Here is a 57,671-nt window from a genome sequence, read left to right on the forward strand (position 1 = left end):
CGGCTGGTTCGTCGGCAACATTGCCGATATCGCGCTCGTTCTCGGTGTGATCGCGCTTGCGATCATCGAGCTTCTCGGTGTTCGGTTCGGTGGGAGGTCTGAATCCGCGGAGGCCGACGATGAGTGAGTTCCGGACCTATTTCGTTCCCGATGGTCTCGCGGGCGAACGCGTCGACGTCGGAGTCGCGCGACTGACAGGACTGTCCCGCTCGAAGGCTGGAGACTTGGTCGACGAGAGCGCCGTCACTGTGGCGGGAAAGCCCGTGACGAGGTCCCGCCGTCTCATGGAGGGGGAGCGCATCGACGTCGTCCTCCCGGACCCTCCCTCAGCAGAGCCCATCGAGACACCGGTTGATATGACGGTCGTCTTCGAAGACGCCGACATCATCGTCATCGATAAGCCAGCAGGCGTCGCGGCCCATCCCTCTGTCGGATGGGAGGGGCCCAATGTTGTCGGTGCACTGAGGGCGGCAGGCGTCACGATCTCGGCCTACGGCCCGGCAGAGCGCAAGGGGATCGTGCACCGTCTCGACGTGGGAACCTCCGGTCTCATGGTCGTCGCCAAGTCGGAACGCGCCTACACCCACCTCAAGAGAGCTTTCAAGGAGCGCACGGTCGGCAAGATCTACCACTGTCTCGTGCAGGGCCACCCCTTCCCGCAACAGGGCACCATCGATGCTCCGATCGCCCGCGATCACCGGCATTCATGGAAGATGGGAGTGGTTGCGGGAGGACGGCCGTCGATCACCCATTACACGACGATCGAAACCCTTGGAGGGGCCGCCCTTCTCGAGGTGAACCTGGAGACCGGACGCACCCACCAGATTAGGGTGCACATGGCGGCGATCCATCATCCCGCGATCGGCGATCCGCTCTACGGCTCGGATCCGACACTGTCGGAGAAGGTCGGTTTGGACCGGCAGTGGCTTCACGCCTGCCGGCTGTCCTTCGACCATCCGGGGTCGGGGGAAGCGATGGAGTTCACGTCCGACTATCCTGAGGATCTGCAGTGGGCATTGGATCGGATGAGGAAGGGCGACCTGTGGTGATCACGCGCGTCGACAGCCCGGAGGATATGGCGGACGTGTGGGCGCTGCGCCGCGACGTGTTCGTCGTCGAGCAGAACGTGCCCCTCGAGGAGGAGATGGACGACCTCGACCACGATCCCTCGACCATCCATCTCCTCGCCCGGGACGAGCTGGGACCTCTTGCGACGGGGAGGATCCTCCTCGATAGCCCCGGCCACGTCCACCTCGGTCGTATCTGTGTCGCGCGCCGTGTACGCGGTACGGGTGTGGGCAAGCGCCTCCTCCTCGCACTCGAGGCGACAGCGCTTGACGTGTACGCGGTCGATGGGGTCCTCACAGTGGCGCTGTCCGCGCAGCGTGATGCTCAAGGCTTCTACGAGAGCGTGGGATATTCGCGTGCCGACGACAGAGAGTATCTCGATGCTGGGATCTGGCATCGGGACATGGTGAAGAGGATCTCGCGGGCAACACTGTGAGCTTGGTCGATAGTTCTGGCGGGGAATCCTAGACTGGATGCATGACTCTTGCTGATCAGGACTTCGCGCATCTCCACGTTCATACCGAGTATTCGATGCTGGACGGGGCCGCGAAGATCGGCAAGCTGATCGATGCCGCTGTGGCGAACGGCCAGAAGGCTCTGGCGATCACGGATCACGGATACCTGTTCGGCGCCTACGATTTCTATCGCCAGGCGAAAAAGGCCGGCATCAAACCCATCATCGGCCTCGAGGCCTACATGACGCCGGGAATCTCTCGGTTCTCGAAAGAGCGTGTGCGGTGGGGCGATGAGTCCCAGCGGTCCGACGATGTGTCCGCGAACGGCGCCTACACGCACATGACGCTCCTCGCACATTCCACCGAGGGCATGCATAACCTGTTCCGGCTCGGATCGAAGGCGTCCCTGGAGGGTCAGATGGGGAAGTGGCCCCGCATCGACCGCGAGCTTCTCGAAACCTACCGTGAGGGCCTTCTGGGGACTGCGGGATGCCCATCGGGGGAGGTGCAGGTACGGTTGCGGTTGGGACAGCAGAAAGAGGCCCTGCGTGCCGCGGGAGAGATGCAGGACCTGTTCGGCAAAGAGAACTATTTTGTCGAGCTCATGGACCACGACAACGAGATCGAGCGGAGGGTGCGCAACGATCTCCTCGAGCTGGCGAAAAAGATCGGGGCCCCCGTGATCGCCACGAACGATTCCCATTATGTCCATGAGGAAGACGCGAAGATCCAGGATGCGATGCTGTGCATCAACTCCGGTTCGACTCTCACCGACCCTGACCGTTTCACGTTCGATGGGACCGGCTACCATCTGCGCACGACGCAGGAGATGGAGAGGCTCTTCGGCGATGTTCCCGGTGCGCTGACGAACACGATGCTCGTCGCGGAACGATGCGAGATGGAGTTCGTGACCAGCTACCAGGGCGCGAACTACATGCCAGAGTTCCCCACTCCGCCGGGAGAGGATCCGACGTCCTGGTTCGTGAAAGAGGTGGAGAACGGCCTCCACGAGCGTTTCGGGGACGTGATCTCGGACGAGGTGCGGGCACGCGCCGATTACGAGGTGGATGTCATCACCCGCATGGGATTCCCGGGCTACTTCCTCGTCGTCTCCGACTACATCAAATGGGCGAAGTCTCAGGGTATCCGCGTCGGCCCTGGCCGCGGATCGGGCGCCGGCTCGATGGTCGCGTATGCCCTCCAGATCACGGATCTGGATCCGATCCCGCACGGGCTCCTGTTCGAACGGTTCCTCAACCCGGAACGTGTGTCGATGCCCGATATCGATGTCGACTTCGATGAGCGCCGCCGCGGTGAAGTGATCCATTATGTGGAAGAGAAGTACGGCAAGGAGAACGTCTCCCAGGTCGTCACGTACGGCACGATCAAGTCGAAGCAGGCCTTGAAGGATGCCTCGCGGGTGCTCGGATATCCGTTCGAGGTGGGCGAGAAGATGACGAAGGCGATGCCGCCGGGAGTCCAGGGGAAGGACATTCCGCTCTCGGACGTGTTCAACGAGAAGGCGAAGCGATATGCGGAGGCAGGTGAGTTTCGCAACCACATCCAATCCACCCAGGAAAACCAGGAAGTGTTCGAGCTTGCGACCGGCCTGGAGGGGTTGACCCGCCAGTGGGGCGTGCACGCCTGCGCCGTCATCATGTCGTCGAAGCCGCTCGAGGACGTGATCCCGATCATGCAGCGTCCCCAGGATGGTGCGATCATCACCCAGTTCGAATACCCCCAGTGCGAGGAGCTGGGCCTGTTGAAGATGGACTTCCTCGGGCTCCGGAACCTCACCGTCATCGAGGACGCCCTCGAGAACATTCGCCGCAATGGCAAAGAGGCGCCCGTCATGGAGGAGGTGCCGTTCGACGACAAGGAAGCCTATGAGCTTATGGCGCGGGCGGAGACCCTCGGCGTGTTCCAGCTCGATGGTGCTGGCATGCGGACCCTGCTCAAGCAGATGAAGCCGGATAACTTCGAAGACATTTCGGCCGTGTCGGCCCTCTACCGTCCCGGGCCCATGGGGGCGGGTTCGCACACGAACTATGCGCTGCGCAAGAACGGCCTCCAGCCGATCACTCCCATCCATCCCGAGCTCGAAGAACCTCTCGCTGAGATCCTCGGCAGCACGCACGGCCTGATCGTCTATCAGGAGCAGGTCATGCAGATCGCCCAGAAGGTGGCGGGCTTCTCCCTCGGCAAGGCAGACGTGCTGCGGAAGGCCATGGGCAAGAAGCAGCTGGCTGTCCTCAACGAACAGTTCGCCGACTTCGAGGCCGGCATGCTCAGCAACGGGTTCTCCAAGGACACGGTCAAGACCCTGTGGGACATCCTGGTGCCCTTCTCGGAGTATGCGTTCAACAAGTCCCACTCCGCCGCGTATGGCGTCATCTCCTACTGGACCGCCTACCTGAAGGCACATTTCCCGACAGAGTTCATGGCGGCCCTGCTCACGTCCCAGAAGGACGACAAGAAGAAGCTTGCCCTCTACCTCGCCGAGTGTCGCCGCATGGGCATTGTCGTCAAGCAGCCCGATGTCAACGTCTCCTCCTCGGAGTTCACGGCCGTGGGCGACGCGATCAACGTCGGCCTGTCCGCGGTGCGCAATGTCGGCCACCATGTCGTCTCGGGGATCGTCTCAGCACGCGAGGAGAAGGGCGCCTTCACGTCGTTCCAGGACTTCCTCGACAAGGTGCCCCTGCCGGTGTGCAACAAGAGAGCCATCGATTCTCTCGTCAAGGCCGGTGCCTTCGACTCCCTTGGCCACAATCGCCGCTCCCTCACGCTCGTCGCTGAGGAAGCAGTCGATGTTGTCGTCGGAGTGAAGCGCAACGAGGCGGCGGGACAGTTCGACCTCTTTGCTGATCTCGGCATGGATTCCGGCGTCCAGTTCGATGTCGAGATCCCCGACGTGCCCGAATGGGACAAGAAGACGAAGCTGAGCTTCGAACGAGACATGGTGGGCCTGTACGTCTCCGACCATCCGCTGTCGGGCTTGGAGGCGGCCGTCGAACGAGCATCGAGCCTTTCCATCGTCTCCATCTTCGAGGGTGACGACCTGACGGACGGCGCACAGGTGGTCGTCGCCGGCCTCGTCACGTCGGTCGATACTCGGGTGACGAAGAAGACGGGCAAGCTCTATGCGCAGGTGACTCTCGAGGACTTGACCGGTTCGATCACGATCACCGTCTTCCCGACCACCTATCAGAAAGTGTCAGACCTTCTCGTCCTCGACGCGGTCATCGCCATCCAATCCGCCGTCTCCAACCGGGACGGCGATGTTCAGCTGATAGCGCGCGATGTCATGCCGGTCGACACTCGAGGAGTGGATGACAAGCCGTTCGAGATTACGCTCCCTGAGGAGCGATGCACGGTGGCGGTCATGACACAGCTCAAGAGCCTCCTCGGCAACTATCCCGGAAACACACCGGTCCGTCTGCGAGTCAAGCGCCCCGGTTCGACCGTTGTCGTCCAGGTTGCGAAGAATCTGTCCGTCCAGGCGGGGCCCGCGCTTGCGGCCGACGTTGCGGTCCTGTTGGGGATGAAGGCACTGGCGTGAGCCGCCCCGTCCCCATGTGCCCGATTCGACCGGGGGAGCCGTGCACGCTCTGCCAGGCCTATGTCTCCGGGCCGGAGGACTGCCAGACCGTGCGACTCGTCATGGAGGATGACGAGTTGAGGGCTGAACTCGCGGTGAAGCGGCGCGAGTACCGGGAGCGGAAGGCGAGCGGGCGCCGCTGAGCGCAGTACACTGAGCGGGGCCGTTCAGCGCATCGGCGCCGAAGTAGCTAGTGAAAGAGTGAATACGTGAAGCGGGTCTTTCCGGGCCTGGCAGCCTCCCTTGCTGTCGGTGTCGTGTGTGTCCTTATCAACCGGATGATCCCCGAAGTGAGTGCCCTCCTTCTCGCGATCATCGCCGGCATCGTTCTTGCGAACACGGTGAAGCTCCCGGCCGTCCTCGAGCCCGGCACGGCGATTGCGGCGAAGCGGGTCCTCCGCATCGGCATCGTCCTTCTGGGCTTCTCCATCGTCCTCGACGATATTGTGGCGCTCGGCTGGGGTGTTGTCCTCACTGTGATCGTCACGGTCTTCGGCGGCTTGACCGGCACCGTCCTCATGGGTCGGTGGCTCCGGGTGAGCCGTTCCCAGTCGATCCTCATCGGAGCAGGCTTCTCGATATGTGGGGCCGCCGCCGTCGCGGGAGTGGAATCGTCCATCAAGCGCAAGGATTCCGAGGTTGCGGCAGCGATCGGACTCGTCGTCCTCTACGGCACGCTCATGATCGGACTCGTCCCGCTCGTTCTCGGAATGGCAGGTTTTGACGATCGGCTCAGCGGACTGATCGCCGGAGCCACCATTCACGAAGTCGCTCAGGTCGTTGCCGCGGGCGGAATCATGGGAGGGGGAGTGCTCACCGTCGCCGTGATCGTCAAGCTTGCACGTGTGCTCATGCTTGCCCCCGTCATCGCCACCCTGGGCCTGATCGAACGCGGACGTGGCGGCAGCACGACTCGGGCCCCTCTGATGCCGGGCTTCGTCGCGGGCTTCATCCTCGCCTCGATCGTGGCCACCGCTGTCACGATCCCCGATGGTGTCTCGAGCATCATTTCCCTCGTCCAGACGGTCTGCCTCGCTGCGGCGATGTTCGCTCTGGGGCTCGGGATCAGGTTCGCCGCATTCCGTCAGATGGGATTCAGGCCGGTCCTGTTAGGGGCGCTGTCGACTCTGCTCGTCTGCACCATTGCCACGACGGGCATGATCATCGCCAGTTAGCTCCGAACGTGTCCACAGGGCACTGTCAGGCCGAGGCGACGGTCAGGGTCTCTCCGTGGACGGAGACCCTGTCTCCGGTGTCGAGCTGCTTCCCGCGCTGCGTGCACACAGCATTGTTGACGGACACCTGGCCGGACTCGATGAGCTCGCGCGCGTGCGATCCCGATTCGGCGAGATTGGCGAGCTTGAGGAATTGGCCGAGCCGGATGGGGAGGCGGACAGCGATATCAGTCATGAATGAGCCTTTCCTTGGCTTTCCTCCGCCACCTGGCGAGAAGGACGAGAACGAGGACGAGGACGGCAATGAGGATGATGCCGTACGGTGAGCCTGCGAAGGCCGCGATGATGGCACCCCACACGGAGAAGCCGATCGTCGAGTAGATGAGAGCCCACGCGAAGCATCCCGGGAGCATGGCCGCGGTGTAGCGGGGCGGCGGGAACGTGATGAGCCCGGCCGCGAACTGGATGATGCTTTGGAAGCCGACCGTGAGGAAGGAGAGCGGGATGATGATCCAGCCTCGGCGGTGCAGGGTTGCGACGCCGTTCTTCACGGAGTCCTGTTCCGACCAGTCGTAGAACCGCCTCCGCCACCCATCATCGGGGACGTTTGTCTTCAGCTTCGTGGCCACGTAATAGCCCAGCCAGTAGGTGGCCTGCGCACGGCAGAAGACCACGAGAAGCAGTGCGAGATAGACGGGGACGAAGGGTCCGGTCGTGAAGAAGTCTGTCATCTAGCCGAGCCTGCCGCAGTCGCTGCACGTGCCGTACAGTTCGATCGAGTGCGACACGTCCGAGTAGCCGTGCTGGTCCGCAACCTGGTGCGCCCACGACTCGATCATCGTGTCGGCCAGCTCGTGTGTCGTCCCACAGCGGCGGCAGATCAGATGGTGGTGATGAGCGTTGCGGACACACTTGCGATAGAGCATCTCCCCATCATCATCGCGCAGGAAGTCGACCTCACCATCGTCGGCAAACATCTGGAGCGTGCGGTAGACGGTCGCGAGCCCCACGTCCTCGCCCTGGGCGGTGATGAGCTCGTGAAGCCCCTGAGCCGACAGGAACTTGTCTGTCGAATCAAGCGTCTGTCGGATCAGTGACCGTGCGCGGGTGGCCCGACGCGATGGTGGCGCTACGCCGTCTGACACTCTTCACCTCTCAGTTCGTCATCCATGGTCGGATGCGGATCCCTGTTCTGCGATCTTACTAGGAGAGGACGAATGATTGACAGCACCGCGTAGAGGCCGACCGCGAGGGCGACGATCATGGCGCCTGGCGACATGTCATACACGTAGGTGATGATCAGGCCCGCTTCGGCAACGACGACGCCGATGATCATCGCCATCCTCATCGTCATGACGAAGGACCGTGTCACGAGCTGGGCGGTCGCGACGGGGATGACCATGAGTGCGGACACGAGGAGGACGCCGACGACTCGCATGGCGACTGCGACCGTCAGGGCCGCGGTCACGGAGATGAGAACCGAGAGCAGCCGCACCGGCATGCCAGAAGCCGTCGCATATTCCGCATCGTGGCAGAGCGCGAACAGGGCTGGGCGCAGCCCGATCCCGACGCCGAGGACGACGGCCGCGAGGCCGATGGACAGCCAGAGGTCCATGGCGGTGACGGTTGAGATGGAGCCGAAGAGGTAGGCGTTGAGATTGTTCGTCGTGCCGCCCGCCAAGCCGATCAGGAGGACACCGCCGGCGATTCCGCCATAGAAGAGGAGGGCAAGGGCGACATCGCCGGAGGCTTTGCCCTTGTCTCGCAGGTATTCGATGATAAGGGCTCCGAGGACGGAGGCTACGATCGCTCCGGGTACCGCCCACTCATCCTGGTTGGCGGCCCCTGTGGCAGATGCTGCCAACCAGCCGGCTGCGACGCCCGTCAGCGCCATGTGGCCGATGCCGTCGCCGAGCAGGGTGAGGCGGCGCTGCACCAGGTAGGTGCCCATGACCGGAGCCGATAGGCCGACGATTGCGGCGACGATGAGGGCGCGGCGCAGGAGGCCGTTGCCCCACATCTCCGTGAGGATGTCGATCACAGTCCGCCTTCCAAATCCGGTGTGCGGAACGAGGTGTACTCGTCCGCGTGCTCATGGTCGTGGTCGTGCTGGGGATCGTCGTGGCCCGGTGCGACGCGCGGAGCGTCGCCGCGATGGATGATCCGGCCGTGCTCGATGACGACCGTGTGGTCGATGAGAGGGCGGAGGTTCTGGAGTTCGTGGAGCACGACGACGATGGTGAGTCCTTCGTGATGTTTCGCAGTCAGGGTTTCGGTGATCATCTCCCGTGACGTTCTATCGACGCCCGAGAACGGCTCATCGAGGAAGAGGAGCGACGGGTTGGAGACGAGCGCACGGGCAAGCATGACACGCTGCTGCTGGCCTCCCGAGAAGGTCTGGACAGACTGGTGGGCGCGGTGGGCGAGTCCGACACCCTCGAGTGCCGCCATCGCCTTGTCCCGGTAGCCGGCACCGAAGCGGAAGCTCCTGCCGTACAGCAGTCCAGAAGAGACCAACTCGAGGGCGGTTGCGGGAACTCCCGCGGTCGATGTCGGCCGCTGTGGAGCATATCCGATCCGCCGCCAGTCCACTCCCCGTCCGGGAAGCGTCTGCCCGAGGAGGGAGATCTCTCCGGTGTGCGGGTAGATGCCGAGCATGGCGCGGATCAGGGAGGACTTCCCGGACCCGTTGGGTCCGAGGATCGCCATGGTCGTCCCGTCAGCAATGTCGAGAGAGATGTCGGACAGGATCTTGGCGGACCCGACCTGGACTCCGACATCCCTCAGACTGACAGCGGTCACATGCACCCCAGTGCGGTTTGGAGCTTGTCAAGGTTCGTGCGCATGAGCTCATCGTAGTCGACGGACTCGTCCACTTGAGTAGCGCCGGCGTCGAGGATGTCGACTCGGACGCCAGTCTCCTCAGCAAGCGCACGGACAAGCGATTGCTCCGATTCGGAGGTAGCAAAGATCACGTCGACGCCCGTGCTGTCGACGAGGGTGGAGACTTCCGCGACGCGCTTCGGAGACGGCTCCGTATCGATTTCGAGGCCGGCAATGGATTCTTGGGTGAGATCGTAGGCATGCGCGAGGTAGCCGAACGCTGCGTGCGAGACGACGAACGTCGTGCTCTCGCACTGGTTCAGGCCGCTGGAGAAATCTTCGTCCAAGTCTTCGAGCTGGGCGACGAGATCATCCGCGTTGCTTCGGTAGGTGCCCGCATTCTCCGGGTCAATCTCCGCAAGCTCCTCCGCAATCGGATGTGCCAGGCCTGCAAGGCGAACCGGATCGAGCCAGAAGTGAGGATCCACACCGGAGTGGTCGTGGCCCGCCTCATCCTCTGCCTCGTCAGTGTGCGCGTGCTCGTCTTCTGCGTGATCGTCTTCTGCGTGCTCGTGCTCTGCGTGTTCGTCGTCCGCGTGGTCGTGATCGGCCGCCTCTTCGTCCTCGTCATGGACGTGGGTCTCCCAATCGAGGAGGTTCGCATGCTCTGCCGCGTCGACGACCCGTGCCGGGTTCGTCGTCGCGATCGCGTCGTCCATGGCTGCCTGGTAGCCAGAAAGCGTCACGACGAGGTCAACCTTTTCCAGGTCGGTGACCTGACGCGGGGAGAGTTCGAGGCTGTGATCGTCGGAGCCGGGGGGAGTGATCGAGGTGACTGCTACCTGGTCTCCGCCCACCATCTGGGCCACGTATTGGAGTGGATAGATGGATGTTGTGACACTGATCGTGTCTGCGTCTGCGGCGTCATCGGATGAGCAGGCCGCGAGGACCAGTGCGGCGGTGCTGATCATGGCTGTGGTGGCAAAGCGTCTCTTCATGAGAATCATTCTCTATAGCAGTGAGAATGATTGTCAATCTCAATTGTGCGGTGCGCGTCACGCGCATTGGTGGATTGACGGCCGAGTCAGCGATACTTGAGACATCCTCCGTGCTATCCAGGTACGGATCACAGAAAGGTTCCCATGGCTACTTCGAAACTTGACAGCGTTATCTCTCTCGCAAAGCGGCGAGGTTTTGTCTACCCGTCGGGTGAGATCTACGGCGGTACGCGCTCAGCCTGGGACTACGGTCCGCTCGGGGTGGAGCTTAAGGAGAACATCAAGAAGCAGTGGTGGCGCAGCGTCGTCCAGGCGCGAGAGGACGTCGTCGGTATCGACTCCTCGATCATTCTGCCGCGAGAGGTCTGGGTCGCCTCCGGGCACCTTGCCGTCTTCTCCGATCCGCTGACCGAATGCCAGTCCTGCCACAAGCGTTTCCGTGTGGACCAGATGCAGGAGGAGTTCGCACACAAGAAGGATCTTGCAGATCCCGACGCGGTGGCACTGTCCGAGCTCGGATGCCCCAACTGTGGCGTCAAGGGCCAGTGGACCGAGCCGCGAGACTTCAACATGATGCTCAAGACCTACCTCGGCCCCGTCGAGGACGAATCCGGTCTGCACTACCTGCGCCCCGAGACCGCCCAGGGCATCTTCGTCAACTACAGCAACGTCATGACGTCGGCGCGCCAGAAGCCGCCGTTCGGCATCGCCCAGATCGGCAAGTCCTTCAGGAACGAGATCACGCCCGGCAACTTCATCTTCCGCACACGCGAGTTCGAGCAGATGGAACTCGAGTTCTTCGTCAAGCCCGGCGAGGACGAGGAGTGGCACGAGTACTGGCTCCAGACCCGCACCGACTGGTATGTCGATCTCGGCATCGCACGGGAGAATCTTCGCCACTACGAGCACCCCCAGGAGAAGCTCTCCCACTACGCCAAGCGCACCGTCGATATCGAATACAAGTTCGGTTTCCAGGGCGGTGACTGGGGTGAGCTCGAGGGTGTCGCCAACAGGACCGACTTCGACCTGTCGACCCACACGGAGCACTCCGGGAAGAGGCTCGAATACTTCGATCAGCAGTCCGGCGAACGCTACACGCCGTACGTCATCGAACCCTCAGCAGGCCTGACACGGTCGCTCATGACATTCCTCGTCGAAGCCTACGAGGAGGATGAGGCTCCCAATACGAAGGGCGGCGTGGACACGCGCACGGTCCTCCGTCTCGACCCGCGCCTCGCACCCGTCAAGGCCGCCGTCTTGCCGCTCTCCCGCAAGGCAGAGCTCACAGGCCGGGCCAAGGAACTCGCCGCTGAGCTGCGTCAACAGTTCAATGTCGATTACGACGATGCTGGTGCAGTCGGCCGTCGCTACCGCCGCCAGGATGAGATCGGCACGCCTTACTGCGTCACCTACGACTTCGACTCGCTCGAGGACCAGGCCGTCACGATCCGTGATCGCGACACGATGAAGCAGGAGCGCGTGAGCCTGTCGAAGGTATCGTCCTACCTGAATGAGCGGATTCCGCGATAGTGCACAGCCACGAGGAGGTTAGCCTCGAGCCGGGTGCGGCGAGACGTGTTGCCCTATGGCAGGCGTTACTCGTCGTACCCCTGGCACTGGCTACCCTCCTCGGGCTGATCATCCTCTGGCCGAGCGACAGCCCGGCCGGGACCGTGCCCGTCATGTCCGAGTCGATTTCGCTCGAAACCGGCACGGTGACAGAGATCGGCGAAACAGACGATGCTGGCGCCACTCCCGTGCGGGTCCTCCTCACGGGGGAGGGAACCGAGGTCCCAGTCCATGTCCCTGCCGAGATCGTCGCCAATGGACTGGACGTGGGCGACTCGATCGAGGTCATGTTCACTCCGGCGGCCGTGGGCACCGGAACCCCCTACATCTTCTGGGATTTCGAACGAGACGTTCCGCTTTGGCTTCTCATCGGCGCCTACGTCCTCGTCGTGGCCGTCGTCGCGCGCGGCAAGGGCCTCGCCGCCGTCGCGGGGCTCGCGCTCTCACTCGCGATCGTCGTCCTCTTCATGCTGCCCGCCCTCCTCGCCGGCTCTAGCCCCCTGCTTGTCGTCCTTGTCGGCGCCGGCGCCATGATGTTCGCCTCGATCTATCTCGCTCACGGCATCTCCATTCGGACGACGACCGCGATACTGGGCACTGCCGGTGGGCTCGTCGTGACGGGAATACTCGCGGTCCTGGCAACCGACTGGGCCAACCTCACGGGCACCCTTTCAGATTCTGCGCTCTCCCTCACGGGTTATGGGATCCAGCTCGATCAGATACTTGTCTGCGGCATGATCCTTGCCGGGCTCGGAGCGCTCAACGACGTCACCATCACCCAGGTGTCGACCGTGTGGGAGCTGCGCTCCGCCAACCCCAGCGCATCAACCGCTCAGCTCTACAAGCAGGGCATGGTCGTTGGACGAGACCACATCGCGTCCACGATCTATACGCTTGCCTTCGCGTATGTGGGAACAGCCCTCCCGCTGCTCATGGCGGCCGCTGTTCTCGATCGGACATTCTTGGATACACTGTCGACCGGCGAAATTGCCGAAGAGATCGTGCGCACGCTCGTCGCCTCGATTGGACTCGTCCTCGCCATCCCACTGACCACCGGAATCGCATCGAGGCTCGCTCGTGTCTGACTTGACCATCGGAAACTTCACCGTCACGGACGTGGTCCTTGCCCCCATGGCAGGCGTCACCAATCCGCCTTTTCGGCGACTGTGCCGCGAAGCGGGTGAACTCGGTGCCCGCGAGGCAGGGTATGAGGGAATCAGTGGGCTGTACGTCTGCGAGATGGTGACCACACGGGCCCTCGTCGAACGGCATCCGGAGACGATGCGGATGATCGAGCCTGACCCTGAGGATCCGATTCGCTCCATTCAGCTCTATGGGGTGGAACCCAAGACGGTGGGTGCGGCCGTCAGGATCCTCGCGGACGAAGATCGCGCCGACCATATCGACCTCAACTTCGGATGTCCGGTGCCGAAGGTGACACGGAAAGGCGGCGGTGCCGCGCTGCCGTGGAAGCTCGACCTCTTCACCGACATCGTCACGGCCGCCGTCGAGAACTCCGGCGGCATCCCCGTCACCGTGAAGACCCGTATCGGTATCGACGCTGACCACCACACGTACCTCGATGCTGGTCGTATCGCCCAGGATGCTGGCATTTCCGCCATGACACTCCACGGACGGACAATGACACAGCACTATGCCGGCCACGCCGACTGGGATGCGATAGCCTCCCTCGTCGACGCACTCGACATCCCGGTCCTCGGCAACGGCGACCTGTTCAGCGCCGACGATGCTCAGGCGATGCGTGAACACACGGGATGTGCGGGGATCGTCGTGGGTCGCGGCTGCCAGGGCAGACCCTGGATCTTCACCGATCTCGTTGCGCAGTCGCACGGCTCCACCGTCCGTGCCCGACCATCCTTCCGGGACGTCGCGAGCATCATCCGCCGCCATGCCGAATATTCGATCGACCACTTCGGCGATGAGCTTCGGGCTATGCGCGAGATGAGGAAGCACATCACCTGGTATCTGCGCGGATTCTCCGTCGGCGGGGAGGGCCGCCGGGACCTGGCCCTCGTCTCCACACTCGCCGAGCTCGATGACAGGCTGGCAGCAATCCCCGACCAGGACTACCCGGAGGCGGCTGACGGTCCGCGCGGGCGCGCAGGCACGGAGAAGAAGTCGCACCTGCCAGAGTTCTGGCTCGATTCGCGCCAGCTCTCTGCCGAACAGAGCCTCCGCATCCAGGCCGCCGAGGTCGACACCTCGGGCGGGTGAGTGTCCGCCCCACCACTGACATTCGAGGTTCTCCCCGCTTCCCACACCCGGTATCTGGCCCCCGCTACGGCGGGGTAAGCTTGAGCTGTGGAGTACGTCAGTATCGATGTTGAACGGTGGGCACCAGAAGGCGCCCACAGCCAGGCCCGCGGACCCTTCGAACGCGACCGGGCCCGGGTCCTCCATTCCTCTGGCCTGCGACGTCTCGGCGCCAAGACGCAGGTGCTCGGCCCAGCGTCCAACGACTTCATCCGCACCCGATTGACGCATACGCTCGAAGTCGCCCAGATCGGCCGTTCCCTGGCCAAATACATGGGAGCTGACCAGGACCTCGTCGAGACGGCCTGCCTCTGCCACGACCTCGGCCATCCTCCGTTCGGACACAACGGGGAGCGGGCACTCGCGGAGGTGTCCACAGCGATCGGTGGTTTCGAGGGCAATGCGCAGACTCTCCGTCTGATCACCCGCCTCGAACCGAAGCGGTTCTTCCCCGACGATCGCCCGGCAGGGATGAACCTGACGCGCGCCACGGTGGATGCGACGATCAAGTATCCGTGGGGTGCGGGGGAGGGTCGGCGCAAGTTCAACGTGTATGAGGATGATCGCGACGTCTTCGAGTGGGCGCGCCTCGGCAACGAGGGGCAGTGCGTCGAGGCCCAGATGATGGATCTCGCCGACGATATCGGCTACTCCGTCCACGACGTCGAGGACGCTGTCGTCCGCGAACATTTCAGCCTCGAGAGCCTCCGCGCGGACAGTGACAGGATCGTCTCCGCCACGGTCGGATGGTATGGCGGGGACAGCGGCAGGCTCAGCGCGGCCTTCGAGCGGCTGTTTCCGCTCTTCCCTCCCACATACTCGGGCTCCCAGCGTGACCTGGCGAGGCTGAAAGACCTCACCTCAACCTTTATCGGCCGTTTCCTCACGGCCGTCACCGACGCATCTCCCCAGTCGGCACGCTACACGGGTGGGGTGATCGTTCCGGATGACATCGCGGACGAGATCCTCCTCCTGAAAGGCATAGCCGTCACGTACGTCATGGCTCCGCGGGAGCTCGAACCGACATATCTGTCACAGCGCTCCGTCCTGTTCGACCTTGTTGATGCTCTCTGGGATCGCCCGTCTGAGATGGAGGAGATGTATCTGGAGTCCTATCGCCGATCGGGTGATGATGCGTCGAAGCTTCGGAGCATCATCGACCAGGTTGCCGCGCTCACGGATCAGTCTGCGATGGCATGGCATGCTCGACTGTGCGGCATGCTGAGGAGCCCGCTGTGATTCCGAGAGAGGACATCGACAAGGTTCGCGAGCTCGTCCGCATCGAAGACATCGTCGGAGACTACGTGTCGCTCAAGCACGCAGGTTCCGGTTCGATGAAAGGGCTGTGCCCGTTCCACGACGAGAAATCCCCATCCTTCCATGTTCGTCCTCTTGTCGGACGCTGGCACTGCTTCGGGTGCGGGGAAGGCGGAGACGTCTTCTCCTTCATCGAGAAGATCGAGCACATTCCGTTCGTCGAAGCCATCCAGTTCCTTGCCCGTAAAGTCGGAGTCGAGCTGCGCGACGATGCTCGGCCCCGCGAAGACAGGGGAGTGACGAGGGCGCGCCTCGTCGACGCACACACTCAGGCGGTCGAGTTCTACCGCCAGCGTCTCGCCGAGAACACCCACGCGCGGGAGTTCCTCACGCGGAGGGGTTTCGAGCAGCCTGTCATCGACATGTTCGAGGTCGGCTACTCTCCCGATTCGTGGGATGAGCTTTTGCGGCATCTTCGCGCCAAGGGTTTCACCGAGAAGGAACTCGCGGCAACGGGTCTGTTCACGACCGGTACGCGCGGGATGTACGACAGGTTCCGCGGCCGGCTCATGTGGCCCATCCATTCGATCACGGGTGAGACGATCGGCTTCGGTGCCAGGATCCTCGGAGAGGGACAGCCGAAGTATCTCAATACTCCCGACTCCCAGCTGTACCAGAAGTCCAAGGTGCTCTACGGTCTCGACCTGGCGAAGAAGCACATCGCGGCCGAGCGCCAGATTGTTATCGTCGAAGGCTATACGGACGTCATGGCAGCTCACATTGCCGGGGTGACAACCGCTGTTGCCACGTGTGGCACCGCCTTCGGCACGGAGCACACGAAGATCGTGCGTCGACTCATCGGTGACTCCGCGTCACCGTCCGCGGGCGTCATGCTCTCGACCGGCCAGTCTGTTGGCGGGGAAATCATCTTCACCTTCGATGGCGATGCGGCCGGTCAAAAGGCCGCACTGCGAGCCTACGAAGAAGATCAGGCGTTTGCGGCACAGACCTTTATCGCCGTCGCGAAGGACGGCAAGGATCCGGCGGATGTGTGGCTGGAGAAGGGTGATGAGGCTGTCAAGGCGCTCATTGATTCGCGTGAGCCGCTCTTTGCCTTCGCTATCCGCTCAGTGCTGAAGGGTGCCCGCCTCGACACGGCAGAGGGGCGTGTCGCCGGACTGCGAGCCGCAGCCCCCATGGTGGCAGGAATTCGAGACAGGGTTCTGCGCGGCGAGTATACGCGCCAGCTTGCGGGCTGGTTGGGAATGGATGAGGACACGGTACGCGGCTACGTGCGCGGCGCGTCTGGCTCCCAGGGGCAGGCACGGCAGACACCCGCCCAGCTCGCGCCTCGGAACCAGTTGCGAGACCCGATCGAGCGCATTGAACGCGAATCGCTCGAAGTGATTTTGCAGATGCCGAACTATGCTGGCGCGGCCGGGGTCGATGACCTCCCCTCCGAGACATTCGTCGTGCCCGTTCATCGGTCCATCCACGACGCTATCCGGGCGGCGGGTGGAGTCGCCGCTTACTCCCTGAAGGCCGACGAGTTTGCGTCGCGCGGGGTGGCGGATGCTGGGGGGAAGGCCAACGCCTGGTTTATCGACCAGGTGTGTGCCCAAGCGGAGCCCGAAGTCGCCACTGCTATCTCGCAGATCGCTGTCGCTCCGATTCCCCAGACTGACCCCGAGGGGATGTGGAACTATGCGCGGGGTATCATCCTGTCCCTGTTGCGCTTGGGTGTGACAAGACAGATCGGCGAAATCCGAGGCCGCCTGCAGCGCACCAATCCGGAAGACGATGAATACGTGGCGCTCTTCACCAGGCTCATCCAGCTTGAACAGCAGAAGCGGGCCTACGAGGAAGCCTGAGAGAATATCCCCTCCGCAGCCGGTGTGTCAGGCAGGAGCGTCCGGGTAGATGCTCCGTGTCTGTGATCGGCGGTTGCGCTGATTGCGCTTCGGCAGCCTCAACCTGGGGAGGGTCTTCACGACCGCGAGAACGACATAGATGATTGTGTTGATCGCGGTGAACGCCGCGAGAATGTCGAACCAGCGAGTGAAGAGAATCGACTCCGGGAGGAGAATCCCCGTGCTGATGAGGTCAGTCATGCCATCTTCTCCTTGTTGTGCTCGAGATGCTTCCAGGTGGCTTGGCGGTCGAGCGTCATGTCAAGCACGCCCTTGAGGAATGCGAGATTGATGAAGCTGTCGTAGACGAGTTCCGGAAAGACGAGAAGCCCGACGATTCGTGCCTGCCAGCCGCCCCGCCACACGGTTACCGTGCGTTCGATCGCGAAGATCACGCCGATTCCGAGCCAGAACGGGAACCACACCCATGTCTCGACGGCAAAGATCATGATGAACAGGAGGAGGAAGTAGCTGAAGAGCGCAAGAGCCCCGTACCCGATCCCGACCTGCTGCGCCCAGTATCTGATTGTCTGAGGCTGCACCCCGTATGCACCCAGGTTCTCGAGCGCTCCCCGTTGCCAGCGAAGACGCTGCGCCCAGAGCATGCGCCACGTCGGCATCAGTTCCGTGACGACCGTGCATTCGCGCGGCGAGATGATGAGGCCGCCGAGAGACTTGATCGCGATCGTCAGCTCATTGTCTTCAGTCAAAGCAAACGTGTCGTAGACATCCCCGTGCCGCCCCGGCAGCTGGCGGCCACGAGCCTCAGCCACTGCCCGCAGAGCGGAAGCGCGGAACACGGACGCCGTTCCCGTGAGGACGAAGACACGACCATCCCGGCGTTCGATCTCCCGCTGATAACGGATGAACTCGTTGCGCTGGAACTGGCCGAAGAGGCCGTGTCCGGGTTCCCCCGTGAACAGCCCGCCCACCGCCATCATCGCCCGATCGTTCGTGAAGCGGCGAACTGCCTCCGCCACATACTCTCGCCCGATCTCGCTATCAGCGTCCATGACCATGACAGTGTCGTTATCTCCCATGCCGGGCAGGAGGGTCGAGAGGATCTGATTGAGCGCTCCGGCCTTCTTCGACGCGTTATCGACAGACTCAAAGACCTCCACGCCGAGCTCACGAGCAATCCGCACTGTTCCGTCAGTGCAGTTGTCGGCAACGACGATGATGCGATCGGGCCGGCGAGTCTGCTCACGCAGCGATCTCAGCGCGCCCGGAAGCGTCGTTTCTTCGTTATGGGCGGGGATGAGAACCGTGACGGTCACCTCTCCCGCGAACTCGCCGAATGTTCGAGCCATCACGGCTTTCGGTGCAAGCGTGAGCTTCGTGACTTCAACACCCGCCCGGCGATATCGCCTGGTCACGACACGTTCGCTCACGACGGCGAAAGCGATGAAGAACACGGCGATGGCAAACGCCGATGCGATGACGTCAAGAGCAGGGAGCTCCGTGCTGTACAGGACATCCCACACGCCGCCGAGGCTGGCCCGTGCAGGCTCCCAGAAATGCGGCGGCTCCGATCTCGACACGGCCCACCACAGAAGAGCTGCTGCGAGAACGACGATGAGAATGATGGCAAGGCCAACAAAGCGTTGGAACATTCTGAGCATGATGGTCATGCCTCCCGGCTTCGCGTATCAACCACACATTATCCATGGGGATCCGCTCGATCATACGACCGGATGACGCGGTCGAAGAGACAATCGAGCGTGGTCTCCGTCTCGACAAGCCGCATCTCAGCTGTGGCGGTGCGCACATGCTGGACACCCATATCGGGTGTCCGTTTTAGGAGCGGAAGAGCGCGTAGCTAGAGGAACCGGTCGAGAAAGGGAAGGGCTCGCGACGTGCCGGCATAGACATGGACCGACGCCGCATCATCAGCCCTCGTCGGCCCGCGATTGATGATCGCGATGGGCATGTCTGCCCTGCTGGCCTGCCGCACAAACCGCAGTGCAGACGCGACGGAGAGCGAACTCCCCGCGACGAGGAGAGCATCGGACTCGGAGACAACTCGGCCAGCCTCCTCGATATCGGCTGGATTGACCCTTCCGCCGAAGAACACGACATCGGTTCGGAGGATGCCCCCACATCGCGGACAGTCTGCCACCGTGAAATCGGCCGTATCGGTGATAGCGGCATCTGCATCGGGAGCGATCTCGACATCATCGACGTGACGCTCCGACCAGCCAGGGTTGAGTTCCGTGAGAATCGTGTGCAGGTCCTGGCGGTCCATCGAATACTCACACTGCGTGCACACCACACGATCCCCTCGTCCGTGCAGGTGAACGACTCGCCGGGAGCCCGCTGCGGAATGCAGCATGTCAACGTTCTGAGTGATGACTCCGGTGACGATACCCCGATGTTCGAGGTGGGCGAGTGCGTAGTGTCCCGCATTCGGCGCCGCCCGGTAGGGCCTGGACCATCCGACATGGTTCCGTGCCCAATAGTGGGTCCGATAGGACTCGCTAGCCATGAACTGTTGGATCGTCATCGGATTGCGACGCGGCGACCCGGGAGAACGATAATCAGGCAGTCCCGAATCGGTAGAGACGCCCGCTCCCGTCACGACGGCCAGCCTCTTGCCCTTGACGAGCTCAACGATCGGTTCCACCGCTGAAGCAATATCGTCCGGCTCAGGGCGAGCAGCATCCGCCGGCGGTGCCTCAATGTTCTTGATCCTCAGGTTGGGCACGTTGCCACGAGGAAAATAGGCGTCGATCGAATTGGCCATACCCCAACAATAAGCCACAGCAACGGCACTGACGGGACGGGGAGCATTCGAACCAAAGGTGCGCATACGACATTCCTCGCCAGCGCATAGGGTGTCCGATAGTGTATCCGCCATGCCGTCGACCAGGACTTTTCCCAGTGCCCCCAACAGGACTCGAACCTGTGACCTATGGATTATGAGTCCACTGCTCTAACCAACTGAGCTATAGGGGCCAACCTCTTAATCTTAGGCGAGAAACCTGCGTCGAGAGAAATGGCGCCTCGTGCCACGTCCGCGGTGAAGGTCGACAAAAGCGCTTGTGTGAAGGAAACCTCGTTCTTTGGTCCCGACTATAACCTGCGACACATTCCTAGACTGGTGATAACCCTAGGAGTGATGATGTCTTCCCAGATCGATGATGATCGAAGAATGTCCACGAGGTCCCTGCCCCGGATCGGCGCGATAGAGGGAGTGGACCCAGCAGTTCTCGAGCGCGGGCGAGTCTCCACACCATCGGCGCCCCTGCCGGCTAAGCCGCAGGAGGTGAGACCCCCGGTTCGCCCACCCACATGGTTCCTCAAGACAACCGCGGCAGTGACCGGCATCCTGCTCGCCCTCTTCGTCTCGATCCACATGATCGGCAACATCAAGGTCTATGCCGGGCCCGAGTCGTTCAACTCGTACGCTCATTGGCTGAGAGTCGTGGGATATCCGCTGCTGCCGGAGATGTCGCTCCTGTGGGTGGTGCGCTTCGTCATGGCAGGTGCGATTATCGCCCACATCTGGTCAACGCTCCTTATCCGCCACAGAGGAGCGAAACATCGAGGCAAGCAGCGCTCCCCGCTGCTCCGAGCCGGCTCGATCATCTCGCGGCTCATGCTGATCACCGGCCTCGTCCTCATGGTGTTCATCATCATCCACATTCTCGACCTCACGACTGGTCACATGAACGGCACGTTTCTCAGCCCCACGGCCGAGCAATCCTTCGCCTACGAGAATCTCATCAACTCATTCTCGAGGCCCCTGTTTGCTGTCATCTACGCGTTCTCGATGCTGGCGCTCGCGGCGCACCTTATCCACGGCCTGTGGCTGGTTGCCGCTGACCTCGGGGTGACCGGCCGGCGGACGCGGGCCGTGTGGCGTATCGCCGCCTATATCGTCGGCATCGCCGTGGCGGCGATCAACATGTCGATCCCGCTCGCGGTCCAGATAGGAGTCTTGGCATGATCTTCAAACGTTCGCGGACACGTTCGGCACCGCAGGAGGTTCCTGCCGTCATACCCCCGGGTACGAAGGCCGGTGTCAAGGCCGGCAGTATTCTCGATCCCAACGAACCGTCAGGGCCGCGGGATACCGCGTGGCAGCGGGCCCGCGATAACTATCGGCTGGTTTCACCGCTGAACCGGAGAAAGTTCTCCATCATCGTCGTCGGAACCGGCTTGGCCGGGGCGGGTGCCGCCGCAACACTGGCGGATCTTGGCTACGACGTGACGTCGGTGACGTACCACGATGCTCCGCGGCGCGCGCATTCCGTCGCGGCCCAGGGCGGCATCAACGCGGCCCGTGCGAAGAAAGTTGATAATGATTCGATCCACCGTTTTGTCACTGACACGGTGAAGGGCGGTGACTTTCGGGGGCGTGAGAGCGAAGCCTTCCGCCTGGCTGAGGAATCAGCTCGAGTCATCGACCACATGAATGCTGTCGGAGCGCCGTTTGCGAGAGAATACGGCGGATCCTTGGCGACGCGGTCGTTCGGCGGCGTCCAGGTGTCGCGGACCTATTACACAAGGGGGCAGACGGGCCAGCAGCTCCAGGTCGCCGCGGCGTCGGAGCTGGCCCGCCAGGTGCGTGCGGGGCGTGTGAAACAGTATGTTCGCCACGAAATGGTCGACCTTATCGTCAAGGATGGTCAAGCATCCGGTGTGATCGTGCGTCATCTCCTCACGGGCGAGCTGAAGCCTCTCCTGGCGCATGCTGTCGTCCTTGCGACCGGCGGGTACGGAAACATCTATTTCCGTTCCACTCTCGCGAAGAACTCGAACGCATCGGCGGCGTGGCGTGCGCACCGCAGGGGTGCACACATGGCGATGCCGTCGTTTGTCCAGTTCCATCCCACCGCGCTCCCGATCTCGTCCGAGTGGCAGTCGAAGACGATCCTCATGAGTGAATCGCTGCGCAACGATGGTCGCATCTGGGTTCCCGCGACGCCGGGGGACGTGAGGCCGCCCAACGAGATCCCGGAAGAGGAGCGCGACTACTATCTGGAACGCAAGTATCCGGCATTCGGCAACCTGACGCCGCGCGATGTCGCATCCCGTGCGGCGAAGGAAGCGATCGATGGCGGGTTTGGTGTCGGTCCTCTGAAGAACTCTGTCTATCTTGACTTCCGTGATGCCATAGCACGCCTCGGTCTCGAGACGATCGCGTCGAGGTACGGCAACCTTTTCCACATGTATCACGATGCGACGGGGGAGGACCCGACAACGTCGCCGATGAGGATCGCGCCCGGCGCGCACTTCACGATGGGAGGGCTGTGGGCCGACTACCAGCTCATGACGTCGATCCCGGGATTGTTCGTCGCGGGGGAAGCAGGGTTCGGTTACCACGGTGCGAACCGGCTTGGAGCCAACTCGCTCTTGTCGGCGTGTGTCGACGGCTGGTTCACGATTCCCTATACGGTTCCCAATTACCTCGCGGGGAAACTCGGTCAGCCGCTTCTCGACCCTGACGATCCTGCAGTCACCGAGACTATGGCCGATGCTTACGCGCGATTCGATCGTCTCCTCGGGATCGGCGGAACCCGCCCACCGCGGGACTTCCACCGGGAACTCGGGGAGGTTCTGTACAGCGGCTGCGGTGTGTCGCGGACGCGAGAAGGACTCACGCATGCCATCGGCGCGATCCGAGACATTCGCGAACGCTTCGCGCGAGATCTTCTGATCGCGGGCCCTGTCGATCGAGTCAACCAGGAGCTGGAGTACGCGGGCCGAGTCGAAGACTATCTGCAGCTGGCCGAGCTCATGTGCGTCGATGCTCTCGAGAGAGAAGAATCCTGTGGCGCGCATTTCCGTGAGGAGTATCGTTCCGACACGGGTGAGGCTAAGCGCGATGATTCGACATGGGCATCCATTCTCGCCTGGGAGACGGGATCGTGGGACGACACTCCCACGTTCACCCGTCATGTCGAACCGTTGTCTTTCGAAGCCGTTCCACTTGAGGTGAGGGATTACCGATGAAACTGACAGTACGAGTCTGGCGTCAAGACGGCCCGCTCGGGGAGGGAAGGTTCGACACGCGGGAGGTAGACGGCGTGGAGCCCTCCATGTCAGTCCTTGAACTCCTCGATCGATACAACCACGAGGTGGTGACGTCCGGGGGTGAGCCGGTCGTCTTCGAATCCGATTGTCGTGAGGGTATCTGCGGTGCGTGCGGGATTGTCGTCAACGGGCGTCCGCACGGGCCCGTCAAGAGGACTCCAGCCTGTCACCAGCGGCTGAACTCGTTCGATGACGGGGCGACGGTGACCATCGAGCCCTTCCGTGCAGGCCCGTATCCGATCATTCGAGATCTCATGGTCGAACGCGGTGCGCTGACCGAGGTGCTTCAGGCCGGTGGTCATGTCCACGTGGCGGCGGGGACTGCCCCTGACGCAGATGCGGACCGTATTACGTTCGATACGGCAGAACAGGCCTTGGACTTCGCTGCCTGCATCGGCTGCGGAGCCTGTGTCGCCGCGTGTCCGAACGGCTCCGCGAACCTCTATCTCGGCGCGAAGCTGGCCCACCTGTCCGCTCTGCCGATCCCTGCGTCCGAGCGGGGCAGCCGGGCGAGGGCCATGCTGAACGAGGCCGACCTCATGTTCGGACCATGTTCGCTGCACGGAGAGTGCGCGGAGGTATGTCCGGCCGATATTCCACTCGTGGCCGTGTCCTACGTCAATAGGGAAAGGCTCAGGGCCGGCATCGCCGGATCGTGAGCCGGACCCTCTTATCTTCAAGGTTTCACTCTTGAATCGACGGGTTCAAGCGTGAGACCTTGGTTAGTCGATGTCTCTACGGGAGAGGGAGAGAGCTCCGAGGAGACCCAGGACGATCGCCAATCCCGCCATGACAGTCAAGGGAGCGGCGGCGGGAGCTTCATAGGGGACGAGCGGCGTGTGGGCGATCGGTGACAGGTTCCGGAGCCATCCCGGCAGGGAGAGAAGATCACCGAGATAGACCTCGAGGGCGATGAAAGCGATCAGTGACCAAGCTAATGACTGCGGCGCAGCGGTTCCGGCAACTGCCGCCGAAAGTGCACACACGAGGACGATCGCAGGTATGTAGGCGAGAGACGCGAATGTGAGAGAGGCAATCCACGAGGCGTCGCCGGTGACGAGGAATAGCCCGAGACCTGTTCCAGCCCCCATGACCACCATCGTCAGGGCTGCGCCCGCCGAGGAGACCGCCGACCATGCCGAGTAGATGCGGAGTCGAGAAAACCCGGCGGTCAGGAGGGCGGAGAGTCGTCCCTCGCGCTCGTCGCGGCGCAGCTGCAGGATAGCGGAGCAGCCAAGGATGAGTGGGCCGAGTGCGAGAAGCGAGACGATTACGGACGCAAACGACAGCGTGAGATCATCCGTGCTGATCGCCACCCATTCCCCAATCGCAGGATTGTCCGCCAGCAGCGTGTCGATCGATGTCGCAAGGCTGCCGAATGCGACAGCGAAGACGAACAATCCCGCACTCCACGCGACAAACGTCCCCGAGAGCAGACGGACTGCAAGCCCTGTCGGTGTCGCGAGGAAGTCAGACGCGGAGGCCGGGCCGCTGCGCGTGGGGAGGAGACCCGCTCCGAGATCACGCCGCGCATTGAGCGCCATGGCCAAACCAGCAATGAGGACCGTCGCTGACACCGTGAAGAGGAGGGGCCACCAGCGCAGATCAGTGAAGAGCCTGGTTTGCTGCGCCCACGCGATCGGAGAGAACCACGACAGCCATGAACCAGTCGGTTCGATGACATCTCCGAAGCCTCGGACGATCACCGCGAGACCGAGGATCCCGAAGGCGAGTCCGCTCGCCGTCTTCGCATGCTCCGTCATCTGCCCGCACAAGAGGGCGACCGCACCGAACAGGATCCCTGTCAGGCCCGCCGAGATGCCGAACGCAAGAGCATCCGCCACGCCCACCGAAGCGACCGCCAGCGTGATCGCGGCCGCGACGATCAGATTGGCGATGGCGACGGTCAAGGCGGCCGCCGCCACGGGTGCATGCCGCCCGAGGGGCATGGCGGCCAGGACCTCGAGGCGCCCTGTCTCCTCCTCGCCGCGGCTTCGTCGCACCGCAAGCAGGATGCTCATGATCGCCGCGGGGATATACGTCCAGAGGCTCAGTTCGTTCGCAAGCATTGCCCCGAACGTGTAATCGTCGAGTGCGAAGGCGGGCCCCGTCATCATGATCGCCGCTGGGTTCGACATGAGGCCAGCTCGTGCCTGCAGTGCTTCCTGTGTCGGATAAGCCTGTTCCATGGCGATGACGGAGAGATACATGAGCGTGAGGAAAGAGACGGCCCAGACGAGAATCCAGCTGCGTTCGAGCCGCAGGTAGAGCCTCAGAACGAATGGTGTCGCAGCATACCGTGACCTGGCCAGGGTGCGCACTCTCATCGCCCCACCGTCGGATCCCCGTAGTGCTGGAGGAACATCTCTTCGAGGGAGGGCGGATTGACTGTCAGGTTCCGGACCCCGAGCCCGGCGAGGAGCGGCATGACGGAACCGATCTGTGCGTCCTCGCAATCGAAAGCGATCCGTGCGCCGTCCACGGCGAGATTGTGAATCGCGGGATGGTCGAGACTGGCGGGATTCCCTGAGACTGTGGCCGTGACCCGCGAGCGCGTGAGATGCCTCAGATCGGAGATGGTTCCCGTCTCCACATCGGTGCCGGACCGGATGATGGTGACTGAGCTGCACAGCTTCTCGACCTCGGCGAGGATGTGGCTCGACAAAAGGATGGTGCGGCCCTTCGCCGTCAAAGCTCGGACCTCGTCCGTGAAAACTGCCTCCATGAGCGGGTCGAGGCCCGAGGTCGGCTCGTCGAAGACATAGAGCTCGACGTCAGCGGCCAATGCGGCGATGAGGGGGATCTTCTGCCGATTGCCCTTGGAATATGCTCGGGTCTTCTTCGTCGGATCGAGTTCGAAGCGCTCCACGAGGGCGTCTCTGCGGGCGCGGGAATGGGGATGGTGGTGGGTGAGGATGTCGATGACCTCCCCTCCCGTGAGATTCGGCCACAGTGCAGTCTCCCCGGGCACGTAGGCGATCCGATGATGAGGGGGATCCCGCCAGGGGTCGCTTCCGAGAACGCGAACGGTGCCCGAGTCTTGCCTCAGGAGACCGAGGAGGATCCTGATCGTTGTCGACTTGCCCGAACCGTTGGGGCCGAGGAATCCTCGTGCCTCGCCCTCGCTGACGCGGAGCGAGAAGCCATCCAGGGCTCGTGTGCTGCCGAACGTTCGGACGAGATCCGTTGCCGCTATCGCATCCATGAGCCTCTCCTCACCCTGTGGTGTGCCAGCCCCTGATGCGGTGGCGGGCGTGTCACCAGCCTACGCTCATCACCTCCCGGAGGCGTGTGGATAGGTGTGAAAGCTCGTCAGGTTGACGATAGGTCCCAAACGATGGCGAGAAGGAGACATAGAATTTCAGGTGGAAAGGTGCACGATGCGAACGAAATCACCGACCTTTGTGAGGGTCATTCTCCTGCTCGTCTGGCTCGTGATCGGAGGGTTGGGCGGCATGGCGCAGGGCCAGCTGTCGTCCGTCCAGGAAAACGATCAGGCCCTCTACCTGCCGGAATCGGCTGAGTCGACGTACGTGGCCGAAAGGGTGGGAGACTTCACGGACTCCCAATCACTGCCTGTCTTTGTCGTCTTCACAACGGCTGACGGTGAGCCGCTCACCGAACAGCAGATAGGAATCCTCAATCAGAGGGCTCAGGCCATTGCCGAGGTGGCGATGCCGGACGGTACGAGCCTGGGCGCCTACCTGGACAACCCCGCATCGGCCTTCATTCCCGCCGACGATGGTGCCTCTGGCATGTGGCCCATCAGTCTCGACTCCTCACTGGTGCGCGAACTCGATGGCAACGGGGACCCAATCCAGTCCACATCGATCGAGGCGATCCGCGCATATGTCGCCGACACGGTGGCCGAGGTGGGGAATCTGGAGGCGGCAACGACTGGTCCGGGCGCGATCGTGGCGGACCTGGCCAACGCCTTCGCGGGCATCGACCTCGTCCTTCTCCTCGTCGCGGTCGTGCTCGTCTTCGTCATCCTCATCGTCGTCTATCGTTCGTTCCTCCTCCCCATCATCGTTCTCACGACCGCGATCTTTGCGCTGTGCGGGGCTGGCCTTGTCGTGTTCTGGCTGGCTGATGCTGGGATCGTGGTGCTGTCTGCACAGACGCAGGGCATCCTCTCCATCCTCGTGATCGGCGCGACGACGGACTACTGTCTCCTCATCGTGTCCCGCTACCGGGAAGAGCTGGCGCTCCGGGAGTCCCCGTTCGAGGCGATGAAGGCGGCTCTCAGGGCAACCTGGGAGCCCGTTGTCGCATCGGCGGCAACCGTCTCGGCGGGCCTGTTCTGCCTCCTCCTCTCAGACCTGCGCGTCACCGCATCCCTGGGTCCCGTCTCTATCATCGGGATCGTCTTCTGTGTCCTGGCAGCCATGACGCTGCTCCCCACACTCCTCCTGCTCCCTGGCAGGCACGCCCGGGTGATGTTCTGGCCGGCGAAGGTGGCCGTCACGAACGACGCGAGCCGCGATGGCTGGTGGGCTCGTTCGGCGGCCTTCGTGGCGCGCAACGACCGCAGGGTGTGGATGACGACCGCGGTAATCCTTCTCGCGTTCGTCGGCTTCGTGCCTTCCTTCCAAGCGAAAGGCCTGTCGTCAACCGACACGATCGTGGGAGAGACGGAATCGGAGAACGGTCTCGAGCTGCTGTATCAGATCTTCCCGCAGACGGCGGCCGCACAACCCGTCAACATTCTGGCTCCCGCCGATGTCGCGGACGATGTCGTCCAGACAGTACTGGCAGTCGATGGTGTGACGACGGCTGAGATCACGGAGGGCGAGAGCGGTCCACTCGTGAGCGATGGTCAGGTTCTCATCGTCGCATCCACATCGGCGCCCTCCGAAGACATTGCGGCCCAGAACACGGTCGGCGATATTCGTGAGGCAGTGGACGGCATGGATGTGTTCGTGGGAGGTGATGCGGCGACACGCCTCGACACTCAGCAGACGGGCACGTCGGACCTGCTCAAGGTTGTCCCTGTCACCCTTGTCGTGGTCGGTCTCATGCTCATGGTGCTTCTGCGCTCCATCACCGCGCCCCTGCTTGTCCTCGCGGCGAACATCCTCTCCTTCGGAGCGACGCTCGGCATCGCCGCAATCCTCTTCAACAACGTGTTGGGATGGCCGGGATCGGACGCCTCCGTCCCGCTCTATTCCTTTATCTTCCTTGTCGCACTATCGATCGATTACACGATCTTCCTCATGACGAGAGCACGGGAGGAATCCTTGCGTCACGGAACACGCCGCGGCATCGTCACCGCTGTAGCCGTGACCGGAGGTGTCATCACCTCGGCAGGGCTCGTTCTGGCCGCGACGTTCGCGGCGCTCGTCGTCATCCCGCTGCTCTTCATGATCCAGCTCGCCATCATCGTCGCCATGGGCATCCTCATCGACACGTTTGTCGTCCGGACGCTCCTCGTCCCAGGACTGGTGCACGATGTCGGGAATCGTGTGTGGTGGCCGTGGCAGGAGCGCATGGTGAAGATCGAGGCGGCACAGACGACGTAGCCCAGTCTCGACACACCCGTGATATCGACAAGGATATGAAGCTCTGGACGCCCCCTGGATCAGGGGGCGTCCACATTCTTCCGCTACGCGTGCGTCAGCATCGCGACGAGGAAACTATCGTTCGCGGGATGGAGCTGCCAGGTCGAATAGCGGGCTTCGAGAACCAGGCCCGCGTCAAGCGCATCCGCCTCGAACTCGGCGAAGTCGTAGTTCCGTCCGGCACCGAACCCGATCGTCATCCGCCCGTCTGCTGCCAGATGTGCTTTCATCTGGCGCAGGGCAGGCACCCGTTCATATCCGGCGAGGAAGGTCATGACGTTCCCCGCGGACACAATGTGATCGAACTGGGCCAGGCCGGCTTCCGTCTGGAGCTGGAATGTCGCCAAGTCGCCCTGGACCCATTGCGCCATCGGATGATCCGCTGCCGCAACCTCGATGAGGTAGGGGTCGAGGTCGACTCCGACAACGGTGTGCCCGCGCCGCGACAGGTATCCGCCCACGCGTCCCGACCCGCAGCCGGCGTCGAGAATGCGGGAGCCCCGTTCGACGAGAGCGTCGACGAGCCGGGCTTCTCCGTAGATGTCTTTGCCAGCCTTTTCGAATGTGCGCCAGCGCTGAGCATAGTTAGCGGAGTGGTCGGGATTCTGTGTCGTGACGGCAGTCCAGACATTCGTTTCGGGTGCGCTCATGCTCCAAGTATCCGTAGTCGGCACCGGAAATGTCGAACCGGTGCTGCTGTGTGCGGGTCGTGATGCCCGCACACAGCCGTCAGAGGAGCTCTGCGTCGACGGAGATGTCAGCAGAGGCGAAGAGGCGGGACACCGGACATCCCGCTGCGGCGTCTTCTACGGCGGCCTCGAATGCGTCCTGGTCAAGACCATCGATCTCGGCCCGCAGCGTGAGGGCTGACGAGGTGATGGTCGGCGCGCCGTCGACCTCTTCGAGCGTCACCTCGGCCGTCACATCGATCCTCGTGGGCGTGACTCCCTCTTCGCTGACGCGATTGTTGAATGCCATCGCAAAACAGGACGAATGTGCGGCTGCGAGGAGCTCTTCAGGACTCGACTTGCCTTCGGGGGCGCGAGTGCGCGAGCCCCATGTGACGACCTGCTCGTCGAGAACTCCCGAGCTTGTGTCGGAGAACGTTCCCCGACCCGAGGGGAGGTCGCCCTCCCACGTCGTTGTTGCTGTGCGTGATGCGATTGCCATGGTGTACTCCTTCGTTCTGAAGCTGGGAACTTCTCAGCCAGGGTTCCCCCATTCTTCGGTGCGGGGCCGACAGGGTCAATGGTCAACGCTCACGGCGAAGACCCTTGCTTTTATGGCGCGAGCGACGCGGCCGCCGTCTGCGCGTACACTGTCAGGACAGAGAGAAGGAGAGCGCGTGGCCGATCACGACAAAGACGACGTCCAGCTTCCCATGAACGAGGAGGAAGCGATCAGACGGCAGCGGAAGCAGTTCATGCTGTTTGCGATCGCCGGTCTCGTCATGCTGATTCTTGCTTTCTTCGCGGGTCGTACCGTGAAGGAATGGGTGTCGGATGATGCTCAGCCGTACGCGTCCGTCCTGGAGATTCACGATGTCGAAGCCTGAACGGACCCTGTGGCAGGGCAGTCTCGAGAACGGTGACACGCTGATCGTCACACAGAACTTCGGCCGCATCATGTCGGGATCGTCCACCGTGCACGAGTGGGCGTGGGTGAACTACGCCTCCGGCTCATGGAATGGTGAAGAGGGCACGTTTATCGCCGCCGCTATCACCGACGATGTCGACGACCTTCGTCTGCAGTTCAACCGGGAATCTGACCTCAGCATCGGCTTGGTCCTCTCCGATCGCATCGAATCATCGATCGTCCATCAGGAGACCGCGCTCGTCGGGGACGCGAGCTGGGTCCGTGTCTTTGTGAGGCGCAACCCTGATGGCACGATGTTCACCCAGTCTCTCGGCTTCGATATCGACAATGTGAATCCGGCCTACCTTCAGGCCGTCGTCCTCGAGCTCGAGGCGACCGTCCGGGAAGCGGTCGGACTGCCCACCGCTTAGTGCCTTTCCGCACAGTTTTCAGAAAAATCGGGGTCCGGTTTGAAAGTGCTCGCGAAGACTTGTTAAAGTCACTGTGTTGCCTTCCCGCATAGCTCAACGGCAGAGCATTCGACTGTTAATCGAAGGGTTGCTGGTTCGAATCCAGCTGCGGGAGCCACCGGCCTCGGACGTGATCGTCCGGGGCCTTTTCCGTTCGGCCCTGCACTCACTCGGGTCGAGAGTTCTGTGTGGAATAATGGGCCCATGGCTTACCGTGATATCCGAGTGATCGGCGACCCCGTCCTTCGAACCACCTGCGATGAGATCACGACGATCACACCCCAGGTCGTCTCCCTCGTCGATGACCTGCTGGAGACAGTGGACGACGAGGGGAGGGCCGGCCTCGCAGCGAACCAGATCGGCGTGTCGCTCCGAGCCTTCTCCTGGAACATCGACGGGTCGATCGGCTACATTCTCAACCCGACCATCGTCGACCTCTCCGAGGATGAATACCAGGACGATGAGGAGGGCTGCCTCTCCATCCCCGGCCATTTCTTCCCGACCCGACGAGCCTGGTACGCGAAGGCTGTCGGCATCGACCTCGATGGCAACGAGGTGATCGTCGAGGGCGAGGAACTGATGGCTCGCTGCATCCAACACGAGGTCGATCACCTTGATGGTCACCTCTACATCGACCGACTCGACCGAGCGGCCCGCAAGAAGGCACTGAGAGCGATACGAGACCTATGAGAATTCTGATCTCCGGAGCGTCCGGCTTCATCGGCACAGCGCTCGTCCGCGCCGCGAAAGACGACGGGCATGACGTGGTCAGGGTTGTCCGCTCCTCACCCCAGCCCGGCGATATCGTGTTCAACCCTGCCCGTGGGGAGATCGATGAGCGGGAGATCCGCGGAGCCGATGCCGTCATCGTCCTCAACGGGGCAGGACTGTTCTCCCACCTGTGGACGGACTCCTACAAGGAGACCCTCGTCCGGTCCCGCATCACTGCCGTCCGGACCTTCACGGATGCATTCGCCGAGATGCCAGCGGGGGACCGGCCGACACAGTTCCTCACGGGATCCGCGATCGGCTTCTATGGGGCCGACTGCGGGGACGAGATCCTGACCGAGGAGTCGACTCCGGGAGACGATTTCCTCGCTCGCCTATGCGTCTCATGGGAAGCGGCGGGGGAGCGGGTCACCGATCTCGGCATCACCCACACAGCCCTGCGCACCGGTCTGGTCATGGACGGGTCGGGAGGCATGCTCGGACTCCTCAAGCACGCTTACCGTTTCGGACTCGGAGCCAAGCTCGGCACCGGTGAACAGTACATGTCGACAATCTCCCTCGATGATCATGTCGCCGCCATCCTCCATCTCCTCCGCACGAGTGTCGCCGGTCCCGTCAACCTGACAGGGCCCCAGCCCGTGACGAATAGCGAATGGCATCGTCTTCTCGCTGACCACGTGGGGCGACCGGGCTTCCTCACGGTCCCGAGGTGGGCGATGAAGGGGGCGTTGGGCGACTTCGCCGAGCAGGCCGCCCTCGCATCCCAGCGTGCCTACCCGGCACGCCTGGAGGAGACCGGTTTCGCCTTCACGGCCCCGACGGTTGAGGAGATCTTCACCCAGGCGCTTCGATCCTGACCTCAGCAGGCTAGCGTCAAGGCACTGTCTGTGGCACAGTAAGACGTATCGGTACCGATCGGGTGTGACGGGGAATCTCACCTAAGGAGGTTCCGATGACAGCACAGCGCGCCACCCGTGGCGTTATCTTCATACATTCAGTCACGCCCGCTCTCGAGCCACATGTCGAGTGGGCGCTTTCTGGCGTCCTCGGATATGAGGTATCGATCGAGTGGACCGATCAGCCCGCGAACCCGATGTATCAGCGCGGGGAGTACTCGTGGACGGGCGATATCGGCATGGGGGCGATGCTGGCCTCCGCTCTGAACGGGTGGGAGCACCTGCGCTACGAGATCACCGAAGATGGCACCCCGCAGTCGGAGGGCGGACGCTGGTCACACACGCCCGGTCTCGGCATCTTCTACGCACAGACTGACCTCGTCGGGAACGTCGTCATTCCCGAGAACCGCATCCGAGCCGCCCTCGAGGAGACGGACCCGGTCGAGATGAGAAGGCTGCTCGATCTTGCCCTGGGCCAAGCATGGGATGACGAGTTGGAACCGTTCCGTTACGCGGGGGCGGGCGCACCGGTGCGCTGGCTGCACAGGGTCGGCTAGCAGACTAGCCTCCGATGATCTCGATGACGAGATCGAGACCGGTGTCGGGATCGTAGCTCCACGTCGCCTCGTATTCATCCCACGTGTCGGTGACCGTGCCGTCGCGCGGTGTCGTGGCAGCTATCTCGTCCCACATGGTGTTCGGCATGCCGAGAGCGACGGTGATGCAGGCGGCGTGCTCAAGGTCCGTTCCCGGTGACAGCAGCCCAGCAGTCGTGATTTTCAGGGTCGTGCCATCGTCCACCAGAAGAATATAGGGATCGTTTCGAACAGCGCACTGGGGAATAGAGTTCCTCAGCCACGTCATGGCAACCTCCCGCCAGTTCTCATCAGCGGGCTCGGTGATCACCGGAGCACTGACTGTCGGATCGTCGGCGATGTCAGCAGGCTCGGGATGTGGGAGGGTGAAGCCGATGCCGCCCCCGACAAGGAGCGCCAGACTGACCAGTGCCACCACCCATCGGAGCTCGACCGTCCGTCTGGCGTTGGGCCGTTCGCGGGAACTCTCCGATGGCATGGGAGACGGGGATGGCGGCTGCCTCGGAAAAGGCGACTGCGGGTAGGGCGACTGCGGGTACGGTCTCGCGCCTGGCAGCCCACGCTCGTCCACGGTCATCATCCTCACTCAGGGCACGTGCGCCCCGCGTCATCCGATCGAGGCTGATCCGCCCCGACCCCGAGAATATCCGGGGGATCTGGCCAAAAGTCTTGGGATTCGCCTACGACGCCTGGGTGTCGGCCACGAGTTCAGCCAGTGTGCGGGCGGATTCGACGCGAGAATCAGGGATCTGGACTTTGAGGATGCGCTCGAGGTTGAAAGCGAGAGCGTAGCGAGTGAGCGGGTCGAGCCTCAGATCGTCGATGAAGTCGGCATCTTCTGTCACGTCGTCGCCGGGAATCTCGGGGGCGAGTCCAGCCAGGATTTCGCGTGCACTGTCAACGTAAGAGCTCATGCCTCATTATTACCCTATGGAAGAAGAGTTCCGCTGAGCATCCCCACATCCCTCACCGTTGGGTATCCTGGCAGTATGGCTTTTCTCGACATACTCAAGCAGCTCATGCAGGTCAACGGCACGGCAGAAACCGAAGCTGAGAAGGTGGCCCGGGGCATCGAGCTCCGGGAGATCCTCTCCGAGGACCCCAACGATGTCGCAGCCTTCCAGGGATTGGCGGAGATCGTCGAACAGGCGACCCGGGAGTCCGCGGTCGAAGACCCCCTCACGGCCGACCAGGATCAAACCTACGATCAGGCGAACCTTGCCATGTGGTCCCTCGCGGAGGAGCTGAGCGGCCGGCCCAACGCCTGGTATCCCCTCATCGAACTCGCGCGCCTCTCCGTCGATTCCGACATCGAGGGCGCCAATCGCCGCCTCAACACGGCAATCGAGCGCGACACGACCGGGCGTGCGCTCGGTGAAGCAATCAAGATCCTGCGCGAAGCAGGACATGCTGACGCTGGTATCTCGCTCGGCATCGGCCATTGGGATCCCGCGGAACACAAGTTCGCGGCCGGTGAGCAGATCATCATGGCCGCGGTTGATGCTGAGAAGCCCGACGTGGCGGAACGGCATTTCGTCACCCTCCAGGAGCATGCGATCCCCGGGGAGCATGAAGACAGGCTCGCCTACCTTCACCTACTGATCCAGCAGTCGAAGGCGACTGCGGAAGCGAAATACAAGGAGCGCGAACAGCGCGAGAATTGAGTTGTCATGGCACGATACGTTGAGATTCACCCAGAGAACCCTCAGACGCGTCTCATTGAGATGGTCGTCGAACGGCTTCGCCAAGGGGAAGTGATCGCGTTTCCCACGGATTCGGGATATGCGATCGGATGCAAGCTGGGCAACAAGGAGGGCTTGGATCGGATCCGCGCTATTCGGCGGGTCAGCGATAAGCATCATTTCACGATGCTGTGCCACGACTTCGCTCAACTCGGCCAGTTCGTCATCGTCGATAACGCCCAGTTCCGGCTTATCAAGCAGCTGACGCCCGGGCCCTACACGTTTATCCTCAAGGGCACGAAGGACGTGCCCCGGATGACGCTTCACCCGAAGAAGAACACTGTCGGAGTTCGCCTCCCGAAGCACGAGATCACCCAGGCGCTCGTCGCCGCTCTCGGCGAGCCGCTGCTCTCGTCGACGCTGATCCTGCCGGATGAGGAGGAGCCGATGACGGATGGGTGGGAAGTCAACGAAGCTCTCGGCCATGCTCTCGACATCGTCATCGAGGGCCCGGTCGGCGTCGATGGTGCCACGACTGTCGTCGACATGTCGTCGGGCTTCGCCGAGGTTGTTCGCGAAGGAGCTGGAAGCACGGAGATGTTCGAGTGACCCTGGGCGCCGTCTTGTTCGATCTCGACGGGACAGTTGTCGATTCGGCACCGATCGTCACCGAGCTGTTTGCGATCACGGCGAAAGAGATCTCCGGCAGGGACTATACGCCGGACGAGATGCTGAAATATGTGGGGCCTCCGCTGTCGTGGTCGATGATGGACATGGGGGCGGAGGCGAAGGACGTCCCCCACTATATTGCGTCCTACCGTGCCCGCTACGACGGGCTCATGCTCGACTCGCCGCTCTTCGACGGCATCGACACCGTGATCCGACATCTCGCACAGCATGTGCCCATCGCCGTCGCGACGTCGAAGAAAGAATCCGGAGCGAGGCTGATCCTTGACCGATATGGTCTGCTCGATACGTTCACGGCGGTGTGCGGTGGGAGCGAGGACGGGATGAGATCGGACAAGGACGGTATCATCGCCGAAGCGCTGCGCAGGCTCGGCCCGCTCGAGGGTGAGGCCATCATGGTCGGCGATCGTATCTACGATATCGAGGGCGCGGCCGCTCACGGTCTTCGCACCGTCCTCGTGTCCTGGGGCGCCGGCACTCCTGAAGAATTCGATAAGGCCTGGCGGACGGTCGACACGCCAGCAGAGCTCGAAGGGCTTCTCCTCAGCGTCTGAGCTTTCCTGTGGTGGCGCACACCACCACAGGGAAGCTCTCAATCATCGGTTCTCGAATTGTGCCTGGTAGAGCGAGGCATAGGCCCCGCCGCGACTGAGGAGATCTTCGTGGGTGCCCTGTTCGACGACGTCACCATCCTCCATGACCACAATGAGATCAGCTTCCCGGATCGTGGAAAGCCGGTGGGCGATGACGAAGGATGTGCGCCCCTCCTTGAGGGTCGACATCGCATCCTGCACCAACATCTCGGTCCTCGTATCAACGGATGACGTGGCCTCGTCGAGGATGAGGATCTCAGGATCGGCAAGATATGCTCGAGCGATCGTGATGAGCTGCTTCTCGCCCACCGAAATGGTCTCACCCTCATCATCGACAACAGTATCCAGTCCCTTGGGGAGTTGGCTTGCCAACCGGTCAACGGAGGCCGCCTTCGCCGCGGCGAGGATATCCTCACGCGTCGCGTTGTCTCGGGCGAATGCAATGTTCTCGGCAATGGTGCCCTCGAACAGCCATGTGTCCTGAAGGACCATGCCCATGTTCTCCCGGAGCTCTTCCTTCGAGATCGTGGCGATGTCAACACCGTCGATCAGGATCTGGCCGGAGTCGATCTCGTAGAACCGCAGCAGCAGGTTGACGAGGGTCGTCTTGCCGGCGCCGGTGGGTCCGACAATGGCGACGGTCTGACCCGGCTTCGCATGAAGGGACAGGCCGGTGATGACGGGGGTTCCTTCCTCGTAGGAGAAGCGGACGTCCCTGAACTCGACATCGCCGCGCGTGGGGGAGGCGAGAGTGCCATGGGCGTCGGGTGCCATCTCGTCAGCGTCGAGATAGGCGAAGATCCTCTCGGCACTGGCTGCTCCGGACTGGAGAAGATTCGCCATCGACGCGAGCTGGCCGAGCGGCTGCGTGAACTGCCGCGAGTATTGGATGAAGGCCTGGACCGAACCGAGCGTGATCGTGCCGCTGGCGACCTGGATGCCGCCCACGACGGCCACGATGACGTAGCCGATGTTGGAGACCAGGTTCATGGCTGGCTGCATGAGACCTGAGATGAACTGGGCCATGAATGACGCATGGCGGAGCTTATCGTTGCGAACGTTGAACTCGTCGGTGAAGTTCTCCTCGAGGCCGAACGCGGTGACGACCTCGTGGCCGGTGAAGGCTTCCTCCACGGTGTCCGACACGTCCCCTGTCAGCTTCCACTGATCCCTGAAATAGGGTTGGGCCTTCTTCATGACACGGGTCGCAAGCCAGATGCCGGCGGGGACGACGAGGAAGGTGAGGAGTGCGAGCTGCCATGAGATGACGAACATCATGGCCGTGATGCCGATGATGGTGAGCAGGTTCTGGAACACCGAGTTCATCGTCTGCATGAGAGTCTGCGTAATGTTGTCGACGTCGTTGGTGACGCGCGACAGAAGGTCTCCGCGGGAACGCTGATCGATGTAGGACAGGGGAACCCGATCGATCTTCGCCTGGGCCCGGTCTCTCAGCTCCCAGCCGAGATTCTGCACGACGACCCTGATGATCCAGCCCGCTACGAACTGGAAGACCGCCGCCACGACATAGATCGCGGCCACGATGACGAGAATGGACCAGAGCCGGTCGAAATCGATTCCCTCCCCGGGCGTGACGTCGGCTCGGCCGACCATGTTCGCGAGTTCGCCTCGACCCTGCTCCTCGAGCCTGGCAACCGTCTCCGCGGTCGACAGCCCGGCAGGCATATCGCCGAGCACATCGCTCAGCACGCCCGTATAGATGACGTCAGTCGCACGCCCCAGAAGGGCAGGCCCCGCAACCTGGAGCGTGACGGCAACAGCCGTGAGAAGAGTGATGAGGACAATCTTCATCCGTGCTGGTTTCAGCATGCGGAGAAGCCTCTTCATCGTGCCAGAGAAGTTCTTCGACTTCTCCCCAGGTGCAACACCGTGATGTGGGCTCATGCCGCTTCCTCCTCGGACAGCTGGGAGGAGACGATCTCCTGATAGGTGGTGCAGGTCTTCATCAGTTCCTCATGGGTACCCTGTCCGACATCCCGGCCCCCGTCGACAACGACGATCCGGTCAGCCGTCCGAATGGTCGAGATCCGCTGCGCAACAATGAGAACCGCGGCGCCTGGGATGGCGGAGGGCAGTGCGTGCCGCAGCCGCTGATCGGTAGCGAAATCCAACGCCGAGAACGAATCATCGAAGATCACGAGATCGACATCTCCCGCCATCGCACGGTAGAGCGCGCGTGCGATCGTCAAACGCTGACGCTGCCCGCCCGACAGATTGCGCCCGCCCGGGTCGACGCGGGAAGCGAGACCATCGTCGAGCTTCGCGACGAACTCCGTCGCCTGCGCCGCATCGAGTGCAGCCCACACCCGCTCCTCGTCCACGTCGACGTCCCCTCTCGTGCCCGTGATCGTCGATGCGATCGTGCCGGCAAACAGGTACGCCTTCTGCGCCACGAGGGCGATACGTGTCCGCAGCAGGGTCGGATCGAAGGAGCGGATATCGATTCCCCCGAGGGTGACCGAACCCGAGACCGGATCGACCATGCGAGACAGCAGGTGGACGAGGGTGGTCTTGCCGGAGCCCGTGCCGCCGACGATAGCGGTGGTGGTTCCGGGCGTCAGAGTGAGACTGAGGGAATCGAGCACGGGACGGTCCGCATCGTCGTACTGCACGGTCGCGTTCTCGGCCGCAAACGCGGCGGGGGACGGCGGCAGCGGAGTCGGATCGACCGGGGCCTCGATATCGACCGCGGTGTTGAGGACTGCGCCGATGCGGTCGGCAGAGACACGGGCACGCGGCACCATCATGAACATCATGGCCGCCATCATGATCGCCATGAGGATCTGCATGAGGTAGTTGATGAAGGCGAGAAGTGCACCGACCTGCATCCCGCCGTCAGCGATCCGGTGTCCGCCGAACCACACGATCGCCACGGACGACAGGCCGACGATCATCTGGATGACGGGAAGCATGAACGCCCACGTCGTGCCGATCTTCAGCCATACCTCCCGCATGTTGTCATTCGCCTCGCGGAAACGCATCTTCTGAGCGTGCTGGCGCAGGAAGGCGCGGATGACACGCACCCCGGTCAACTGTTCCCGCAAGAGCCTGTTGATCGTGTCGACACGGGTCTGCTGGACCTTGTAGAGCGGGCCGAGACGCACCATCATCCCGAACGTGAAGAGCCCCAAGACTGGCACGATGATGACGAACAGTCCGGACAGGACAACATCCTGGGCTGCCGCCATGATGATGCCTCCCACGCCCATGATCGGCGCCATGACGATGATCGTGAACGTCATGTGGACGACCATCTGGACCTGGCTGACGTCGTTCGTGGACCGGGTGATGAGGGAGGCCGGGCCGAAGTGATGGAGCTCGGAGCGGCCGAAGCTCTGGACCTTGCCGAACACCTCCGCACGGAGGTGGTGTCCGAGGCCCATCGCAAGCCCCGCACCGACGTAGATGGCGGCGCCGATCGCGAGGACCTGAAGAACAGTGACGACGAGCATGAGCCCGCCGAGCTGCCAGATCCTAGGAATATCGGCCGCGATCACGCCGTCGTCGATGATGGCGGCGTTGAGCGCAGGCAGGAGGAGCGATGCGATTGATTGGAGGAGCTGGAGGACAAGAACGGCGGCAACCTTGCCTTTGTGATGGCGGAGGTAGTCCCACGTGAGGCTGACGAGCATAGGTCTTTCTTTTGTGAGAATAAGAGGGCGCCCATGATGGGCGCCCTCTCAGATTGTCAGGATTTACGCGTCTCCGCCAGCCTCTCCGGACTGTCCTGCGTTGACGTTGAAGATGTCATACTTGTCGATCGCTTCCTTGACGGTGGAGCGGTCGATACGACCGAGGTCCGCAAGCGTCGCCAGCGCCCGAACGACCATCGAGTGGGCGTCGATCTTGAACTGGCGGCGTGCAGCCGCACGAGTATCGGAGTAGCCGAAGCCATCCGCACCGAGGGTGGCGTACGTTCCCGGGATCCATGCACGGACGGAGTCCTGGACCTGGTGCTCGAAGTCAGACGTGGCGACGAAGACGTCGGCGTCATGCTGGAGCTTCTGGGTGAGGAACGGCACCTGACGCTCCTCGTCGGGATGGAGGTAGTTGTGCTCGTCGGCAGCGAGGCCGTCCTTGCGCAGCTCATACCAGGATGTCACCGAGTAGACGGAAGCCTTGACACCCCAATCCTGTTCGAGGAGCTCCTTCGCGTGGAGTGCCCAGGGCACGCCCACACCGGAGGAGAGCAGCCCGACGCGGTGACCATCGCCCTCCGCGTCGGCGATGCGGTGGATGCCGCGCAGAATACCCTCGACGTCGACGTTCTCCGGCTCTTCCGGCTGGACGATCGGCTCGTTGTAGACGGTGAGGTAGTACATGACGTCCTGGTCGCGGCCGTCGCTGCCATCGCCGTACATGCGCTTGATACCGTCCTGCACGATGTGGGTGATCTCGTACGAGTAGGCCGGGTCGTAGATGACCATGGCTGGGTTCGTCGATGCGAGGACGGGGGAGTGGCCATCCATGTGCTGGGTGCCCTCACCCGCGAGGGTGGTTCGACCTGCGGTCGCACCGATGATGAAGCCGCGAGCCAGCTGATCAGCCGCAGCCCAGAACTGGTCGCCCGTGCGCTGGAAGCCGAACATCGAGTAGAAGATGTAGAACGGCATCATCATCTCGCCGTGGACAGCATGCGAGGTGCCGACGGTCGCGAGAGTCGCGGCCGATCCGGCTTCGTTGATGCCCATGTGGAGAATCTGGCCGGTCTCTGCCTCCTTGTACGACAGGAGCAGATCGGCATCGACGGACGTGTAGCGCTGTCCGTGCGTGTTGTAGATCTTGGCCGTCGGGAAGATCGCGTCCAAACCGAACGTGCGAGCCTCGTCGGGGATGATCGGTACGACGCGCTTGCCGAACTCCCTATCCTTCATGAGTTCTTTGAGGAGGCGGACGAGCGCCATGGTCGTGGCGACTTTCTGCTGTCCCGAACCCTTCTTGAGAACCTCGAAGCGCTTCTCCTCGGGCAGCTTGATGCCGTTCCAGGTCTTGCGGCGCTCGGGGAGGTAGCCGCCGAGGTGCTTCCGGCGGTCCTGCATGTACTGGTAGGCCTCGTTGTCTTCCGCCGGGCGGAAGTACGGCGCGTGGTACGGATCCTCGAGCTGCGAATCGTCGATGTCCAGGTTGAGCGTGTCGCGCAGACCCATGAGGTCCTGCTGGTTGAGCTTCTTCATCTGGTGCGTCGAGTTGCGGCCAGCGAAGTTCGTGCCGAGCAGGTAGCCCTTGATCGTGTGAGCGAGGATGACGGTCGGCTGGCCCGTGTGCTCGGTCGCCTGCTTGTAGGCGGCGTACACCTTGCGGTAGTCGTGGCCGCCGCGCTTGAGGGACCAGATCCGCTCATCGGACCAGTCCTTGACCATGGCCTTCGTCCGGGGATCGCGTCCGAAGAAGTTCTCGCGGACGAACGCACCATCGTTGGCCTTGAAGCCCTGGTAGTCGCCATCGAGCGTCGTGTTCATGATGTTGACGAGCGCACGATCGTGGTCGGCCTCGAGCAGCGGATCCCACTCGCGGCCCCAGATCACCTTGATGACGTTCCAGCCGGCTCCCCGGAAGAACGCCTCGAGTTCCTGGATGATCTTGCCGTTGCCGCGGACCGGACCGTCGAGACGCTGGAGGTTGCAGTTGACCACAAAGTTGAGGTTGTCGAGGCCCTGCTGTGCGGCGAGCTGGAGCATGCCGCGCGACTCCGGCTCGTCCATCTCACCATCGCCGAGGAATGCCCAGACGTTCTGCTGCGAGGTGTCCTTGATGCCGCGATCATGCAGGTATTTGTTGAACCATGCCTGATGGATCGCCTGTGCGGGGCCGAGACCCATCGAGACCGTGGGGAACTCCCAGAAGTCGTCCATGCGGCGCGGGTGCGGATAGGAGGGCAGACCGCGTCCACCCTCGGGTCGGGAATGCTCCTGGCGGAAGCCGTCCATGTCCTTCTCGGACAGGCGGCCCTCGACGAAGGCGCGAGCATAGTTGCCCGGTGCCGCGTGGCCCTGGAAGAAGACCTGGTCGCCCCCGCCCGGATGGCTCTTGCCGCGGAAGAAGTGGTTGAAGCCGACCTCGTAGAGGGTGGCAACGGACGCGTAGGACGAGATATGGCCACCGACCTGGACACTGGGACGCTGCGCGCGCGTCACCTGGACGGCCGCATTCCAGCGCACCCACCGGCGGATCTCGCGCTCGAGCTTCTCATCGCCCGGGAAGTAGGGCTCGTCCTGGACGCCGATCGTGTTGACGTAGGGGGTTGTGAGACTGGACGGGACCTGAATGTTGCGCTGGCGTGCGCGGCGCAGCATCGACAGGAGAATGTAGCGAGCGCGGGGACCGCCTCGATTCTCGATCAGATCGTCAATCGAATCGATCCACTCCCGTGTCTCTTCTGAGTCAATGTCCGGGACCTGACTGAGCAGCCCGTCAATGAGGGGGGACGTATTGTCGTTCGAACTCACAAGCATCTCCTTGCAGTGCATTAGATTGCGCGGGGGTGGGCCGACGGCGGCCGACAAACCCGATACGATAAATCTACCGCTTTCCGGGTCGAACGTCCCGCGTCCTGCAGTTTCGCTGTTGTGAAAGAGCACTCAGCCGGTGTTGTTTGTCACCGGATCGCACGCTTGAAGCCCGAATTATGGTGAAGACATGGAAATTTCTTCCAATCTTTGGTGAACTAGGGGTGTGGAAAATCAAGCGACCGCTTCCTCGCGGTCTACACAGGAAAGGACCGGTTCTTCGACCGGATCAGTGGAGCTCGGACTGAAAGCCGGGCAGGTGATCCAGGAATTCTATTGGGACGACGACGTTGATGAGTCGTTCCGAGCCAGGATCGAAGAGGCCACGGGTGTCGAGCTCGTCGACGAAGACTACGCAGACGTCTGCGATGGCACACTGATCTGGTGGCGCGATGATGACGGAGATGCCGACGATCTGGCAGATCTCCTTGTCGACGCCAGAGCGAACCTCGATGACGGATCAGGAATCATCTGGGTCATGATCCCCTCGATGGGATCCGTCGGGTACGTCGAGCACAACGTCGTCGAAGAGGCCGCACAGACGGCCGGTCTCGCAGCAACAACAGCGGCAGCTCTCTCACGCAAGTGGACGGGAGTCAGGCTCACAGCTCGTGGGCCGCGCCGATAGAACCAACCCTTTGTCAGTCATGCGGGCGGCCATTCGGCCGCCCGCACCTATGTCTGCGCTCGTCCCGGCACGAGAGGAGAATCTGCCTTTCGGTGGCCCCTCGACTAGGGTTGAGGTGGCTTACCAGGTGAGAAGAATTTTCCGAGAGCTGACTGACCAGTCATCGTCGTTGGCATTGGCCGGCTAACACCGTCTCGCAAAGCGAATTCTCCACGTATTCTGTGCGGGCCGTGCACCGCACAAGGAAAGGTCAGTGCGTTGACGACACACCGCGTAGAACACGATCTCCTCGGCGCGAGGGATATCCCTGCAGACGCCTATTACGGGATCCATACTCTTCGAGCGATCGAGAACTTCCCCATGTCAGGCAGGCTCATCCAGGACGTTCCCGAATTCGTTCGGGCGATCGTCATGGTCAAGAAGGCATCCGCTCTCGCGAACGAGGAGCTCGGCTCCCTCCCGCACGATATTGCGCAGGCGATCGTGGCAGGATGCGACGAGCTGCTCGTCAAGGGACGGTGCATGGATCAGTTCCCGATCGACCTTTTCCAGGGCGGTGCCGGAACATCGGTCAACATGAACTCGAACGAGGTCGTCGCGAACCTTTCGCTCGAACTCCTCGGCTACGAGAAGGGCCGCTACGACGTCATCAATCCGAACGATCACGTCAACAAGTCCCAGTCGACCAACGATGTCTATCCGACCGCGCTTCGACTCGCGATCTACAGCGGTGTCAACCATCTCATCACCCAGGTCAAGCTGACCGCCGAGGTGCTGCGGCAGAAGAGCGAGGAGTTCGCGTCCGTGGTGAAGATGGGGCGGACACAGCTCCAGGACGCTGTGCCGATGACGCTTGGCCAGGAGTTCGGCGGATGGGCGACAACACTGGAGGAAGAGGTTGTCATTCTCCATCGGGCCGCCAACTATCTCCTCTCCATCAACCTCGGAGCGACAGCGATCGGCAACCGTCTCAACACGCCCGAGCACTATGCGGAGGTGGTGTCCCGGAAGCTGTCGCACGTGACAGGACTCGATATCACGTCCGCTCCGGACCTTGTCGAAGCGACGAGCGACACGGGTGACTACGTCACCGTCCACGCGGGACTCAAGAGGACTGCCCAGAAGCTGTCGAAGATCGCCAACGACCTGCGCCTCCTCTCGTCGGGCCCGAGGGCAGGATTGAGCGAGATCAACCTGCCCGAGAGGCAGGCCGGATCCTCGATCATGCCGGCCAAGGTTAATCCCGTCATCCCCGAGGTGGTCAACCAGGTCTGCTTCAAAGTCATCGGCAACGATGTGACGGTGACGATGGCGGCAGAGGCCGGACAGCTCCAGCTCAACGTCATGGAACCGGCCCTCGCCGAAGCCACATTCGAATCCATCATGCTCCTCAAGAACGGCTTCGACACGCTCCGCGTCAACTGCCTCACCGGCATCACCGCCAACGCCGAACGCACGCGGGCGGATGTCGAGAGCTCGATCGGCATCGTCACCTACCTCAATCCCTTCATCGGCCACCACAACGGTGACAGGGTCGGCAAGGAGTGCGCGCGGACAGGGAAATCCGTCAAAGAGGTTGTGGTGGAGATGGGCCTCATGACGGCCGACGAGGTCGATTCGGTGCTGACCGTCGAAGCATTCATGCACCCCGTCTACACGGGCAAGATCTGGGCCGCCGATGAGAAGGGCCTGCCCGAGAGCTAGGGGACTGGCCAGTGGGTGCGGACATGCGCACCCACTGGCCTTCCGTCGATGTGATCTTCTTCGGCAAGTTGGCCCGCGCCCACGTCTCCGTGTAAAGTCACTAATCGATCAGCACCGCACCGCCTGGCAAGGCGCAACAGCGGCGCTGGGCCTGTAGCTCAGTTGGTTAGAGCGCCACGTTTACACCGTGGATGTCGGGGGTTCGAGTCCCTCCGGGCCCACCAGAAGGTCGTTGTTCAAACCGGCGACATTACCGGTCTGAGACATCGACTTAGCGGCCCGCCCCTCGTGGCGGGCCGCTATCGTCTGCACACCAGGGTCGAAGAACGCGTTGAACGGTTCCCCCGGTTCACCGATAACGGTGCCCTCCTCGCTGAGGTAGAGCTTGTCGAAGAATGCCTGGTTGGCGATGCGCCGCAGTGAGTCATCAATGCTCATGTACAGCTTGTAGCAGTCTCTGCCCAGTGCGAGGCAGTCGTCCAGGTGGGCGCTTGCCAGTTCGTACTCCATGTCACCGGCTTCGATCTGTGCTTCGAGGAACGCGAGTCGTCTGCCGATGCGATCCTGCTCCGACTTGAGGAGATCGAGCGGCACCGCTCCTGCATAGTGGGCTTGCAGAAGTTTGGAACGCTCTGTCTGGAGATCGTCTCGTTCGAGCACGTGTGCGTTGCGTTCCTGCTTCACGGTGGCGTGGAGCTGTGAGAATTGCGCCGTGATGAGGCTACGCAATGCCTGGATGGTGTGCTCAGGGATCTGGATGCGCCGGTAGTAGTCTTCGACCGCGGCTTCAACATCAGGCACATACATTGCTTTGCGTTCACAGTTGGTGCGTTTGGCGTGACGTCCGGCACAGATGAAGTACGGGTAGATGACGCCACGGCGGCTCTTGGCGTTGGTGACCATGAGTCGGGAGCCGCACTCACCGCAGAACACGGTGCCTTTGAGGTAGTGATCGTGGGTTTGGGTTTTCTCGCCGGATACTTGTTTTGCGCCGAGCACTGCTTGGACTCGGTACCAGACTTCGGGGCCAACGAGTGGTTCGTGGATGCCGTCATAGGTGGCACCCCGAAACAACACACTGCCCTTGTAGTACGGGTTAGAGAGCATTTTCTGCACCGTCGATAGCGCGGGTGGCCGTGCTGGTCGCTTCGGCGTGGGCGGTGTGGTGAGGCCCTGGTCGATGAGGGCTTCGCGGAGCATGGCAGTTGAGTAGTTGCCCGTCGCGTATGCCTCAAACGCCCACTTCACGATCTCCGCACGCGTGGGGTCAGGTTCAACGATGCGTAGCTCGCGGCCAAGTTCATCGCGAGTGGTCACGTTGAGATACCCAATGGGCGCTTTTCCGTTCGTGCCACCTGTCATCGCTTTTTGGCTCATGCCCTTAGAGACTTCGTTGGCGAGGTTGCGGGAGTAGAACTCGGCGATAGTGGACATGATGCCGTGGAGCAGCATGCCCGAGGGAGTCTCGTCAATGTTCTCTGTTGCCGAGACCAGCATGACCCCGGCGTCTTTGAGCGCGACATGGATCGCGACATCATCGGCTCGGTTACGTGCAAGGCGGTCAACCTTGTGCACGATGCAGTAGGCCACGTGGTTGGTTTTGACGTACTCGATCATCCGCATGAGTTCAGGGCGGTCGGCCTTCCGGGCTGATTCACCGGCGTCGACGAACTCTTCGACCACGATCGCCCCGAGGTCGCAGGCTTTGCGCAGATTCGCTTCGCGTTGAGCAGGAATAGAGAAGCCTTCGTCACGACCTCCGCGTTCAGCTTGCTCTTTCGTGGAGACGCGTAGGTATGAGACCGCGACGGCGGTGGTTGCACCGAGGCGCGTGAAGTCGGTGGCGGCAGATTGTTGTGTGGTGCTCACGGGTTGTGTTTCCTCTCCCCATAGGTGGGGCCAACACGAGCAGCCTGTACCGCTCGTGCGGTGCGACTCGTAAAAGGAAACAAGTGATTCGGCCTGGGTTTAGTTCCGAGCTTTATAGCAGAATAGGAACACTATGCCCAGAAAGTATGACCCCGAACTGAAGCAGCGTGCGGTGCGGATGGTTTCCGAGGCTCTTCCCGATCACCCCACTCGCACAGCCGCGGTCCGTCATGTCGCGGACCTGCTCGGGGTAGGCGCAGAGGCCCTGCGAACCTGGCACCGGCAGGCCGAAGTCGACCAAGGTAAAAGGCCCGGCGTGACGACCGACTTAGCCGCAGAGAATAAACGACTGGAGCGTGAGAACGCTGAGCTGCGCAAGGCTAACGAGGTGCTTAAAGCTGCGAGTATATTTTTCGCGAAGGAACTCGACCGGCCACGGACGAAATGATCGCTTTCATCGATACTTATCGTGATCGTTTCGGAGTTGAGTTCCTCTGCGCCACGCTTCGTGGAGCAGTCCGTGGATTTATCACCTCCCGTGGATACCGTGCCGCGAAGAGCCGGCCCCCGTCAGCCCGTCAGCTGAAAGACGAGCTGCTGATTCCAGAGATCCAGCGCCTGCACAAAGAGCATTACAGCGTCTACGGACGCCGCAAGATGCATGCGCTCCTGAAACGACAGGGCTGGGACATCGGCCGCGATCAGACCCACAGGCTCATGAAACTCGCCGACGTTGAAGGTATTCGCAGGTCAAAGAAGGCTTTCACCACGATCCCTGATTCCGGCTTAGCGCTGCCCGGGGACCTGGTGGAGCGCCGGTTTGTAGCTGACCGACCTAACCAATTGTGGGTCTGCGACATCACCTATGTCGCCACCTGGTCCGGGTTCGCCTACGTCTCTTTCATCATCGACGTCTTCGCTCGTCGTATCGCCGGCTGGAATGTTGCCTCGACATTGAAAGCTGACGTGCTGCCACTGCAAGCTTTGGAGATGGCTGCCTGGCAAAACGACGGTGACCTTGATGGAGTGATCCATCATAGCGATCACGGCTCGAACTACATGTCCCTGGTCTACACCAGCAGGGTCAATGAACTCGGCGCCAAGCCCTCTACCGGGACCGTCGGCGATAGTTTTGACAACGCGATGGCTGAATCGGTTAATGCTCTCTACAAGGCCGAACTGATTCGTCAGCGCGGGCCGTGGAAGACCGTGGAAGAAGTTGAGCTGGCAACCCTGGAATACGTGTGGTGGTGGAACAACAAACGCCTCCACGGTGAACTTGGCTACCGCAGCCCGCTCGAGGTCGAGACCGCCTACTACACTGAACAAGAATCCCGCCTGACACCAGTCCGGTGACAGGAAAAACGGTCGGAACTAAACCCAGGCCGAATCAGATACGCGACCGGACTCGAATGCGTCGAGATGCTGGGACCAGATCAGCAATGTGTTGTTGAACGACCGCGACCGAAACCTCGCCGTGAAAGTCATCGCGCGCTGCCAATCCTCACCAGTCACGAGGCCATCAACCGCGCCGACCAACCGCTCCTGCAAACCGTCGAGCTTCGCCTCACGCGCTACTCGTGCTTCCTCCCACTTCTTAGCCATCGCGTCCGCCTCTCCCAGACACCTGTAGTCACCAGCCACTGCTTTGAGCAGGGCCTGCGACTACCAGGTACGCCGGGAACACATAAGCGACGAGCGGAAGTCAAAGTACGGGACGACCGCCAGGAACAACACTGAACCCGACAGTCCTTACCGTCCTACCAGCCAAAAACCAGCACCAGGCAGCGGTGTCGAAGAAGACGTCCCGAAGGACACCAGAGATGTCCCGTTCCCGATCGCTTACTCGGCGCGGTGCATCCGGCGATATTCGCTCGGCGTCATACCCACACACTGTTGAAATGCCTCATTGGCACGGCTCCGGCTCGCCCAACCAACCTGACGGGCAGCCGCGTCGATCGTCAAGTGAGTTTCACGCAGCAGGTGCGCCATCTCCTCGACGCGCATCATCGTCAAATATGCCAACGGCGTTTTACCGTAGGCCTCGGTGAACACTCGTGAAAGTTGCTTTGGGGATAAATGCACCCGGGCCGCCAAGACATTCAGCGTCCAGTTCGTGGCGATATCACTGACCAGAGTCGCGCGAGTTTGGTGGGCCTCATCCCTGGCTGGTGTGAACTTTCGGCACCTGGGCAGTGTAGGCCGGGCATGCGCGCGCTGGCCGCGACCCTGACGTATCGGCGTGACTTTAAGGAACGGCATCACCACATCAGCGATCGAAAACCAAAGGGCCTGCATCCGATGAAAATGAGACCCGAAGCCACCATCGATGCTGAGTGCAACGAGTTCATCCAGCCATGGCATCAACATGCCGGTTCGGTCTTCACCGAGCCGGAGCACTTGTGAGGGTTCGCTGTAGACCGCGTTGGTAAAGCGTTCGGCATCAAGGCGATCATGGAGCAGACAAGCGTGCTGCCAGAACACCTGATCGATCACATAGTCAGTGTCGAGGTAAATCGTGGTTGTGGTGATGTGACTCTCCGGTTCGCTCCCGCACAATACGTTGGCGTTCAACACCACAACATCACCGACGGTAACGAACCGCTGCCCGAACTCGCTCAAGAGCAACGCGCTGCCGTCGCGGACGACGACCAACTTGACGCAGTCGTACGCCGCCGGAGCCATAGGTTGGTGAATGGTTGCGGTGCGCGCAATAATCGGTTCGCACCGCAACCATGATTCAACCCTCTCTGGCGACTTGCCTGACGCCACCATCGGGTAATTCATCAGTCCGACTGGCTGGGCTTTCTAAGCTTCCGTGTTCACTCCTTGCTCTGTCGTGTGTTCATCGGAGACAGCAACTCGTCGGGCAACAAAGGCTGCGACGCAGAGGCCGATGATCGCAAGCCCACTACTCAATAGATAGGGCGATACTCCGTGGGCGATTGATGCAAACCCCAAACCAACAAATACCGTGACGCCAGCAGACCCGCCAAGCTGGTCTGCGGCCCGCTGTACGCCAGAGGCGACTCCGGCATCGTCGTCAGTTACTCCGGTGACTGCCGCATACTGCAATCCGACTAGTCCGAATCCCATACCTGCGGCGATGAAAAGCATCGCGGGGATTAATACCCAAGCGGGGGCGTCGAGTTGCGCGGCGACAGCAATCACAATCATGCCTGCTCCTGCGAAGCTAAGACCTGCGATGATGCACGAGCGCGCTCCCCAACGTCCCATCAGTCGGGGAACGACAGTCACCGCGACGATCAGCGCCATAGCAAGCGGGAGAAGCAGTAGGCCGGCTTCCAGTGGGGAAAGGCCGAGTCCATTCTGAAGATAGAACGTGAACAGTAGGAACGACGTTGAGAGCGCGGCACTCAGCAACGCGGTCGCGAGATTTGCTCGCACCCGAGTCCGGTTGCGGAAGAAGGTTAGAGGAATTAGTGGGTTCGATGCTCGCCGCTCTACACCGACGAACAGAACGGCCGCGACGAATGCTCCTGTCAGAGCCGCAACTGGCAGCCAAGAGATTCCTTCTCCGGCCTCCACGACCCCGAAGGCGAATAGTAGCGGTGCGCCTGTCAACAGAATCGACCCGAGAATGTCCAGCGGTGCGCGCTCCTTCTTTCGGTCGCGTGGAAGCAGGAATACCGTCGCGATCAGCACGAACAGGGTGAACGGGATAGCGATGAGGAAGACCCATCGCCAACCTAGGTGCTCGGTGATGATTCCCGAGAGCACGAATCCCAAAACGAGACCGCTGCTTGCAACCGCTGCCCAGACGCTCAATGCTCGAGTACGGGCCCGTCCCTCGGGAAAAAGGAGGACGATGGTTGCCATTGCAGCTGGTAGGGCGAGGGCTTCGCCTACTCCTTGAAACAGCCTGGCTACAACAAGCACTGCGAAGGTTTCCGCGAAGCCTGCCATCATCGAGGCTGCTCCGAAAATTGCGGTGCCGATTAGAAGAAGGCGGCGTCGACCAACGACGTCGCCCAGGCGGCCTCCGAGCATGAGTAGACCACCGCCGGTGATGGTGTATCCGACGACAACCCAGGTCAGGCCGCGCGGATCAACGCCGAATTCATCGCCGATAGATGGCAGTGCTACGTTGACGACAGTAACATCAACGGCGATGAAGAATTGCAGCACTGACAGGCACACGAGTGCTGCCCAGGATCGCGTGGTCGAGATGTGATCCGGGCGCGATATTGAGGTAAAAAAAGACACAGATAACTCCGTTGCTTGAATGAAGAATCGGGCGACAAGGTATCTCGCACCGAACCGACCATCAAGCGACGGAACGTGAGTTTACTAAGTAGTGAGAAAGACGTTCCGCCGCTAGCGGAGTGTCTTCGTCACAGCGGCCGCGCTCGCGGCAGAAGCACCTGACATGCCCATCATCTTATCCGATGACGCTTCTCCAATCCATTGGACCGGCCGCGCGACGGCCCACAGAAGACCCCACGCGTCTTGCAGAAGAGGCTCGAAGCCCGCGAATCAACGCTGAGTTGACTGTCCAGAAACGCGGTAGCTGACGCTTACCTGTCGTTCAGGAGGCAGCGGCGATGACGGTTTCGATGCGTGTTATGAGCGCGGGTGACGGTTACAAATACCTCCTGCGTACTGTCGTTGCTAGTGATGGTGACCGGTTGCTCACGACCCCGTTGACGCGCTACTACGCCGAGCAGGGATCACCACCCGGTAGGTGGGTCGGGCAAGGCCTCGGTGGGATCGGTGCCGGTCAATTGAGCACCGGTGACCAGGTCACCGAAGCGCAGCTCCAACTTCTTGTCGGGATGGGCCGAGACCCCATCACCGGTGACGCCTTCGGACGTGCGTATCAGTCCTTTGTGCGCGTTTCGGAGCGGATCGAGGCTCGCGTAGCAGAGTTGGACGGGCCATTGTCGCCCGCCGTTCGCGCGGAACAGGTCGCGCAGATCGAAGCCGAAGAAACTAAACGGGGTACCCGTCGTGCCGTAGCTGGATTTGATTACACGTTCTCGATACCGAAGTCTGCTTCGGTGTTGTGGGCGGTTGCGGATGCAGGGACGCAAGCGCTGATCGCGCAGGCGCACCATGCCGCGATTGCGGAGGTGGTTGCATTCATAGAACGTGAGGTTGCAACCACCCGAGTTGGTGCAACCGGCATCGACGGTGCCGCAGCTCAAGTGGATGTCACAGGCGTGATCGCGACCGCATTCGATCATTACGATTCCCGTGCTGGTGACCCGCACTTGCACACGCACGTTGTGATCTCGAACAAGGTCCAGACGGCGCAAGACGGCAAGTGGCGTTCTCTTGATGGCAGACCGATGCACGCCGCCGTCGTAGCGCTTTCAGAACTCCACGAGGCAGTATTTGCCGATCACATGACGCGCGCATTCGGTGTCGAATGGGAGTCCCGGGACATGGGTCGTGATCGCAACCCCGCATGGGCGATCAGTGCTGTGCCTGAGGCGTTGGTGTCGGAGTTCTCGACTCGTTCCCGCCATATTGATGTCGAGAAGAACCGCCTCATCGCTGACTACATTGAGAAGCATGGCAAGCAGCCCACGACGGCGACGATTCTCAAGCTCCGAGCCCAGGCAACCCTTGCAACCCGGCCCGAGAAGCAGGTGCGATCCCTGGCGGAACTCACCTCAGACTGGCGTACCCGTGCAACGCGCTTACTCGGTCAAGATGCAACCCGGTGGGCACAAGACGTTGCAGTGAACCCTCCCGCGATGTTGTTGCGTGCTGATGATGTGCCCCTCGTTGTGATTGCTGAGATCGGGCAGGCAGTGGTGGAGGCCGTGGGTGAGAAACGGTCAACGTGGCGGCGCTGGAACCTGCACGCCGAAGCATCCCGTCAACTCATGGGATGGCGCTTCGCCTCTATGGTGGATCGTGAAGCGATCACCGGGCTTGTGGTCGATTCGGCCGAGAACGCATCGCTACGTCTGACACCGCCTGAACTAGCGTCGAGCCCTGTCGTCTTCCAACGAGATGATGGCACGAGCCGGTTCCGCCCGAAGCACTCCACTGTGTATTCCTCCGAAACCCTGCTTCAAGCAGAAGACCGCCTCCTGCAACGTGCCCGCGCCACGGTGTCACCGACTGTGGCGCTTACGACGGTCGAGCAGATCACCCCTCTTCCTGATGATGATGGGCGGATGCTAAGCGATGACCAAGCGACGGCACTCGCGTCGATCGCGGTGTCCGGGCGAACTATCGACGTGCTTGTGGGGGCAGCCGGTGCCGGGAAGACCACCGCGATGAACGCGCTCCGCCGTGCATGGGAAGCCGAACACGGAGCCGGTTCGGTTGTTGGCCTCGCACCGTCAGCTGTCGCAGCAGAAGTTCTCGCTGAAGATCTCGGTATCGCTACAGAAAACACTGCGAAGTGGTGGCACAACCACCTCACTCACGGCACCACGTTCACGGCTGGTCAGCTCGTGATCATTGACGAAGCGAGCCTTGCCGGTACTCATTCACTGGATCGCATCACAGGACTTGCCGAAACGGCGGGCGCGAAGGTACTGCTCGTTGGCGACTATGCGCAACTGCAATCCGTAGACGCCGGTGGGGCGTTCGCGCTGCTGGCCGGTGACCGGAACGACGCACCCGAACTGATCGATATTCACCGGTTCAGCAACGAGTGGGAAAAGACCGCATCCCTTGATCTTCGGCACGGCCGCACCGACATCATCGACACCTATATCGATCATGACCGCATCCACGACGGTGACGAAGATGCTATGACAGATGCTGCTTATGCAGCTTGGCGTGAAGACACCGCGGCGGGACTCGTGTCGGTGTTGATCGCGGAGACCAATGAGACTGTCACCGCACTCAATAACCGTGCCCGCGCCGATCTGATTCTTGACGGTAGGCTGCGCCCGAGTCGTGAGGTGGAACTCAACGACGGGTCGATAGCAGGTATTGGGGACACGATCATTACTCGACGTAACGACAGGCGACTGCGCACGAAGGACACATGGGTGCGCAACGGTGGACGTTGGCAAATCACCCAGGTCCGTGACGACGGCTCGCTCACCGTACGGGCCGTCGGGCGTCTTTTTGGCGGCGCGATCGTGCTGCCTGCCGCGTACGTGTCTGAGCATGTTGATCTTGGCTACGCCGTCACGGCACACCGGGCACAAGGCATCACGACCGACACCGCGCACACGGTTGTGACCGCGACAACAACACGGGAGAACTTCTACGTCGCAATGACCCGCGGCCGCAACGCCAACCACGCCTATGTCGCCGTAAACCAACCCGATGATGCTCACAGCCAGCCCCACCCTGGCGATAACACCGATGCCACCGCCAGGTCCGTGCTCTACGGAGTCATGCAACACGTCGGCGCTGAACTCTCCGCACACGAAACCATCACGGCAGAGCAGGAACAGTGGGGCTCGATCGCCCAACTCGCCGCGGAGTACGAGACGATCGCGCAAGCCGCCCAACACGACCGGTGGGCGACGCTACTACATACAAGTGGCCTCACACTCCAACAGACGGAAGACGTACTTGCCTCCGATGCGTATGGTGCACTATCGGCGGAGTTGCGACGAGCGGAAGCCAATCACCACGATGTTGACCGGCTCCTGCCACGCCTCGTACAAGCCCGCAGCGTCGAAGACGCAGATGACATCGCCTCGGTACTGCACGCCCGACTCGCCAAAGCCAGCGCCCGCCCAGCCGGATCAGGACGGACGCGCAAACAGCCACGCCTGATCGCAGGACTCATCCCACCCGCAGACGGAACCATGAGCCCAGAAATGCGGCAGGCACTCAATGCGCGACACCAGCTGATCGAGCAACGCGCTGATGCACTCGTTGACCAAGCCGTCGATGAAGCAGCCGATTGGGTGCAGCCGCTCCTCCCAAAACGTCAGAACGAGGACATGATGACTGGTTGGCGTCGCCGTGCGCGCGTGATCGCCGCCTACCGCGACCGACACCAAATCACCAGCACCGACCCGCTTGGACCGGTACCCGAGCGCACCGCACAGAAGATCGACTATGCCCGCGCACACGCTGCCGTCACGCAACTCCAAGCATCCGTCGAGCAACCTCCACACCGTGAACAGCAGCGACAGGTCAACCGAACCCTCGGACTCTGAGGCCGAGAAGGTCTCGGGCTTCCCTCCTGTCAGTGCTTCGTCGTATCCTGGTGACAGAGGCGGATACTCATTCCAACGCGCCACTTGTGGCAGACCCTCCAGGTCACTCTTCAACGCATCGCCTCGTCGGAGTTGTTTGTGCGATGGAGAGGAACGAGATCGTAATCCGCTTGCTCTGGACTGGAAGCGTCCATACCCGAAATTTTCTGCGTCGGTACATGCCGACCAATATCCTGCTTGATGCGATCCGCACCCCACGCGGTCTCAAATGGGGTGTGCCAGCGATGCTGTTGGCGATCCCATACTTCTTGATCGCGGCAATCCTGGTACAGGCCATCAATGATGGCGGCCCGGCTTGGCTCAATGTGCTTGTCCTGTTGAGCATTTGGAACGGGCTCAAGATGTTGTGGAAGTAGTGCCCCTTAGAGTGGTGTAGCCCCCGGGGTGGTCGTGAGCGTCGTTGCTGACGTGGACACGGTCACCGTGGGATCCTTCGAGAAAGCTCTCTACTTCCCACTCGAAAGGACATCGCCACGATGACCGCTCCTCATATTATCGACCCTGCAGGCCTGCTCCGTGAAGCCCTGGCCGAAGCATCCCCGGACTTGATGCGCGATCTGCTGCAGGCCATGATCAACGCCCTGCTTTCAGCAGACGCCGATGCCGTGGTCGGGGCGGAATGGGGCAAGCCCAGCCCCGACCGCCGCACCCAGCGCAACGGCTACCGCCACCGGCCCCTGGACACCCGGGTCGGCACAGTGGATGTTGCTGTCCCAAAACTCAGATCGGGCACATATTTTCCCGACTGGCTGCTCGAGCGCAGAAAACGAGCCGAAACAGCACTGATCACGGTCGTGGCTGACTGCTACCTCGCCGGCGTCAGCACTCGGCGGATGGATAAGCTCGTGAAAACCCTGGGTATTCATTCCCTGTCGAAGTCGCAGGTCTCGCGCATGGCTACTGACCTGGACGAGCACGTGGACCAGTTCCGTCACCGCCCGCTCGATGAGGCCGGCCCGTTCACGTTCGTCGCTGCTGACGCGCTGACCATGAAGGTCCGCGAGGGCGGGCGTGTGATTAACGCGGTCGTCCTCATCGCTACCGGCGTCAATGCCGATGGTAGGCGTGAAGTCCTCGGCCTGCGGGTTGCGACCAGTGAGACCGGGGCGGCATGGAACTCCTTCTTCGCCGACCTCGTCGCACGCGGCCTGACCGGCGTGCGTTTAGTGACTTCTGATGCTCATGCGGGCCTGATCGAGGCGGTCGCAGCGAACCTGCCGGGTGCGTCCTGGCAGCGATGCCGCACGCACTACGCCGCGAACCTGATGAGCGTGTGCCCCAAGAGCTACTGGCCGGCAGTCAAAGCGATGCTGCACTCGGTCTACGACCAGCCCGACGCAGCCAGTGTCCACGCCCAATTCGACCGGCTCTTGGACTACGTCGGCGATAAGCTCCCTGAAGCTCACGATCATCTGGACGGCGCACGTGCCGATATCCTTGCCTTCACCGGTTTCCCGACCGGGGTGTGGGCCCAGATCTGGTCCAACAACCCCAATGAGCGCCTCAACCGCGAGATCCGTCGCCGCACCGATTCGGTGGGGATCTTCCCCAACCGAGAGGCGATCATCCGCCTGGTCGGTGCGGTCCTGGCCGAGCAGACCGATGAATGGGCCGAAGGGCGCCGCTACCTCAGCCTCGACGTTCTCGCCAGAAGCCGCCTCCACATGCTTCCCGAGACCACAGACGAGGTGAGCGACGATCCTCTCGAACTGACCGCCTAACCACTAATTGAAGAACCGAAGGAACACCGGCTACACCACTCAAAGGGACTTGACCGTTGTGGATCGGTCCGTTGAGTCTGATGCTGTTTGTGCGTCTCCAGGTCAACCGGCTCAAGGCCAGACCCAGGAATCAGCAGAGGACCCAGCATATGTCTGGCGAGGATGCTGAATATCGTGATTTAGAAACGGCGCACTGATCCGCGTCGTTATCTACACATGCAGCTCAAGGCCAAACGATCCGTGCTGCGATCGCTGATCTCGTGGGTTCCGTCAGAGATCACGGTGAGCTGAATGAGCGGCACGAGCATGTGCCGAATAGCTGTCCATACGGAATGCTTTGGCGCTGAGTTGTTGTATCGAGCCGGAAGGCGGCTGTTTCTCGGAAAGCGCCCGTACGTCGTTGGCGTTGGTCACGACACTGGCGATGCCCTGGGCAATGAGTCGATGTGGGCCATAACTCGTGGCACTTGTCACCGGCCCGGGAACCGCACCGACGCTGCGCCCCAGCGAGTATGCCTGTTGAGCCACCAGCAGCGAGCCCGACCGTGAACCGGCTTCAATGATCGTCGTTGAACCCGAAAGTGCAGCTTCGATGCGGGCACGGGCCATGAACCGTGCTCGTGTCGGCGTGGCTCCCGGCGGTTGCCCGCTCACCAACAATCCGACATCGCTCACACGTTCAAGCAGATCTCGATGACCCGCTGGGTATGGACGGTCAATTCCACCGGCCATCACCGCAATCGTATGACCCGCAACAGCCAACGCAGACCGGTGAACTTCACCATCTATACCGTATGCGCCACCAGCAACAATCACTTTCCCGTCACTGGCAAGGTCAGCAGAGATCTCGTTTGCGACCTGGACGCCGTAGCTGGTTGCCGCACGTGCACCGGTGATCGTAAAGCGATCGCTCACTGGCATTGCGAGTAGTGACTTCTCGCCTTTGACCCAGAGGACATATGGAGCACCGTCGCCGAGATCGTGGAGCGACGCCGGATAGTTGTCATCGCTGGGAATAAGCGTCTTGAAGCCACCACGTTCTGTGAGGTCGAGTGCTTCTTGGATCAGTCGTGGTTCCACCCGGGGCAGCAAG

52 protein-coding genes and 3 tRNA genes (2 of these 55 running past the window's edge) are annotated in these 57,671 nt (G+C 61.9%); 31 read left to right on the top strand and 24 right to left on the bottom strand.

The window, feature by feature from the left end; genetic code table 11:
• From lspA to H2O75_RS03855, 6 genes are all read left to right on the top strand, one after another.
• On the top strand, nt 1–127 hold the final stretch of the coding sequence (gene lspA / locus H2O75_RS03830) for a signal peptidase II (RefSeq protein WP_220462774.1). It extends 365 nt beyond the left edge of the window; 127 of the gene's 492 nt are visible here — the last part of the coding sequence; its start codon lies beyond the left edge, outside the window; the stop codon is at nt 125–127.
• Nucleotides 120–1,049 carry an RluA family pseudouridine synthase gene (locus tag H2O75_RS03835; RefSeq protein ID WP_182173905.1) on the top strand — a complete coding sequence of 310 codons (930 nt, stop codon included), beginning with the start codon at nt 120–122 and terminating at the stop codon, nt 1,047–1,049. The genes lspA and H2O75_RS03835 overlap by 8 nt, the downstream gene beginning before the upstream one ends.
• Nucleotides 1,043–1,504, top strand: coding sequence for a GNAT family N-acetyltransferase (locus tag H2O75_RS03840; RefSeq protein ID WP_204736283.1), 462 nt, complete (start codon nt 1,043–1,045; stop codon nt 1,502–1,504). The genes H2O75_RS03835 and H2O75_RS03840 overlap by 7 nt, the downstream gene beginning before the upstream one ends.
• A gap of 41 nt (nt 1,505–1,545) precedes the next feature.
• Complete coding sequence (dnaE, locus tag H2O75_RS03845; RefSeq protein WP_182173908.1) at nt 1,546–5,085, top strand: DNA polymerase III subunit alpha; 3,540 nt, start codon at nt 1,546–1,548, stop codon at nt 5,083–5,085.
• Nucleotides 5,082–5,267, top strand: a complete 186-nt coding sequence (locus H2O75_RS03850; RefSeq protein WP_182175307.1) for a DUF6767 domain-containing protein — start codon at nt 5,082–5,084, stop codon at nt 5,265–5,267. Before dnaE ends, H2O75_RS03850 begins: the two co-directional genes overlap by 4 nt.
• Before the next feature lie 66 nt (nt 5,268–5,333).
• A complete protein-coding gene (locus H2O75_RS03855) occupies nt 5,334–6,299 on the top strand; it encodes a YeiH family protein (protein ID WP_182173911.1) in 966 nt (321 codons plus the stop codon).
• Nucleotides 6,300–6,324: 25 nt separating this feature from the next.
• Here H2O75_RS03855 and H2O75_RS03860 read toward each other — a convergent pair whose 3' ends face one another.
• From H2O75_RS03860 to H2O75_RS03885, 6 genes are read right to left on the bottom strand one after another with little or no spacing between them, the layout of a single operon-like run.
• Nucleotides 6,325–6,534 carry an RNA-binding S4 domain-containing protein gene (locus H2O75_RS03860; protein WP_182173914.1) on the bottom strand — a complete coding sequence of 70 codons (210 nt, stop codon included), beginning with the start codon at nt 6,532–6,534 and terminating at the stop codon, nt 6,325–6,327.
• Entirely contained in the window at nt 6,527–7,030 is a 504-nt protein-coding gene (locus tag H2O75_RS03865) for a VTT domain-containing protein (protein WP_182173917.1), read from the bottom strand. Before H2O75_RS03865 ends, H2O75_RS03860 begins: the two co-directional genes overlap by 8 nt.
• Nucleotides 7,031–7,444: a Fur family transcriptional regulator gene (locus tag H2O75_RS03870; RefSeq protein WP_182173920.1), complete on the bottom strand. Its 414-nt coding sequence runs from the start codon at nt 7,442–7,444 to the stop codon at nt 7,031–7,033.
• Entirely contained in the window at nt 7,429–8,340 is a 912-nt protein-coding gene (locus H2O75_RS03875) for a metal ABC transporter permease (RefSeq protein ID WP_220462775.1), read from the bottom strand. The genes H2O75_RS03870 and H2O75_RS03875 overlap by 16 nt, the downstream gene beginning before the upstream one ends.
• Nucleotides 8,337–9,101, bottom strand: coding sequence for a metal ABC transporter ATP-binding protein (locus H2O75_RS03880; RefSeq protein ID WP_259365304.1), 765 nt, complete (start codon nt 9,099–9,101; stop codon nt 8,337–8,339). The genes H2O75_RS03875 and H2O75_RS03880 overlap by 4 nt, the downstream gene beginning before the upstream one ends.
• The gene (locus tag H2O75_RS03885; protein WP_220462776.1) at nt 9,098–10,120 is read right to left on the bottom strand and encodes a metal ABC transporter substrate-binding protein; all 1,023 of its coding nucleotides are present in this window, start codon (nt 10,118–10,120) and stop codon (nt 9,098–9,100) included. Before H2O75_RS03885 ends, H2O75_RS03880 begins: the two co-directional genes overlap by 4 nt.
• Before the next feature lie 144 nt (nt 10,121–10,264).
• Between H2O75_RS03885 and H2O75_RS03890 the strand changes: the two genes are divergently transcribed.
• From H2O75_RS03890 to dnaG, 5 genes are all read left to right on the top strand, one after another.
• Nucleotides 10,265–11,650: a glycine--tRNA ligase gene (locus H2O75_RS03890; RefSeq protein WP_182173926.1), complete on the top strand. Its 1,386-nt coding sequence runs from the start codon at nt 10,265–10,267 to the stop codon at nt 11,648–11,650.
• Entirely contained in the window at nt 11,650–12,774 is a 1,125-nt protein-coding gene (locus H2O75_RS03895) for a YibE/F family protein (RefSeq protein ID WP_259365305.1), read from the top strand. The genes H2O75_RS03890 and H2O75_RS03895 overlap by 1 nt, the downstream gene beginning before the upstream one ends.
• Nucleotides 12,767–13,924, top strand: a complete 1,158-nt coding sequence (gene dusB, locus H2O75_RS03900; protein WP_182173929.1) for a tRNA dihydrouridine synthase DusB — start codon at nt 12,767–12,769, stop codon at nt 13,922–13,924. Before H2O75_RS03895 ends, dusB begins: the two co-directional genes overlap by 8 nt.
• 87 nt (nt 13,925–14,011) lie before the next feature.
• Nucleotides 14,012–15,202, top strand: coding sequence for a deoxyguanosinetriphosphate triphosphohydrolase (locus H2O75_RS03905; RefSeq protein WP_182173932.1), 1,191 nt, complete (start codon nt 14,012–14,014; stop codon nt 15,200–15,202).
• The gene (gene dnaG, locus H2O75_RS03910; RefSeq protein WP_182173935.1) at nt 15,160–17,091 is read left to right on the top strand and encodes a DNA primase; all 1,932 of its coding nucleotides are present in this window, start codon (nt 15,160–15,162) and stop codon (nt 17,089–17,091) included. The genes H2O75_RS03905 and dnaG overlap by 43 nt, the downstream gene beginning before the upstream one ends.
• Nucleotides 17,092–17,118: 27 nt before the next feature.
• On the opposite strand, the gene H2O75_RS03915 is transcribed toward dnaG, so the two are convergent.
• The 4 genes from H2O75_RS03915 to H2O75_RS03930 all read right to left on the bottom strand — a co-directional run bounded on the left by H2O75_RS03915 (nt 17,119) and on the right by H2O75_RS03930 (nt 20,085).
• The gene (locus H2O75_RS03915) at nt 17,119–17,331 is read right to left on the bottom strand and encodes a hypothetical protein (RefSeq protein ID WP_220462777.1); all 213 of its coding nucleotides are present in this window, start codon (nt 17,329–17,331) and stop codon (nt 17,119–17,121) included.
• Nucleotides 17,328–18,743 (bottom strand): glycosyltransferase family 2 protein, encoded by a 1,416-nt coding sequence (locus tag H2O75_RS03920; protein ID WP_182174899.1) that lies wholly within the window; start codon nt 18,741–18,743, stop codon nt 17,328–17,330. The genes H2O75_RS03915 and H2O75_RS03920 overlap by 4 nt, the downstream gene beginning before the upstream one ends.
• A gap of 206 nt (nt 18,744–18,949) precedes the next feature.
• On the bottom strand, nt 18,950–19,873 hold the full coding sequence (locus H2O75_RS03925; protein WP_182173938.1) for a Sir2 family NAD-dependent protein deacetylase: 924 nt from the start codon (nt 19,871–19,873) through the stop codon (nt 18,950–18,952).
• A gap of 138 nt (nt 19,874–20,011) precedes the next feature.
• Nucleotides 20,012–20,085, bottom strand: a tRNA-Ile gene (locus H2O75_RS03930).
• A 196-nt stretch (nt 20,086–20,281) separates the two neighbouring features.
• On the opposite strand from H2O75_RS03930, the gene H2O75_RS03935 reads away from it, so the two are divergent.
• Genes H2O75_RS03935 through H2O75_RS03945 form a run of 3 tightly spaced genes read left to right on the top strand, consistent with a single transcriptional unit; the run spans nt 20,282 to nt 23,828 of the window.
• Nucleotides 20,282–21,079: a succinate dehydrogenase cytochrome b subunit gene (locus H2O75_RS03935; RefSeq protein ID WP_220462778.1), complete on the top strand. Its 798-nt coding sequence runs from the start codon at nt 20,282–20,284 to the stop codon at nt 21,077–21,079.
• On the top strand, nt 21,076–23,088 hold the full coding sequence (locus tag H2O75_RS03940; RefSeq protein WP_182173944.1) for a fumarate reductase/succinate dehydrogenase flavoprotein subunit: 2,013 nt from the start codon (nt 21,076–21,078) through the stop codon (nt 23,086–23,088). Before H2O75_RS03935 ends, H2O75_RS03940 begins: the two co-directional genes overlap by 4 nt.
• A complete protein-coding gene (locus H2O75_RS03945) occupies nt 23,085–23,828 on the top strand; it encodes a succinate dehydrogenase/fumarate reductase iron-sulfur subunit (RefSeq protein WP_182173947.1) in 744 nt (247 codons plus the stop codon). Before H2O75_RS03940 ends, H2O75_RS03945 begins: the two co-directional genes overlap by 4 nt.
• Nucleotides 23,829–23,891: 63 nt before the next feature.
• On the opposite strand, the gene H2O75_RS03950 is transcribed toward H2O75_RS03945, so the two are convergent.
• Nucleotides 23,892–25,496, bottom strand: coding sequence for an ABC transporter permease (locus H2O75_RS03950; RefSeq protein ID WP_182173950.1), 1,605 nt, complete (start codon nt 25,494–25,496; stop codon nt 23,892–23,894).
• A complete protein-coding gene (locus H2O75_RS03955) occupies nt 25,493–26,374 on the bottom strand; it encodes an ABC transporter ATP-binding protein (protein ID WP_182173953.1) in 882 nt (293 codons plus the stop codon). Before H2O75_RS03955 ends, H2O75_RS03950 begins: the two co-directional genes overlap by 4 nt.
• A 175-nt stretch (nt 26,375–26,549) precedes the next feature.
• On the opposite strand from H2O75_RS03955, the gene H2O75_RS03960 reads away from it, so the two are divergent.
• Nucleotides 26,550–28,691, top strand: coding sequence for an MMPL family transporter (locus tag H2O75_RS03960; RefSeq protein ID WP_182173956.1), 2,142 nt, complete (start codon nt 26,550–26,552; stop codon nt 28,689–28,691).
• A gap of 83 nt (nt 28,692–28,774) precedes the next feature.
• Here the strand turns inward: H2O75_RS03960 and H2O75_RS03965 are convergent, their stop codons facing one another.
• The gene (locus H2O75_RS03965; protein ID WP_182173959.1) at nt 28,775–29,380 is read right to left on the bottom strand and encodes a class I SAM-dependent methyltransferase; all 606 of its coding nucleotides are present in this window, start codon (nt 29,378–29,380) and stop codon (nt 28,775–28,777) included.
• A gap of 79 nt (nt 29,381–29,459) precedes the next feature.
• A complete protein-coding gene (locus H2O75_RS03970) occupies nt 29,460–29,900 on the bottom strand; it encodes an OsmC family peroxiredoxin (RefSeq protein WP_182173962.1) in 441 nt (146 codons plus the stop codon).
• A 175-nt stretch (nt 29,901–30,075) separates the two neighbouring features.
• Between H2O75_RS03970 and H2O75_RS03975 the strand changes: the two genes are divergently transcribed.
• The 6 genes from H2O75_RS03975 (at nt 30,076) to H2O75_RS04000 (ending at nt 32,957) form a co-directional block, all read left to right on the top strand.
• Nucleotides 30,076–30,285 (top strand): hypothetical protein, encoded by a 210-nt coding sequence (locus tag H2O75_RS03975; RefSeq protein WP_182173965.1) that lies wholly within the window; start codon nt 30,076–30,078, stop codon nt 30,283–30,285.
• Entirely contained in the window at nt 30,272–30,736 is a 465-nt protein-coding gene (locus tag H2O75_RS03980) for a hypothetical protein (RefSeq protein WP_182173968.1), read from the top strand. Before H2O75_RS03975 ends, H2O75_RS03980 begins: the two co-directional genes overlap by 14 nt.
• 82 nt (nt 30,737–30,818) lie before the next feature.
• Nucleotides 30,819–30,893 (top strand) — tRNA-Asn (locus tag H2O75_RS03985).
• 86 nt (nt 30,894–30,979) lie between these two features.
• Nucleotides 30,980–31,465 (top strand): peptide deformylase, encoded by a 486-nt coding sequence (gene def, locus H2O75_RS03990; protein WP_182173972.1) that lies wholly within the window; start codon nt 30,980–30,982, stop codon nt 31,463–31,465.
• Nucleotides 31,462–32,361, top strand: coding sequence for a TIGR01777 family oxidoreductase (locus H2O75_RS03995; protein ID WP_182173975.1), 900 nt, complete (start codon nt 31,462–31,464; stop codon nt 32,359–32,361). Before def ends, H2O75_RS03995 begins: the two co-directional genes overlap by 4 nt.
• A gap of 95 nt (nt 32,362–32,456) precedes the next feature.
• Nucleotides 32,457–32,957 (top strand): DUF3145 domain-containing protein, encoded by a 501-nt coding sequence (locus tag H2O75_RS04000; protein ID WP_182173977.1) that lies wholly within the window; start codon nt 32,457–32,459, stop codon nt 32,955–32,957.
• Between the two features lie 4 nt (nt 32,958–32,961).
• Here H2O75_RS04000 and H2O75_RS04005 read toward each other — a convergent pair whose 3' ends face one another.
• Both H2O75_RS04005 and H2O75_RS04010 read right to left on the bottom strand, forming a co-directional pair.
• Nucleotides 32,962–33,474 carry a hypothetical protein gene (locus H2O75_RS04005; protein WP_182173980.1) on the bottom strand — a complete coding sequence of 171 codons (513 nt, stop codon included), beginning with the start codon at nt 33,472–33,474 and terminating at the stop codon, nt 32,962–32,964.
• A 202-nt stretch (nt 33,475–33,676) separates the two neighbouring features.
• Nucleotides 33,677–33,910 (bottom strand): acyl carrier protein, encoded by a 234-nt coding sequence (locus tag H2O75_RS04010; RefSeq protein ID WP_182173983.1) that lies wholly within the window; start codon nt 33,908–33,910, stop codon nt 33,677–33,679.
• Between the two features lie 75 nt (nt 33,911–33,985).
• On the opposite strand from H2O75_RS04010, the gene H2O75_RS04015 reads away from it, so the two are divergent.
• The 3 genes from H2O75_RS04015 to H2O75_RS04025 are packed head-to-tail and all read left to right on the top strand — an operon-like array spanning nt 33,986 to nt 35,919.
• Nucleotides 33,986–34,660 carry a hypothetical protein gene (locus H2O75_RS04015; protein ID WP_182173986.1) on the top strand — a complete coding sequence of 225 codons (675 nt, stop codon included), beginning with the start codon at nt 33,986–33,988 and terminating at the stop codon, nt 34,658–34,660.
• Nucleotides 34,661–34,666: 6 nt separating this feature from the next.
• Nucleotides 34,667–35,287 (top strand): L-threonylcarbamoyladenylate synthase, encoded by a 621-nt coding sequence (locus H2O75_RS04020; protein WP_182173989.1) that lies wholly within the window; start codon nt 34,667–34,669, stop codon nt 35,285–35,287.
• Nucleotides 35,284–35,919, top strand: coding sequence for an HAD hydrolase-like protein (locus tag H2O75_RS04025; protein ID WP_182173992.1), 636 nt, complete (start codon nt 35,284–35,286; stop codon nt 35,917–35,919). Before H2O75_RS04020 ends, H2O75_RS04025 begins: the two co-directional genes overlap by 4 nt.
• Nucleotides 35,920–35,961: 42 nt before the next feature.
• On the opposite strand, the gene H2O75_RS04030 is transcribed toward H2O75_RS04025, so the two are convergent.
• From H2O75_RS04030 to aceE, 3 genes are all read right to left on the bottom strand, one after another.
• On the bottom strand, nt 35,962–37,863 hold the full coding sequence (locus tag H2O75_RS04030; protein ID WP_182173995.1) for an ABC transporter ATP-binding protein: 1,902 nt from the start codon (nt 37,861–37,863) through the stop codon (nt 35,962–35,964).
• Entirely contained in the window at nt 37,860–39,611 is a 1,752-nt protein-coding gene (locus H2O75_RS04035) for an ABC transporter ATP-binding protein (protein ID WP_182173998.1), read from the bottom strand. Before H2O75_RS04035 ends, H2O75_RS04030 begins: the two co-directional genes overlap by 4 nt.
• A 63-nt stretch (nt 39,612–39,674) precedes the next feature.
• Entirely contained in the window at nt 39,675–42,425 is a 2,751-nt protein-coding gene (gene aceE / locus H2O75_RS04040) for a pyruvate dehydrogenase (acetyl-transferring), homodimeric type (RefSeq protein WP_182174001.1), read from the bottom strand.
• 292 nt (nt 42,426–42,717) lie between these two features.
• On the opposite strand from aceE, the gene H2O75_RS04045 reads away from it, so the two are divergent.
• The 3 genes from H2O75_RS04045 (at nt 42,718) to H2O75_RS04055 (ending at nt 45,041) form a co-directional block, all read left to right on the top strand.
• On the top strand, nt 42,718–43,113 hold the full coding sequence (locus tag H2O75_RS04045) for a DUF3052 family protein (protein WP_259365306.1): 396 nt from the start codon (nt 42,718–42,720) through the stop codon (nt 43,111–43,113).
• 258 nt (nt 43,114–43,371) lie between these two features.
• Nucleotides 43,372–44,817, top strand: a complete 1,446-nt coding sequence (aspA, locus tag H2O75_RS04050; protein WP_182174007.1) for an aspartate ammonia-lyase — start codon at nt 43,372–43,374, stop codon at nt 44,815–44,817.
• 147 nt (nt 44,818–44,964) lie between these two features.
• Nucleotides 44,965–45,041, top strand: a tRNA-Val gene (locus H2O75_RS04055).
• Here H2O75_RS04055 and H2O75_RS10995 read toward each other — a convergent pair.
• A complete protein-coding gene (locus tag H2O75_RS10995; RefSeq protein WP_182174902.1) occupies nt 44,998–46,686 on the bottom strand; it encodes a recombinase family protein in 1,689 nt (562 codons plus the stop codon). The genes H2O75_RS04055 and H2O75_RS10995 overlap by 44 nt on opposite strands.
• A gap of 133 nt (nt 46,687–46,819) precedes the next feature.
• Here H2O75_RS10995 and H2O75_RS04065 point away from each other — a divergent pair.
• Nucleotides 46,820–48,042 (top strand): IS3 family transposase gene (locus H2O75_RS04065; protein WP_182169478.1). Its coding sequence is split into 2 segments (ribosomal slippage): nt 46,820–47,105 and nt 47,105–48,042, totalling 1,224 coding nucleotides; the frame shifts between segments, so codons are not numbered across the junction.
• Between the two features lie 18 nt (nt 48,043–48,060).
• Here the strand turns inward: H2O75_RS04065 and H2O75_RS04070 are convergent.
• The 3 genes from H2O75_RS04070 to H2O75_RS04080 all read right to left on the bottom strand — a co-directional run bounded on the left by H2O75_RS04070 (nt 48,061) and on the right by H2O75_RS04080 (nt 50,913).
• Nucleotides 48,061–48,291 (bottom strand): hypothetical protein, encoded by a 231-nt coding sequence (locus H2O75_RS04070; RefSeq protein ID WP_220462779.1) that lies wholly within the window; start codon nt 48,289–48,291, stop codon nt 48,061–48,063.
• Between the two features lie 237 nt (nt 48,292–48,528).
• Nucleotides 48,529–49,473: a helix-turn-helix domain-containing protein gene (locus H2O75_RS04075; protein WP_220462780.1), complete on the bottom strand. Its 945-nt coding sequence runs from the start codon at nt 49,471–49,473 to the stop codon at nt 48,529–48,531.
• A 21-nt stretch (nt 49,474–49,494) separates the two neighbouring features.
• Nucleotides 49,495–50,913, bottom strand: coding sequence for an MFS transporter (locus tag H2O75_RS04080; protein ID WP_220462781.1), 1,419 nt, complete (start codon nt 50,911–50,913; stop codon nt 49,495–49,497).
• Nucleotides 50,914–51,251: 338 nt separating this feature from the next.
• On the opposite strand from H2O75_RS04080, the gene mobF reads away from it, so the two are divergent.
• From mobF to H2O75_RS04095, 3 genes are all read left to right on the top strand, one after another.
• Nucleotides 51,252–54,797, top strand: coding sequence for a MobF family relaxase (gene mobF / locus H2O75_RS10910; protein WP_182174010.1), 3,546 nt, complete (start codon nt 51,252–51,254; stop codon nt 54,795–54,797).
• 218 nt (nt 54,798–55,015) lie between these two features.
• Entirely contained in the window at nt 55,016–55,213 is a 198-nt protein-coding gene (locus tag H2O75_RS04090; RefSeq protein ID WP_220462782.1) for a hypothetical protein, read from the top strand.
• A 120-nt stretch (nt 55,214–55,333) separates the two neighbouring features.
• Nucleotides 55,334–56,578, top strand: coding sequence for an IS256 family transposase (locus H2O75_RS04095; RefSeq protein ID WP_182169453.1), 1,245 nt, complete (start codon nt 55,334–55,336; stop codon nt 56,576–56,578).
• A gap of 270 nt (nt 56,579–56,848) precedes the next feature.
• Here H2O75_RS04095 and H2O75_RS04100 read toward each other — a convergent pair whose 3' ends face one another.
• On the bottom strand, nt 56,849–57,671 hold the 3' portion of the coding sequence (locus tag H2O75_RS04100) for a DNA-processing protein DprA (protein ID WP_182174013.1). It continues 245 nt past the right edge of the window; the window shows 823 of its 1,068 coding nt (coding positions 246–1,068); its start codon lies off the right edge, out of view; its stop codon occupies nt 56,849–56,851.

This window comes from Flaviflexus equikiangi (assembly GCF_014069875.1).
Classification (GTDB): Bacteria; Actinomycetota; Actinomycetes; order Actinomycetales; family Actinomycetaceae; genus Flaviflexus; species Flaviflexus equikiangi.

What these genes read in the sequence shown, in the direction of transcription:
- H2O75_RS04030 (WP_182173995.1), bottom strand. Translation starts at nt 37,863, where the DNA reads ATGAGCCCACATCACGGTGTTGCACCTGGGGAGAAGTCGAAGAACTTC.
- dnaG (WP_182173935.1), top strand. Translation starts at nt 15,160, where the DNA reads ATGGCATGCTCGACTGTGCGGCATGCTGAGGAGCCCGCTGTGATTCCG.
- H2O75_RS03860 (WP_182173914.1), bottom strand. Translation starts at nt 6,534, where the DNA reads ATGACTGATATCGCTGTCCGCCTCCCCATCCGGCTCGGCCAATTCCTC.
- H2O75_RS04070 (WP_220462779.1), bottom strand. Translation starts at nt 48,291, where the DNA reads ATGGCTAAGAAGTGGGAGGAAGCACGAGTAGCGCGTGAGGCGAAGCTC.
- H2O75_RS03950 (WP_182173950.1), bottom strand. Translation starts at nt 25,496, where the DNA reads ATGAGAGTGCGCACCCTGGCCAGGTCACGGTATGCTGCGACACCATTC.
- H2O75_RS03970 (WP_182173962.1), bottom strand. Translation starts at nt 29,900, where the DNA reads ATGGCAATCGCATCACGCACAGCAACAACGACGTGGGAGGGCGACCTC.
- H2O75_RS03885 (WP_220462776.1), bottom strand. Translation starts at nt 10,120, where the DNA reads ATGAAGAGACGCTTTGCCACCACAGCCATGATCAGCACCGCCGCACTG.
- mobF (WP_182174010.1), top strand. Translation starts at nt 51,252, where the DNA reads ATGACGGTTTCGATGCGTGTTATGAGCGCGGGTGACGGTTACAAATAC.
- dnaE (WP_182173908.1), top strand. Translation starts at nt 1,546, where the DNA reads ATGACTCTTGCTGATCAGGACTTCGCGCATCTCCACGTTCATACCGAG.
- H2O75_RS04020 (WP_182173989.1), top strand. Translation starts at nt 34,667, where the DNA reads ATGGCACGATACGTTGAGATTCACCCAGAGAACCCTCAGACGCGTCTC.
- H2O75_RS04090 (WP_220462782.1), top strand. Translation starts at nt 55,016, where the DNA reads ATGCCGACCAATATCCTGCTTGATGCGATCCGCACCCCACGCGGTCTC.
- H2O75_RS04035 (WP_182173998.1), bottom strand. Translation starts at nt 39,611, where the DNA reads ATGCTCGTCAGCCTCACGTGGGACTACCTCCGCCATCACAAAGGCAAG.
- H2O75_RS03935 (WP_220462778.1), top strand. Translation starts at nt 20,282, where the DNA reads ATGTCCACGAGGTCCCTGCCCCGGATCGGCGCGATAGAGGGAGTGGAC.
- H2O75_RS03940 (WP_182173944.1), top strand. Translation starts at nt 21,076, where the DNA reads ATGATCTTCAAACGTTCGCGGACACGTTCGGCACCGCAGGAGGTTCCT.
- H2O75_RS04000 (WP_182173977.1), top strand. Translation starts at nt 32,457, where the DNA reads ATGACAGCACAGCGCGCCACCCGTGGCGTTATCTTCATACATTCAGTC.
- def (WP_182173972.1), top strand. Translation starts at nt 30,980, where the DNA reads ATGGCTTACCGTGATATCCGAGTGATCGGCGACCCCGTCCTTCGAACC.
- H2O75_RS04095 (WP_182169453.1), top strand. Translation starts at nt 55,334, where the DNA reads ATGACCGCTCCTCATATTATCGACCCTGCAGGCCTGCTCCGTGAAGCC.
- H2O75_RS03980 (WP_182173968.1), top strand. Translation starts at nt 30,272, where the DNA reads ATGTCGAAGCCTGAACGGACCCTGTGGCAGGGCAGTCTCGAGAACGGT.
- H2O75_RS03955 (WP_182173953.1), bottom strand. Translation starts at nt 26,374, where the DNA reads ATGGATGCGATAGCGGCAACGGATCTCGTCCGAACGTTCGGCAGCACA.
- H2O75_RS04005 (WP_182173980.1), bottom strand. Translation starts at nt 33,474, where the DNA reads ATGCCATCGGAGAGTTCCCGCGAACGGCCCAACGCCAGACGGACGGTC.
- H2O75_RS03835 (WP_182173905.1), top strand. Translation starts at nt 120, where the DNA reads ATGAGTGAGTTCCGGACCTATTTCGTTCCCGATGGTCTCGCGGGCGAA.
- H2O75_RS03945 (WP_182173947.1), top strand. Translation starts at nt 23,085, where the DNA reads ATGAAACTGACAGTACGAGTCTGGCGTCAAGACGGCCCGCTCGGGGAG.
- H2O75_RS04010 (WP_182173983.1), bottom strand. Translation starts at nt 33,910, where the DNA reads ATGAGCTCTTACGTTGACAGTGCACGCGAAATCCTGGCTGGACTCGCC.
- H2O75_RS03960 (WP_182173956.1), top strand. Translation starts at nt 26,550, where the DNA reads ATGCGAACGAAATCACCGACCTTTGTGAGGGTCATTCTCCTGCTCGTC.
- H2O75_RS03995 (WP_182173975.1), top strand. Translation starts at nt 31,462, where the DNA reads ATGAGAATTCTGATCTCCGGAGCGTCCGGCTTCATCGGCACAGCGCTC.
- H2O75_RS03925 (WP_182173938.1), bottom strand. Translation starts at nt 19,873, where the DNA reads ATGGCCAATTCGATCGACGCCTATTTTCCTCGTGGCAACGTGCCCAAC.
- H2O75_RS03965 (WP_182173959.1), bottom strand. Translation starts at nt 29,380, where the DNA reads ATGAGCGCACCCGAAACGAATGTCTGGACTGCCGTCACGACACAGAAT.
- H2O75_RS03890 (WP_182173926.1), top strand. Translation starts at nt 10,265, where the DNA reads ATGGCTACTTCGAAACTTGACAGCGTTATCTCTCTCGCAAAGCGGCGA.
- H2O75_RS04075 (WP_220462780.1), bottom strand. Translation starts at nt 49,473, where the DNA reads ATGAATTACCCGATGGTGGCGTCAGGCAAGTCGCCAGAGAGGGTTGAA.
- H2O75_RS03920 (WP_182174899.1), bottom strand. Translation starts at nt 18,743, where the DNA reads ATGTTCCAACGCTTTGTTGGCCTTGCCATCATTCTCATCGTCGTTCTC.
- H2O75_RS03915 (WP_220462777.1), bottom strand. Translation starts at nt 17,331, where the DNA reads ATGACTGACCTCATCAGCACGGGGATTCTCCTCCCGGAGTCGATTCTC.
- H2O75_RS03865 (WP_182173917.1), bottom strand. Translation starts at nt 7,030, where the DNA reads ATGACAGACTTCTTCACGACCGGACCCTTCGTCCCCGTCTATCTCGCA.
- H2O75_RS04015 (WP_182173986.1), top strand. Translation starts at nt 33,986, where the DNA reads ATGGCTTTTCTCGACATACTCAAGCAGCTCATGCAGGTCAACGGCACG.